The following is a 47,951-nucleotide window of genomic DNA, read 5'->3' as shown; positions in this document are numbered from 1 at the left end:
GGTAGTGTGGCATTCGCCATGCGAGAGTAGGACACTGCCAGGCACCCAATTAGAAGAAACCCCGCTCAATGAGCGGGGTTTTTTATTGCCTGAAAATCAGTGTGTTGACTGATAATTGACCTCGAAATTTGACTGCTTGTCCCCTCGACCCAAAAACCCGGCCCCTTTTCTGTTCGATATTTATCCATCAGCGCCGCGTGCTGGATATAAAAAGCACAGAATGTGATGACTCTACCTTTCTTGTGATGCCCGCTCTGCTTTAATTCGTCTGCCCACGTTCGATGGGCCAAGGAATCACAATAATTTAAGGAATAGACCCATGTTCAAAAGAACAGTAACGATGATGCTGGCGGCGGGAACCCTGGTATTAGGCGGTTGCGCATCCAATGGTGGTGCAGAGCAGGCGGCAGATAACAGCGACTTCGGTGGCAAGTCCATCTACCTACGCGGGGAAATGAACGACTGGATGGCGACCGATGAGAGCAAGGTGGTCAAAGTGGCCGACAAGCTCTACATGGCCAAGGGCACCCTCAAGAAAGAGTGGGCTCCCTACAAGTTCAAGTTCGCCGATACCGGCTGGAGCTGTGGCACCAACTTCGGCTACAAGAGCCCGAGTGACGGTGTCGCCGTGCTGGGCGGAGAGCCTGTGCCGGTCAATCCCTGCTCCAAGTATGAGGACATGAAGTTCTCGCCGGATGCCGATGGTGTCTACGAGTTCTATCTGAATATGGCGGGTGAGACGCCGAGCGTGTACGTCAAGAAGCCCTGAGATCCCCTCTCCCGTTAAATTCATCGGGAAATGAACCGGTTAAATGCCCTGGCCCAAATATCTGCTGGCCAGGGCATTTTTTTAGGATAGAATCGGCGCCCCGTGAGAGAGATACTATATATAGTGTTATCTGGTTGATATGAAACATATTGGTTGTGTTTTTGACTCTGTCATGACGTTGTTGCATTCACATAAGGTGGCTTGAAAATGGCTAAATCCAACCCTGTGCTAGAGAGTGGAACCGGCTCTGCCCTCATCCCCATGCAGGAAACCTCCCTCGAGATCTGGGACAGCAAGTATCGCCTCAAGAGCAAGGATGGGGCGCCTATCGACGGCACCATAGACGAGACTTATCAGCGGGTCGCCCGTGCGCTGGCGGCGCAGGAGAGCGAGCCTGATGCATGGTATGAGCCCTTCCTGTGGGCGCTGCGCAATGGGGCCATTCCAGCGGGTCGCATCACCTCCAATGCCGGGGCCTTTGAGCACAAGCCTGCCACCTCGACCATCAACTGCACTGTCTCCGGTACCATCGAAGATTCGATGGATGACATTCTCGGCAAGGTGCACGAGGCCGGTCTGACCCTGAAAGCGGGCTGTGGCATCGGCTATGACTTCTCGACCCTGCGTCCGCGCGGTGCCTTTGTCTCAGGTGCCGGGGCCTATACCTCGGGCCCGCTCTCCTTCATGGATATCTACGACAAGATGTGTTTCACCGTCTCGTCGGCGGGCGGTCGCCGTGGCGCCCAGATGGGCACCATGGATATTCGGCATCCCGACGTGATCGAGTTCATCCAGGCCAAGCGGGAAGATGGTCGCCTGCGCCAGTTCAACCTCTCCCTGCTCATCACCGAAGAGTTCGTCAAGGCGGTGAAGGAAGATGCTCCCTGGCGACTCATCTTCCCCTACACCGCCAAAGAGGTGGAGCAGGATGGTATTGCGTTGGACGATCCCGAGCAGGTGCTCTGGGCCGACTGGCCGAACAAGGAAGGGGTGGTGATCAACGCGCTGGGTCAGGTGGCCTGCAAGGTCTACAAGACCCTGCCCGCGCGCAAGCTGTGGAACGTCATCATGACCTCCACCTATGACTATGCGGAGCCCGGCTTCATCCTGATCGACAAGGTCAACCAGATGAACAACAACTGGTTCTGCGAGGAGATCCGCGCCACCAACCCCTGTGGCGAGCAGCCCTTGCCCCCCTACGGAGCCTGTCTGCTCGGCTCGGTCAATCTGACCAAGTTTGTGCGCGAGCCCTTCACCGAGCGGGCCGCCTTCGACTGGCAGGCGTTTCGCAAGGTAGTAGCCATCTTCACCCGCATGCTGGACAACGTGGTAGAGATCAACCAGCTGCCGTTGCCCAGGCAGCGCGAGGAGATCACCGCCAAGCGCCGTCACGGCATGGGCTTCCTTGGTCTGGGCTCGACCCTCACCATGCTGCAGATAAAATATGGCTCTGCCGCTTCTGTCGCCTTCACCGAGCAGGTCTCCCAGGAGCTGGCCATGACAGGTTGGCAGGAGTCCCTGCGTCTGGCCAAGGAGAAGGGCCCTGCCCCCATCATGGAGCAGGAGTTCGAGGTGACCGGCAAGATGTTGCGGCTGCGCCCCGAGATGGCGGCCGATGGCATCAAGCTGGGTGACAAGGTGAAGGGCAAGGTGCTGCATGCGCGCTACAGCCGCTACATGCAACAGGTGGCCGAGGTGGATCCCGCTCTGGTGGCCGCGCTGGCCGAAACCGGTGGTCGTTTCACCCACCACAGCAGCATAGCGCCGACCGGTACCATATCTCTGTCGCTGGCCAACAACGCCAGCAACGGCATAGAGCCGAGCTTCGCCCATCACTACAGCCGCAACGTCATCAAGGCGGGCAAGAAGAGCAAGGAGAGCGTGGATGTCTACTCCTTCGAGCTGCTGGCCTACCGGGAGCTTATCAACGCCGCTGCCATGCCTTACACCGAAGATGATGCCTGCCGGCTGCCGGATTACTTCATCACAGCCGACGACATCAGTCCGGCCCAACACGTGGACATCCAGGCGGCAGCCCAGCGCTGGATAGATTCGTCCATCTCCAAGACGGCCAACGTACCGACCGACTTCCCGTTCGAGCAGTTCAAGGACATCTACATGTATGCCTCGGACTCCGGGCTCAAGGGCTGCACCACCTTCCGCTTCAATCCCGAGGCCTTCCAGGGGGTGCTGGTGAAGGAGAAGGATCTGGAGAACACTCAGTACGAGTTCACTCTGGAGGATGGCTCCGTCATCACGGTGAAGGGGAACGAAGAGATCGAATACGATGGCGAGCTGCACACCGCCGCCAACCTCTATGACGCCTTGAAAGAAGGCTATTACGGCAAATTCTGAGAACAGATTATGGTCAAGAAGATCGACAGGAAAATCGTCGCCTACAAGGTGAAAACCCGGGATGAGCCGCAAGAATCACCGGCCCCCGAGGATGACGTGGTGCACATGCACGAGACTGTGCTGCGTCCGGAACGGCTGATGGGCACCACCTACAAGCTGAAGACGCCGGAGCATGTCTCCGAGCACTCGCTGTTCATCACCATCAACGACATCATTCTCAACGAGGGCACAGTCCACGAGACGCGCCGTCCGTTCGAGATCTTCATCAACTCCAAGAGCCTGGAACACTACCAGTGGATAGTGGCGCTGACCCGCATCATCTCCGCGGTGTTTCGCAAGGGCGGGGATGTCACCTTCCTGGTGGAGGAGCTGAGATCCGTGTTCGATCCCAAAGGCGGTTACTGGAACAAGGGCAAGTATGTGCCGTCGCTCATCGCCGAAATTGGCAACGTGATCGAGACCCATCTCACCGAGATAGGCATGCTCAAGGCCACCGGGCTGGATGAGCACCAGCAGGCGTTTCTGGCCGAGAAGCAGGCACAGATGCAGGCTGACACCGAGCAGTCAGGCAGCGGCTTCCCGGCCAGTGCGGCGCTCTGCTACAAGTGCCACACCAAGGCGCTGGTGCAGAAGGATGGCTGCATGACCTGCCTCAACTGCGGCGATTCCAAGTGCGGCTGACAGGCGCGGCCTGACAGACAGAAGTGAAAAACGACCGGCCAGAGTGCCGGTCTTTTCATTGCTGCTTTTATGTTCGAACGAGACTGCCTTGCAAGCGATTTGTTGCGCAGCGGTAAAATCGGGCGTAGCGTTGGGGGTAATAAAACTGTCACGGCCGTGTGGTTTCAATGACATCTGAGATTCACACACGTGGCACCTTCAGTGCCAAGGAGGATGCTTATGGACAACACGGACCGAAAGCTGTTTATCCTGGATACCAACGTTCTGCTTCACGAACCCCTCGCCATTTACTCCTTCAAAGAGCACGACGTGCTCATCCCCATGACGGTGCTCGAAGAGCTCGACAACATCAAGGATCGCCAGAAAGACGTCAGCCGTGATGCCAGGGTTGCCATCCGTGCGCTGGAAGATGTGTTTCGCGACGCCAACCCCGAACAGATAGTGCAGGGGGTGGCGCTGGCGGGTGAGGCGAGCGGTCATATCTCCATCTTCAGCGATCACCATCTTCCTCAGGATGCCGAGGTGTTCACCGACAAGGAGGCGGACAACCGCATCATCAACGCGGCCCTCTACCTGCAAAAGCACGAGATGAAACGCCAGGTGGTGCTGGTGACCAAGGACATCAACATGCGCCTCAAGGCCAAGGGGGCTGGCCTTGCCCATGTGGAGGATTATCGCAGCGACCAGCTGATCGACGACATCCGGCTGCTGGCCAAGGGCTTCCAGGTGGTGCCCGGCAGCTTCTGGGAGCGGGTAGGCGAGTGCGACAGCGAGACCCATGGCCGCGACACAGTCCACGTGATCGACTCGAACCTGCTGGAGGGGGTGCACGTCAACCAGTACTTGCTGGACGAGGAGAACTTCTTCGCAGCCAGGGTGCTGAGCCACGATGGCAACAAGATCCGCCTGAAAGATCTGGGCCGCGAGCGGCTGATGTCACGCAAGGCCTGGGGGGTGCATCCCAAGAACATCTATCAGGGCATGGCGCTCGATGCCCTGCTGGATCCGCACATCGATCTGGTGATCCTGACCGGCCCGGCGGGCTGCGGCAAGACCTTGCTGGCCATGGCGGCGGCCCTGGAGCTGGTGATCGAGAAGGGGATCTACGAGAAGGTGATCGTCACCCGCAATACCCCGGAAATTGCCGAGAGCATCGGCTTCCTGCCCGGCACCGAGGAGGAGAAGATGATGCCCTGGCTGGCGGCGGTGACCGATACCCTGGAGGTGCTGCACAAGCAGGACGAGAACATGAGCGGGTCGCTGAGCTACATCATGGAGAAGGCCAACATCCAGTTCAAATCCGTCAACTTCATGCGCGGGCGCAGCATCCAGAACACCTTCGTGCTGCTGGACGAGTGCCAGAACCTGACCGCGTCCCAGATCAAGACCATCATAACCCGCTGCGGCGAGGGGACCAAGATCGTCTGCTCCGGCAACCTGGCCCAGATCGACTCCAACTACCTGAGCCCGGTGACCTCGGGTCTGACTTACATAGTCGAGCGTTTCAAGGACTTCGACGGCAGTGCCAACATCTTCCTGAACGGGGTTGTGCGCAGCCGACTGGCTTCGTTCGCCGAGGAAAATCTCTGATTTAACGCAATCTCTGCATGAGAAAGGGGAAGCCAGCAGGCTTCCCCTTTTTTGATCCCGTTACCGTCATCACCCTTGTGTACGGCCAAGGTAGCGCAGCAGCCCGGGGTGCTCGCTGTCTTGCAGTATGTCGGGTTTGCCCTGCAGGGCGATGCGGCCCTCGTCGACGAAGAGCACCTGATCGGCGATGAGCTGGGCATCCTCAGGGTTGTGGGACACCATGAGCACTGTGATCCCCTGCTCGCAGGCGAGGCGGGCCACTTCGGCCAGCATCTCCCGGCGCAGGGCGGGATCCAGGGCCGAGAAGGGCTCATCCAGCAGCAGTAGGGGTTTTCCCCGCACCAGGGCGCGGGCCAGCCCCACCCGCTGTTGCTGGCCACCGGAGAGCTGCTCCGGCAGGCGGCTCAGCATGTCGCCAAGACCGACTCGCTCCGCGCCCTGCTTCACCTGCTGGCGCTGGGCCGGGCTCAGGCGCAGGCCCGGGTGCAGGCCGATGGCGATGTTGTCGAACACCGAGAGGTGCAGGAAGAGGTTGTGATCCTGAAACAGGGTGGTCACCGGCCGCTCGGCGGGGCCGAGCGGCAGCAGATCGACGCCATCGAAGCTGAGACTGCCGGACTCCACCGGCACGAAACCGGCGATCATCCCGAGCAGGGTAGACTTGCCGGCGCCGCTTGGCCCTATCAGGGCGGTGATCTCCCCCCTGGGCAGGGTGGCGCTGAAGCTGACGCGCCAATCCGGGTAGCTGGTGACCAGCTCATCGATGTTCAGCATTTTTTCCTCTCAAAGAGTCCGTTCGACCAGCCAGAACAGCCGCAGAAACGGTAGCGCAGGGTTTGTACCTCAATGCTCGCCATTTTTTCCTCCAAGACCCCGCTCAACCAGCCAGAACAGGGAGAAACAGAGCGTGAGCAGCAGCAGGGCAGTGGCGGCCGCGTCGGTCAGTCGGTAGCTGCCGAGCTGCTGATAGAGCAGCCAGGGCAGGGTGGTGAGGGCCTGGCTGCCGAACATGGCGATGGCGCCGAGATCCCCGAGGGACAATATCATGGAGAGCGCCATGGCCAGCGCCAGCGGGCGACGCAGCAGGGGCCACTCCACCAGTCGCAGGCGATGCAGACCGCGCACTCCCAGGCTGTCCGCCAGCCGGTCGTACTGACGCACCACCAGCTGCATGGGGGCGCTGAGGGTGCGCAGCACATAGGGCAGCGCCATCAGGGCGTTGACCAGTACCACCAGCCAGGGGCCCAGGGCAAAGACGTCGGCAAAGGGCATGAACATGATGAAGAGCCCTGTACTCAGTACCACGGCCGGGATCATCAGGATCATGGAGCCGCTGGCCTCCCACAGGGCGGCGGCCCGCCGCTTGCGCCCGCGCACCCTCAGGTGGCGGCTGGTGAGCAGCAGACCGGCGCCGAGCAGGGTAGCCAGCGATCCGGCCGCCAGGGCGATGGCCAGGGATTGACCGCCCGCCTGCCACAGTCCGGGGGATGCCAGCGCCGTCAGCAGGCCGGGGTTGAAACCGGCCACGACTATGGCCAGCAGCGGCGGCAGGAAGATGGCGAGCCCGGTGCAGAGCGCCACGGCGTCCACCAGGCCTGTCCCCGGCTGATGGCGATCCGGCCGCAGGCAGGGGCGGCGGCTGGTGAGGCGGCTGGCAGGGGTGGTCTGCAGCCTGTGTTGCAGGAGGAGCAGGGCGACGGTCAGCAGCAGCTGTACCAGCGCCAGGCCGCCCGCGGTGGCGAGATCGAAGTCAAAGCGCAGTGCCTGATAGACGGCGACTTCCAGGGTGGTGGACTTGGGGCCGCCGCCAAGCGCCAGCACTGTGGTGAAGCTGGTGAAGCAGAGCATGAAGATGAGGCTGGCGAGTCCCGGCAGTATGCCGCGGATGAGCGGCCACTCCAGCAGCAGGAAGATGTGGGATGAGCGCATGCCGAGCTGGCTGGCGAGGCGCCAGGAGGTCTCAGGGACGCTCTCTATGCTCTGCAGCATGAGGCGCGCCGCCAGCGGCATGTTGAAGAAGACATGGGCCAGCAGTATGCCGAACAGGCCGTAGAGGTAGTTGCCAGGATCCAGCCCCAGGCCGCGCAGCAGCTGTGGCAACCAGCCCTGGCGACCGTGTACCGCGACCATGCCGAAGATGGCGATGATGACGGGCAGCACCAGGGAGAGGCCGAACAGCTTGAGCAGCAGGGCTCGCCCGGGGAAGCGGCGCCGCGCCAGGGCACGGGCCACCGGAATGGCGAGCCCCAGACTCAGCAGGGTGGAGAGCAGGGCCTGCCCCAGGCTGAAGCCCAGCACATGGCGCAGATAGGGATCGGCCAGTAGGGTGCGGGGAGACAAGGTGCCCGCCTGCCACAGCAGGGCCGCGAGCGGCCCTAGGGACAACAGCAAGATCAGCAGGGTGGCCGCACTGCCCGGCAGCCACCAGAGGGGACGAGAGCCTGCGTTCACTGGGTGACGGCTTGCAGCCATTCGCGGATCCAGTTCTTGCGATTGGCGGCCACTTCATCGGCGCTGAAGGCGAGCGGCTTGGCCACGGTGATCATCTGCTCGAAGCCCTTGGGCAGCGGCTGGTCGATCACCGGGTACATCCAGTTGCCGGCGGGGATCTCCTGCTGGAAGGCAGGGCTTATCATGAACTGCAGGAACTGGTCCGCCAGCTTGTCCTGGACAGCGCCTTTCAGCTTGGCGGCCACTTCCACCTGACGGTAATGCCCCTCTGCGAAGGCGGCCGCCTGATACTGGGGCTTGTTTTCGGCGATCAGGTGATAGGCGGGGGAGGTGGTGTAGGAGAGCACCATGTCCGCCTCGCCATCGAGGAACATGCCATAGGCCTCTGACCACCCCTTGGTGACGGTGACCGTCTTCTTGGCAAGCTCAGCCCAGGCGGCGGGGGCCTGGTCGCCGTAGACGGACTTCATCCACAGCATCAGCCCCTGGCCCGGGGTGGAGGTGCGGGGATCCTGATAGATCACCTTGAGATCGGGCCGTTCCACCAGCTCTTTCAGGCTCTTGGGGGGCTGCTTGAGTTTGTCCTTGTCGTAGACGAAGGCGAAGTAGCCGTAGTCATAGGGGACGAAGGTGTCATCCTGCCAGCCACCCGGCACCTTGAGGGCGTCTAGCCTGGTGTGATGGGGGGCAAACAGGCCGCTCTGCTTGGCCTCGTTGACCAGGGCATCGTCCAGCCCCAGCACCAGGTCCGCCTTGCTGTGCTGGCCTTCCAGCCGCAGCCGGTTGAGGATGGCGACACCGTCTTCCAGGGCCACCAGGTTGAGGGTACAGCCGCACTCCTTCTCGAAGGCCTGCTTGATCTTGGGACCCGGGCCCCATTCGGCTGCAAACGAATCGTAGGTGTAGACGGTGAGGGTGTCGGCGGCAAATGCCTGGGCAGAGAGCAGGCCGGTCGCGAGCAGCAGCAGGGTCTTCATCAATGGCACTCCTGTGGGTACTGAGGTGCCATGGGCAGCGGTCTGCTCATCAATGGCACGTCTCCTGTGGTGAGGGCCAGCGGATGAGGGCACAAAAAACGCGCGCCATGCCTCAAATTCCTCCGCCAGCATTATCTGGATCAGGTTCACGGGTATAATCTCAGCGGTAAACCGCACCCCGTTTGAGCAACGAACCGCATTGTATTGGCCTTCTTTGGGGGAGGCCAGCACTATGTTTCACGGGCCGCGCCGTGCGAGCCACCACCAAGGAGGATGCCCCCAGTGATCACCAGCACCAAGGAAAGACGTGCCTTCCAGCGCATGGTCATCAACGCCCCCGTCACCCTGTTCCAGCGCCAGCAGGTGCTTGAGGGAGTCTGCCGGGATCTCAGCGCCAATGGCATGGGGGTCGAGGTGAATGAACATGGCTTCGATCTGGCTCAACCCATCAGGGTGAGCCTGGCCACCAGCAGCAACCTGCTGCCCCCCTTCGAGGCCCAGGCCCGCATAGTGCGGGTGCTGGAGGAGGAGGGCGGGCTCTTGCTGGCGCTGGAGTTCCTGCCGCTGACCTGAGCCTGCACACTACCCTGTTCCATCGACCAGCCACCGGCTGGTCGATGCATTTTCGGCCCGGACCAGCCTTGCCTTCCCGCCCGGATTGCAGCCCTGGGGGCCGCTCAGTTGCTGGCCAGCACGGGTTGGACGCTCAACTGCTTGCTGTCGACCAGCGTCTTGCTGGTGGGGGCGAGCTGGCCCATGGGAAGCTGGGCGGGGCCGGTCGGTTCCAGCAGCAGATAGCTTTCCCCTTGCCAGCTCAGGGTCGCCTGACCCGGGCCGGCCGGCAGTGCCACCCCCAGCAGGGCATGGCCCGGCACGAACACCATGGCCTGCTTCAGCTCGGGAAAGCGCTGGGCCAGCAGGGCCGCCATCAGGGTGACCTTGCTGTCACAATCCCCCCGGTTCTGCTCCAGCACCTGGCGGGGGCTCAGAAAGCCCTTGCCCGAGCGCCCCGACTGGCTGTCGAGCAGCTGATAGGGGATGGCCTGGATGAAGTCGAGCATGTGCGCCACCGTCTTCTGGCGCGCCTCCGTCTCTGTGGCTCCCTCCTGCTTGAGCTGCTCGGCCAGGGGCGCCAGTTCGGCGCGGCTCTCCAGGGCGATGCGCACATGATCCTGCTTGATGGCGGGGGCGCCGTCGGGCGGGGTGAAGGGCTGGAAGTAGTGCTGCTTGAGCCACTCTGCCTCCAGCCTGGCCTGCTCCGGCTTGACCCAGAGGGAGGCTTCCCTGGCCTTGTCGGCGTTGCGGCTCTTGAGGCTGAGGGCGAGGCTGGGGCGGGAGAGGGAGAATTGCACCTCGGGGAACTCAAGGGCAGCCTGCTGCAGCAAGGTCTGCAGCACCTCCTCCTGCATCCTGGCCGGGCGATAGGCGATGAGCGGCGGCAGCTTGCCCGCCTCCAGCCGGTAGCTGAGTTGCTGGGGTTGGCCCTCCCTGTCCTGCCAGCCGACGTTGAGCTGACCGCCGTTGCTGTTGAAGTAGGTCTGCCCGGCACTGGCCGGGAGGGCGAGCAGCATGCCAAGCAGCAGGGAGAGGGAGCGGGTCGTCTTCATCATCCTTTCCTGTCGGTGAGCCCACTGTGCCTGGGCGGGACTGAGAATAAAACAGGGAGCCTGGGCTCCCTGTGGATTCTACTCGTTTTCTTGCCGCAGGCTCGTCAGATCCAGCTTGGCTGTTTTGCCTCGAAGGTACTGATGGCCGCTTCGTGTTGCAGGGTCAGGCCTATGGCATCCAGCCCGTTGAGCAGGCAGTAGCGACGGAATTCGTCGATCTCGAAACCGAAAGTGAGCACACCGGCGCGCACCTGGTTTGCCTCCAGATCCACTTCGATCTGGGTGCCCGGATGGGCCGCGACCAGCTGGAACAGGGCCTCGACCTCTTCTTCTTTCAGGCGTACCGGCACCATGCCGTTGTTGATGGCGTTGCCGTAGAAGATGTCGGCAAAGCTCGGGGCAATGATGGTCTTGAAGCCGTAATCCGCCAGCGCCCAGGGGGCGTGCTCGCGGCTCGAGCCACAGCCGAAGTTCTCCCGGGCCAGCAAGATGCTGGCGCCGGCGAATTGGGGCTGGTTCAGCACGAACTCGGGGTTGGGCTGCTGGCCGGCGTCGTCCAGGAAGCGCCAGTCGTGGAACAGGTGCTTGCCAAAACCGATGCGGTTTACCTTCTGCAAAAACTGCTTGGGAATGATGGCGTCGGTGTCGACGTTGGCACTGTCGAGGGGGACGACGATCCCCTTGTGTTGCTTGAAGCCTGTCATCTTGTTCTCCTCGTAATTACAGCGCACGAATATCGGCAAAGCGACCGGTGACGGCGGCGGCGGCGGCCATGGCCGGGCTTACCAGATGGGTGCGGCCGGCACGGCCCTGGCGCCCTTCGAAGTTGCGGTTGCTGGTGGAGGCGCAGCGCTCCCCCGGTTGCAGCCGGTCGTTGTTCATGGCCAGACACATGGAGCAGCCGGGCAGGCGCCACTCAAAGCCCGCCTCGAGGAAGATCTTGTCCAGCCCCTCTGCCTCGGCCTGGGCTTTCACCTGCTCGGAGCCCGGCACCACCAGGGCTTGCACCCCGGCGGCGACCTTGCGGCCACGGGCGATGGCGGCGGCGGCACGCAGATCCTCGATGCGGCTGTTGGTGCACGACCCGATGAACACCTTGTCGATGGCGACATCACAGAGCTTCTGGCCCGGCTGCAAGTCCATGTAGGCGAGCGCCTTGCGGGCGGACTGCTGCTCCATCAGATCGCTGAAGGATTCCGGTGCCGGAATGGGTTCATTGACGGCGATCACCTGGCCCGGGTTGGTGCCCCAGGTCACCTGAGGTGCGATGTCGGCTGCGTTGAGCACCACCTCGGCATCGAAGGTGGCATCGGCATCGCTCTTGAGGGTCTGCCAGTAGGCGATGGCCTGCGCCAGTGCCTCGCCGGTGGGGGCGAATACCTTGCCCTGGATGTAGTCGATGGTGGTCTGATCCGGGGCTATCATCCCCGCTTTGGCGCCGAGCTCTATGGCCATGTTGCACACCGTCATGCGCCCTTCCATGGAGAGACCACTGATGGCATCGCCAGCGAACTCCACCACGTAACCTGTACCGCCGGCAGCGCCGACCCGGCCTATGATGGCCAGCACCACGTCTTTCGCGCTGATGCCCTCGGCCAGCTTGCCGTTGACCGAAATGCGCATGGTCTTGGCCCGGCCCTGCTTCAGGGTCTGGGTCGCCATCACGTGTTCCACTTCCGAGGTGCCGATGCCAAACGCCAGCGAGCCGAAGGCGCCGTGGGTGGCGGTGTGGGAGTCGCCGCAGACTATGGTGGTGCCGGGCAGGGTGATGCCGAGCTCGGGGCCCATCACGTGGACTATGCCCTGGTATTTGTGGTTCAGGTCATAGAGACGGACCCCGAACTCCTTGCAGTTGGCTGCCAGGGTTTCCATCTGGATGCGAGCCATCTCGCCGGAGGCGGCGATGTCTTTGGTGGTGGTGGAGACGTTGTGATCCATGGTGGCCCAGGTCAGATCCGGGCGGCGCAGCGGGCGCTTCATGGCGCGCAGGCCGTCGAACGCCTGGGGGCTGGTCACTTCATGCACCAGATGGCGGTCGATGTAGATGAGGGGGGTTTCCCCTTCCACTTCCCGGACCACGTGGGCGTCGAACACTTTCTGATAGAGGGTCTTGGACATTGCTCTGTATTCCTTGTTATGTGCTGCGTGGCTCAGATCCGTGCGGCTATCTGGCTGCCCATCTCGGCGGTGCTCTGCACCGGATGCTGTGCGCTACCCTGATGCAGATCGGCGGTGAAGTAACCCTCGGCCAGAGCCTGCGCCACGGCCTGCTCTATGGCTTGGGCGGCGGCTTCCTGGCCCAGGCTGTAGCGCAGCATCAGGGCGGCGGAGAGGATCTGGGCTATGGGGTTCGCAATCCCCTTGCCGGCGATGTCCGGGGCCGAGCCACCGGCCGGTTCGAACAGGCCGAAGCCGGATTCGTTCAGGCTGGCGGAGGGGAGCAGCCCCATGGAGCCGGTGATCATGGCGCACTCGTCGGAGAGGATGTCGCCGAACAGGTTGGAGCAGAGCAGCACGTCGAACTGGGACGGATCCTTGATGAGCTGCATGGTGGCGTTGTCGATGTACATGTGGTTCAGCGCCACGTCCGGGTAGGACTTGGCGACTTGCGTCACCACCTCGCGCCACAGTATGGAGGAGGCGAGCACGTTGGCCTTGTCGATGGAGGTCACTTTGCTGCGGCGCACCCGGGCCGATTCGAACGCTATCTTGGCGATGCGCTCGATCTCGAAGCGGTGATAGACCTCGGTGTCGAATGCCTTCTCGGTGGCACCTTCCCCTTCGCGCCCCTTGGGCTGGCCGAAGTAGATGCCGCCAGTCAGCTCGCGCACGCAGGCGATGTCGAAGCCGCGATCCGAGATGTCGGCACGCAGGGGGGAGAACTGCTCCAGGCCGGTGTAGATACGGGCCGGACGCAGGTTGCAGAACAGTTTGAAATGGGCACGCAGGGGCAGCAGGGCGCCGCGCTCCGGTTGATCGTTGGGCGGCAGGTGCTCCCACTTGGGGCCACCGACCGAGCCGAACAGCACGGCATCGGCCGCTTCGCAGCCGGCTATGGTGCTCTGTGGCAGCGGGGTGCCATGGTTGTCGATGGCGATGCCACCGACATCAAAGCGATCATAGTCGAGGGAGAAGCCGAATTTGGTCTGCACCTTTTCCAGTACCTTGATGGCCTCTGCCATCACTTCCGGGCCAATGCCGTCCCCCGGCAATACTGCGATCCGATAACTGCTCATACTCTCTCCGTCCTGATGTTGTGTTGAGTTCCATCTGCCCAGTGACCCGATACTGCGATCCTCTACCTGTTCAGACTGTCTCCGTCCCGATGTTGTGATTGCATTCCATCCGTTCAGCGAGTCGATCGCTGCTCAGACGGTTTCCGATTTGATGTTGTTATTGCGTTCCATCTGCTCGGCGACCTGATCGGCGCGCCAGATGCTGTTGATGACATGGACCAGGGCCTGGGCCGAGGACTCTATGATGTCGGTGGCCAGCCCCATGCCATGGAATTTGCGGCCCTTGTACTCGGCGACTATGTCGACCTGGCCGAGGGCGTTCTTGCCTTCACCCTTGCCCTTGAGTTCGTACTTGTCGATGCGGATCTCGTAGCCGGTGATGCGGTTGATGCACTGGTAGACAGCATCCACAGGACCGTTGCCGGTGGCCGCTTCGCAGATCAGATCCTGGCCCACCTTGAGCTTGACCGAGGCGGTGGCGAGCACAGAGCTGCCGCTCTGCACGCCCAGATACTCGAGCTTGAAGTGCTCGGGCTCCTCGTGGATCTGGCTGAAGAAGGCCAGCGCCTCGAGATCGTAATCGAACACCTGTCCCTTCTTGTCGGCCAGGACCAGGAACTTGCCGTAGAGGTGGTCGAGATCGTAGCTGCTCTCGGCGTAGCCCATGCTCTCCATGCGGTGCTTGATCACGTGGCGGCCGGAGCGGGAGGTCATGTTGAGGTTGTTCTGGGTGAGGCCGATGCTCTCGGGGGTGATGATCTCGTAGGTGTTCTTGGCCTTGAGCACGCCGTCCTGGTGAATGCCGGAGCTGTGGGAGAAGGCGTTGGCCCCGACGATGGCCTTGTTGGGCTGCACCGGCATGTTGCACAGCTGGCTGACGAGCGTGCTGGTGCGGTGGATCTCGTTGTGACGGATGTTGGTGTGCACCCCGAGCAGATCGGCGCGGGTTTTCAGGATCATCGCCACCTCTTCCAGGGAGCAGTTGCCCGCCCGCTCGCCGATGCCGTTGATGGTGCACTCTATCTGGCGTGCCCCCATCTGCACGGCACTGATGGAGTTGGCCACCGAGAGGCCCAGATCGTCGTGGCAGTGCACCGAGATGATGGCCTTGTCGATGTTGGGCACCCGGTTGAACAGGGTCTGGATGATGCCGGAAAATTCGGTCGGTACCGTGTAGCCTACTGTGTCCGGGATGTTGATGGTGCGGGCGCCCGCCTTGATGGCGGCTTCCACCATGCGGCACAGGTTGTCGATGGGGGTACGTCCCGCGTCCTCGCAGGAGAACTCCACGTCATCTGTGTAGCGCAGGGCATGCTTGATGGCGCCGACCCCCATCTCCAGCACGTCTTCGAAGCTTTTCTTCAGCTTGCTTTCCACGTGGATGGAGGAGGTGGAGATAAAGGTGTGGATGCGAAAGGCCTCGGCGACCCGCAAGGCTTCGCCGGCGGCATCGATATCCTTGGGCAGGGCGCGGGCGAGGGCACAGACCCGGCTGTTCTTGATGTGACGGGCTATGGTCTGCACCGATTGAAAATCACCGGGGGAAGAGACAGGGAAGCCCACTTCCATGATGTCGACACCGAGCCGCTCCAGCGCCTGGGCAATCTGCAGCTTCTCCTTGACCGTCAAGCTGGCCGACAGCGCCTGCTCGCCATCACGCAAGGTGGTATCGAATATGATGACTCGATCTGACATGTGACTTCCCTCTTCCTAAGTTCGGTGCGTGCATCCTGCATTGGCATAAAAAAACCCGTGCGGGGTGCACGGGTTTTTGTAAATTCCGGCTATGCCTTAGCCCGGCTACAAGGATCCCGCGCGAGGAGTCGCGATTAGGGGGAGCAGTAGTAGCAGAGCGGCAATATGCATGATGACTCAATCCTTCCAGTCGATAACGCTACTACCAATATCGAGATTTTTATGCTGTGTCAACTCGAAAGGACAGGTTCAATTCACTGTGTTATTTAATCGGATTGTAAAGGAGTGCAAATTTCCTTGTCCCATATTCGGTTCATGCCTGATTATCTGGTCGTTCCTGCTGTACTCGATCACCCGCACAATCAGATCGACTTATCAGCCCTTGCTGAATTATCTGAGGTATTCCATGGAAAAGCGCAGACCTGGCCGTCCGGTCGGACGTTCCGACATTCGTGACAAGCTGCTCGCCGCCGCACGCGAACGTTTTCTCAACACCCCCTACAGCAAGGTGACGACCCGTGAGATCGCCGAGCTGGCCGGCTCCAATCTGGCGATGATCCACTACTACTTCGGCAGCAAAGAGGGCCTCTACAAGGCGGTGCTGGGGGATGTGGCCGAGCCGCTGGATCAGGCCTGGCATGACGAGAGCAGCAACCGCAGCCTGACCGATCTGCTCAATACCTACTATCAGGTGATGGCGCCGAACAGCGAGCTGACTTCCGCCATCTCCAGCGCATTATCAACCGAAAAAAGTCCGGGGCGGGATTTTGTATTGAATCGTCTGCTGGAGCGTCAACTGCCCCAGTTCGATGCCCTGCTTGAATCCATGCGCTCCAATGGTCAGCTGGGTGACAACCTGGATCCCGAGATGCTGAAGATCTCCTTCCTCAGCATGATGTGGCAGCCCTTCGTGATGAAGGATCTCTACGAGCAGGTGTTCGGCCTGACGGTGGACGAGAGCTTCATGAGCCGGTTGGCGGCCCACAACTGCCAGTTGATGGAGAACGGCCTGCGCGGTTCCCTGAACTGAGTCTTCCCGGGTAATAGCTGAAAAAGGGCCGCATGGCCCTTTTTTGCATGGTTCATGTCACAAATCTGTTATCTCTCCTTCAACCAAGTGTCACTGCGCCGCCCTAGTCTGCATTCAAGACTCAAGGAAAGGGGGCGTGATGAACAAGATCCAGCAATGGGACCTACGGGTGTGCCGTGTCTGTCTGCTCCACCCCTACAACCGGCCGCAGGCCAGGATCAGCCGGGTCATTTCTCGTACCGGTGACGGTCCCCTTTACGCCGTGCTGGCCGCCCTGCTCTGGTGGCAGGGGGAGGCGCAGCGGGAAGTGGTACAAGTCGCCCTGCTGGCCTTTGCCGCCGAGCTGCCGCTTTATCTGCTGCTCAAGAATGCCCTGAAACGCCAGCGTCCCGTGGGCTTGCCGGTCTTTATCACCCCCTCCGATCGCTACAGCCTGCCCTCCGGCCATACCGCCGCCGCCTTCCTGATGGCCACCGTGCTGGCGGCCAGTTTCCCGCTCTGGGCACCGTTGCTGTTTCTCTGGGCCATCCTGGTCGGGGCGTCGCGGCTGCTGCTCGGGGTGCACTATCTGAGCGATCTGGTGGCTGGCGTCCTGCTTGGGGGCGGCTGCGCCCTGTGGGCCCTTAACTGGAGCCAGGGATGAGGATACTGTTCGGGGTACAGGGAACCGGCAACGGTCATATCAGCCGCAGCAGGACTCTGGCGCGCGCTCTGAAGAGCAGGGGGATAGAGGTCGACTACCTGTTCAGCGGGCGCGCCGCCGACGGCTACTTCGAGATGGGGGAGTTCGGGGACTATCGCACCTTCCCCGGCATCAGTTTCGCCAGCCATCAGGGCCGCATCTCGGGCTGGCGCACCCTCAAGGGACTCTCTCCCCTTCGCTTCTGGCAGGACATGAGGGCCCTCGACTGCCGGGATTACGATCTGGTGATCAGCGATTTTGAGCCACTCAGTGCCCATGCCGCCCGGCGCTGGCAAAAACCCAGTCTGACCATCAGCCATCAGGCCAGCTTCGACTGGCCCATTCCGCGCTGGGGGGAAAGTGGTTTCAACCGCCAGCTGATGCGCCACTTCGCCCCGGTGCGCCGCTCTCTGGGGCTGCACTGGTTCCACTTCGGTCAGCCGCTGCTGCCCCCCATCATAGATCCCATGACCCCGGCCCCGGACAACCAGCAGATCCTGGTCTATCTGCCATTCGAGCAGACAGAGCAGATAGCTGCGCTGTTGTCGCGCTTCAACCAGCAGCGCTTCGTCTGCTTCCACCCCGGCCTTCGCAAGGCCAGTCAATGGCGCAACATCCGCTTCGAACCTGCAGCCAGAGAGGGATTCAAATTAGCGCTAGCCGGTTGCCGGGGTGTCATCAGCAATGCGGGGTTTGAACTTGCCTCGGAGGCGCTGTCGCTCGGCAAGAAGCTGTTGGTCAAGCCGCTGGGCGGCCAGTTCGAGCAACTGACCAACGGCAGGACCCTGGAGCTGATGGGGCTGGCCCAGTTGATGGAGACGCTGGATGCCAATGCGTTGAGAACCTGGCTCGAGGCGCCGTCACCCGGGCGGATCCGCTACCCCGATGTGGCGGGGGAGCTGGCCGACTGGCTGCTGGCCGGTGCCAAGGAGGAGCTGGCCTCTCTCTCCCGCCGCCTGTGGGGCAGGACCCTCTTCCCGGAGGAGGTGTGCGATCGCCTCAGCGAACTGGCGGGCAACCCGGCATTGGCCCGTCCCTGGTTATCGCAACTCAGCGCCTTTGACTAGACTGAGTTGATCCCATCAAGGAGAGGACGGACAACATGTGCTTTACCAATGAAAACGGCGACACCATGACCCTGGCAGACAATCTCACCCTGCATGAGTTGCTCGACATGGGGGTCAGCATCTCGGTCTGTGAAGAGACGGATCCGGATCAGCAGATCTGGCTGGTGGAGCCGGAAGACGAGCACTAAGACGGGATGGTTTTGACGGCCCGCCCTCTGGGGCGGGCCATTTATTTCCATCCCAGCCCAGATTGGCAGCATGATCCGCTAGTTTCCCCCCCATACTCCCCGCTTTGTTTCCGGTCTGGTGACCAAGTCACTGAATGTTAATAGCTGTTTGAAATTTATGACTGTTCTGGTCAGACAAAGCCGTGGACAAGCGTTCACAAGCGGGTTAAGTTGGTTTTTCACCCGCTTTTCGGGTGAATGATGGAAAAAACCTATTTTTCTACTATCGACGGCTCCGAACTCGCCTGGTCTGGATGCAGACAACAACAAGAGACGGATCGGCGCTGCCGGGAAGCAGCGGACTGTCGGTAGCTTTCGCTTAACGGAGCAAAGCCTGGAGGGCTTTATCATGGAGATGTTATCAGGCGCCCAGATGGTGGTTAGAGCGCTGGAAGATCAGGGAGTGGAGCATGTCTTTGGCTACCCTGGTGGCTCAGTGCTCGACATCTATGACGCTCTCTTCGAAAACGGCAAGATGGAGCATGTCCTGGTGCGGCACGAGCAGGCCGCGGTGCACATGGCGGACGGTTACGCCCGTTCCACCGGCAAGGTGGGCACTGTGCTGGTGACCTCGGGTCCCGGCGCCACCAACTGCATCACCGGCATCGCCACCGCCTACATGGACTCGATCCCCCTGGTGATCCTGTCCGGTCAGGTGCCGACCAGCATGATAGGGGAGGACGCGTTCCAGGAGACCGACATGATCGGCATCTCCCGCCCTGTGGTGAAGCACAGCTTCCTGTGCAAGAAGGCCAGCGAGATTCCCGACGCCATCAAGAAGGCCTACTACATTGCCGCCAGTGGCCGCCCGGGGCCCGTGGTGGTGGACTTGCCCAAGGATGTGCAGAACCCGAAAGAGAAATTCCCCTACCAGTATCCCGAGTCCGTTTCCCTGCGTTCCTACAATCCGACCAAGGCCGGACACAAGGGCCAGATCAAGCGGGCCGCCAAGCTGCTGACCGAGGCGAGCCGCCCCGTCATGTACGTGGGCGGTGGCGCCATCAACGCCAATGCGGATCACCTGGTGACCAAGCTGGCAGAGCTGTTGAACCTGCCGGTGACCACCACCCTGATGGGGCTGGGGGCCTTCAGCGGCACCCATCCGCAATTCATCGGCATGCTGGGGATGCATGGCACCTTCGAAGCAAACAAGAGCATGCACAACGCGGATCTCATCTTCGCCGTGGGTGCCCGCTTCGATGACCGCGTCACCAACAACGTGAGCAAGTTCTGCCCCAACGCCACCATAGTCCACATCGACATAGACCCCACCTCCATCTCCAAGACGGTACAGGCCCATGTGCCCATCGTCGGCTCGGTGGAGACCGTGCTGGAGCAGATGCTGGAAGTGATCCGCGAGTGCGGCTTCGACAACGACAAGCAGGCGTTGGGGGACTGGTGGAGCCAGATCGATCAGTGGCGCTCCCGCAACTGCCTGGCCTACGAGACCCACCCAACCCTGATCAAGCCGCAGCAGGTGATAGAGGCACTCTACAAGGTGACCAAGGGGGAGGCCTTCGTCGCCTCCGACGTGGGTCAGCACCAGATGTTCGCCGCCCTCTACTATCCGTTTGCCAAGCCGCGCCAGTGGATCAACTCCGGGGGCCTCGGCACCATGGGCTTTGGCATTCCGGCCGCCATGGGGGCCCAGTTTGCCAACCCGGATGCCGTGGTCTGCTGCGTCACCGGTGACGGCTCGGTGCAGATGAACATTCAGGAGCTCTCCACCTGCATGCAGTACGGGGTGCCCATCAAGATCATCTCCATCAACAACCGTGCGCTGGGCATGGTCAAGCAGTGGCAGAAGATGTTCTACGGCGGTCGTCACAGCCACTCCTACATGGAATCCCTGCCGGACTTCGTCAAGCTGGCGGAAGCCTATGGCCATGTCGGCATCGCGGTGAGCGATCCGGCGGAGCTGGAGAGCGCCATGGAGAAGGCCTTCGCCATGAAGGATCGGCTTGTGTTCATGGATATCTCGGTCGACCCGGATGAGCACGTCTATCCGATGCAGATCAAGTTTGGTGCCATGGACGAGATGTGGCTGAGCAAGACGGAGAGAACCTGATGAGGCATATCATTTCAGTACTGCTGGAGAACGAATCCGGCGCCCTGAGTCGCGTGGTAGGTCTCTTCTCCCAGCGCGGCTACAACATCGAGACCCTGACGGTGGCCCCCACCGAGGATCCCACCCTGTCCCGCATGACAATCGTCACCATGGGTGACGAGCGGGTGCTGGAGCAGATCCAGAAGCAGCTGCACAAGCTGGTGGACGTGCTCAAGGTGTGTGACCTGAGCGAAGGGGAACACATAGAGCGGGAGATCGCCCTGGTCAAGGCACGCGCCGCCGGTGGTGCCCGCGACGAGCTGAAACGACTGGCGGACATCTTTCGTGGCCAGATCGTCGATGTCACCCCCGAGCAGTACACGGTGCAGCTCGTCGGGACGAGTGAGAAGCTGGACGCCTTCATCAAGACTGCCGCCCAGACCAACGAGATCATCGAAGTGGTGCGCTCCGGCGTCTGCGGCATCTCTCGTGCGGACAAGTCCCTGCGTCCCTGATGCGGTAGGATGTGGAAATGGCTGTTCAAGGGCTCTTCGGAGCCCTTTTGTGATTTGGCCGGGTGGTGCGCCTCAAGGTGTCTGCGGTATCTCCCGGGCCGACAAATCCCTGCGTCACTGATGCGGTCGGACGTGGAAATGGCTGTTCAAGGGCTCCTCGGAGCCCTTTTGTGACTTGGCCGGGTGGTGCGCCTCAAGCTGTCTGCGGCATCTCCCGGGCCGACAAATCCCTGCGTCCCTGATATCAGGGGCTGGTAACCTATCCCAAAGGGGCTCTTCGGAGCCCTTTTTCATGGACGCAAGGGGAGGAGGGCGCTGGCTGGCGCTGTCATTTTCTTTCAAATGATCGGTAAACTATCCACAAAAGCTGTGGAAAACTCTGTAGATTAGCGGTGTGTCTGGCGTTAGTTAGCTGATCTTAAAGGGATATTCTGATTTGATCCTGACTGGATCGCAATTGTGCAATCCCCCTGCGCGGGTGTGAGTGTTTGCTTATCGCCGGCTCCTTGCCAGGAGGCGTTCGCGGCCAGTCCGGCGGATCCTGCGAGGATCCGGATTTGATCTCGCCGATCAACAGATCCCTGTCCGCCATAAAAAAACCCGCCTCTCGGCGGGTTTTTCACAGGGTCAGCGCTGGGCGATATTACTCGGCCTGGGCTGCCTGGATACCGGTCAGGGCTATGGTGTAGACGATGTCGTCCACCAGAGCGCCACGGGACAGGTCGTTGACCGGCTTGCGCATGCCTTGCAGCATGGGGCCGATGGAGACCAGTTCTGCGGAGCGCTGTACCGCCTTGTAGGTGGTGTTGCCGGTGTTCAGGTCCGGGAACACGAACACAGTCGCTTTACCTGCGACCGGTGAGTTCGGTGCCTTGGACTTGGCCACGTTCTCCATGATGGCCGCGTCGTACTGCAGCGGACCGTCGATGATGAGATCCGGGCGCTTGGCCTTGGCCAGCTCGGTCGCTTCACGCACTTTCTCTACGTCCGCGCCGGCGCCAGAGGTACCGGTGGAGTAGGATATCATGGCGACGCGCGGCTCGATGCCGAAGGCGGCAGCGGAGTCGGCGGACTGGATGGCGATCTCGGCCAGCTGTTCGGCGCTCGGGTCCGGGTTGATGGCGCAGTCACCATACACCAGCACCTGATCAGGCAGCAGCATGAAGAAGATGGAGGAGATCAGGGACGAACCCGGGGCAGTCTTGATGATCTGCATCGGCGGACGAATGGTGTTGGCGGTGGTGTGCACGGCGCCGGAGACCAGACCGTCCACTTCGCCACGCTCCAGCATCATGGTGCCCAGCACCACGTTGTCTTCCAGCTGTTCGCGGGCGACCACTTCGGTCATGCCCTTGTTCTTGCGCAGCTCGACCAGACGCGGCACGTAGCGCTCGCGCACTTCCAGCGGGTCGATGATCTCGACGCGATCGGTCAGTACCACACCCTGCTGTTCGGCGACGCGACGGATCTCTTCCGGGTTGCCCAGCAGCACCGGACGAGCGATGCCACGCTCGGCACAGATGGCGGCAGCCTTGATGGTCCGCGGCTCTTCCCCTTCCGGCAGCACGACGCGCTTGTTGGCCTGACGGGCCAGCTCGGTCAGCTGATAGCGGAAGGCCGGCGGGCTCAGGCGACGGGAGCGGGTGGACTTGGCAGAGAGAGACTCGATCCAGTGCTTGTCGATGTGGCCAGCCACATAGTCCTGCACCAGCTCGATACGCTCGCGGTCATCTTCCGGGATGTCGACGTTGAAGTTCTGCAGGCTGACGGCGGTCTGCCAGGTGTTGGTGCCGGTGATCATGATCGGCAGGCCGGTAGCCATGGCCTGTTGGCACAGGGCAATGACTTGCGGCTCAGGGTGATAGTTGCCGGTCAGCAGCAGGGCACCCAGCTTGACGCCGTTCATGGCGGACAGGCAGGCGGAGACGATGACGTCGGAGCGATCGCCTGAGGTCACCAGCAGGCTGCCCGGACGGAAGTGCTCGATCATGTTATGGATGGAGCGGGCACAGAAAGTCACGGTCTGCAGGCGACGGCTGTCCAGCTCACCCTTGTGCAGGATCTTGGCGGCCAGATGCTTGGCGAGATCCTTGGCGCGCGGGGCGATCAGCTGGGTGTTCCAGGGGATGCAGCCGAGGATGCGCAGCGGGCTCTTGCCGAACACCTGGAGCACTTCCAGGTTGTGGGCGGTGTCGGAGGTGTGGTGATGGGCCTCGAACATCTCGGTCAGATCGGGGCGGGTCACGCCGTGCTCGTCAACCGGTGCACCCACCTTGTTGATGACGCAGCCCACGATACGCGGGTTGCTGACGCCACCGAAGTTGGAGCAGGCCAGCTCGATGCGCTCTTTCAGCTTTTGGCTGGAGTCGTTGCCCGGATGAGTCACGAACACCATGTCGGCGTCCAGCGCCTTGGCGACGTCGTAGTTCAGCTTGTTGGCAAAGGGCTGCTTGTCGGTCGGCACCAGGCCTTCGATCACCACCACTTCGGCACCGCTGGTCTTCACGTGCTCTTCGAAGCGAGCCACTATCTCTTCCAGCAGGATATCGGTGTTGCTGGAGGTGATCATGTTCTCGGCATAGGAGAGGGCGAACGGCTCGGGCGGGTTGATGTTGGCGGCAGCGCGGATCACGGCGGTGGAGCGCTCGGTACCGGTTTCACCCGGACGCGGCTGGGCAACCGGTTTGAAGAAGCTGACATTGACACCGTGACGTTCCATGGCGCGAACGACGCCAAGGCTCACGGAAGTTACGCCGACACCAGTGCCGACCGGGATGAGCATAATAGTGCGTGCCACTTATTACCCCTTGTTCATTTTTTGGGATCAGGAAAAGGCCGCCCTGGGGCGGCCTTGCTCTACAGCTAATTTATGCGCCGACCAGTTCCAGCGCGTCGTGGGCGATGACCCACTCTTCGTTGGTCGGGATAACCAGGGCCTTGGTGGAGCCAGCCTTGGTGATCTCGCCACCCTTGCCGAAGCGCGCCTTCAGGTTGGCGTCGTGGTCGACGTCAAAGCCCAGCAGGCCCAGCTTGTTCAGGGTGATCTCACGGATCGGGGCGGAGTTCTCGCCGATGCCGCCGGTGAAGACCACGGCATCCAGACGACCGTCCATGGCGGCGGCGTAAGCGCCGATGTACTTGGCCAGACGGTAGCAGTACACGTCCATGGCGCGCTTGGCTTCTTCCTTGCTGTCGTAGTTGTCTTCAACGAAACGGCAGTCGGAGGTGACTTCGGTCAGACCCTGCAGGCCGGATTCCTTGGTCAGCATGGTGTTGATCTCGGCGACGCTCATGCCCAGCTTGTCGTGCAGGAAGAAGATGATGGCCGGATCGATGTCACCGGAACGGGTACCCATCACCAGGCCTTCCAGCGGGGTCAGACCCATGGAGGTGTCGACGGATTTGCCGTTCTTGATGGCGCAGACGGAGCCGCCGTTGCCCAGGTGGCAGTTGATGATGTTCAGCTCTTCGACCGGCTTGTTCAGCTGCTTGGCGGCTTCCAGGCTGATGTAGTAGTGGCTGGTGCCGTGGGCGCCGTAGCGACGGATGCCGTTCTCTTTGTAGAGCTTGTACGGCAGGGCGTACAGGAAGGCTTCTTCCGGCATGGTCTGGTGGAAGGCGGTGTCGAACACGGCTACGTTCTTCTCGGCCAGCTCAGGGAAGACCTTGAGGGCGGCACGGATGCCGATCAGGTGAGCCGGGTTGTGCAGCGGCGCGTAAGGAATGGCGGCTTCGATACCGGCGATCACGTCTTTGCAGATCCGCACGGAAGAAGTGAATTGCTCGCCGCCGTGTACCACGCGGTGGCCGATGGCAATCAGGTTCTTGGACAGTTCAGGGTTGAGCGGCAGGATCTTGTGGACGATGTAGTCCAGTGCTTCCTGGTGAGCGGCACCGGCACCCAGATCGGCACTGCCCTTCTCGCCGTTGAGCTTCCACTTGATGCGGGCGTCGTCGAGGTTGAAGCACTCGGCCAGGCCGGACAGCAGATCATCACCGGTGGTTGCGTCAATGACAGCAAACTTCAGGGACGAGCTGCCACAGTTAAGAACAAGAACCAGCTTACTCATGAATAAATCCTATCGCAGATTGGGTTGGGTTGGAGGATGCGCCGGACGCGGTGCGCCCAAAAACTATCAACTTATCCTTATGAGGGTTGGCAATCTGTTGCTTGCCCCTTGTATAGTGATACAAGACCCGGAATTCTGACGTCCCTGACAGGCCAGCAGCAAACCACTGGCGTAAAAATTGGGCGTACAAAGGATAACCTGATTGTTGAAAAATAACAAAGTCATCCTCAACCTTTGTTATTGCCTCTCAAATATTGTCGAGGTTTTGCCGTTAATACGTTCAAAAAGAGCTCGGAGGTAGTATGAGCATGAACATTTTTGGAACTAAATTACAGCAAGGCCGTCATTATATGACTCTTTGGCCGCGCCGTCCCGAGCTTAATTCCATGTTCCCGGAGAATCGGGTGATCAAGGCCACCGAGTTCGCCCTCAGGGTCATTCCGGCGCTCGCCGTGCTCAGCGTCATGCTGCAGTTCCAGTTCGGCGAGCTGCACTACTGGCCCTCCGTCATGGCCTCAGTGTTGTTCCTGCTCAGCCTGCCGCTGCAAGGCTATTACTGGCTCGGCCAGCGTGCCGATACCCGTCTCCCGCCCTCTCTCGCCAACTGGTACAGGGAGATCAACGGCAAGATGAACGAGCAGGGCGGTCATCGTCAGCTGGTGGCCCGACCCCGTTACGAGGAGCTGGCTGACACCCTCAACGCCGCCTTCAAGCAGCTGGACAAATCCTTCCTCTACGAATAACCCCGGCAGGGGAGCAAAAGGCGCCACCAGGCGCCTTTTTCACATTCAGGCGGCCAGTACCTTGCAGATCTCCTGGATGGAGAGCTTGTACTGACGGGGGCACTGACGCCAGGCCGCCAGCATGCGCTGGTACTTGTCGCGCATGGCGATGTCGCTGGAGAGCTCGTCACAGGGGCATGGCAGCTCGGGGAAGCGCTTGTCCACCTCCAGCAGGAAGCAGACATAATCCGCCAGTTCCCGCTCCTGGCTGCGGCTGTAGCCGTTGAAGGCCAGGCGACTCTCGTTCACCTCGGCCCGGGTACCGGCGTCTAGGTTGCCCCAGGAGATGGCCAGCGCATGATGCAGCTCCAGGGTGTCCAGCACCTCCTGGCAGGTGGCAAGATCCAGATGGCCGAAGCTCTTCTCCAGCTCGAGGATCTGCAGGCAGTAGCCTCGCTCGACTATGGTGCTGGCCCGCTGGTAAAACGCCGCCTTCTCCGGATTGAGTTTGGCCAGGATCTCGTACTGATTGCTCAGGATCAGGCGTTCGGTATGGCTCATGTTCATGGGCTGTCTCACTGGAAAATGAATCTGGGGCCACGTTAACCCATATCCAGGATGAATTTTTTGATCTGATAGGGGAGGTTGGCGAGAAAAACGGGGAGGAGGGCGCAAATAGGAGCGCTGCTTTTGGCAGGAGATTCCCGGCGCTTGCGCGGCAGAACAGGGGGCAAATGAACAGGGCCTGCATCTGCAGGCCCTGTTGTCGCCTCTGGACTGGCGGGGGTCAGCCCTTGACGAGGTCGAGCACCACCTGATGGTGATCGCTGGTCTTGAACTTGTCGAAGCGATGGGCCACCTTGCCCTCCTCATCGATGAGGAAGCTCAGCCGATGGATGCCATCGTACTCCTTGCCCATGAACTTCTTCGGGCCCCAGACGCCAAAGGCATCGGCCACGGCGTGATCCTCATCGGCCAGCAGCCGGAAGTTCAGGCTGTCGCGCTCCTCGAACTTCTTCAGGCGCTTGGCCGGATCCGGGCTGATGCCGAGCACGACCACGTTGAGAGCGGCCAGTTCGGCATTGACGTCCCGCAGGCCGCAGGCTTGGGTGGTGCAGCCCGGGGTCATCGCCTTGGGATAGAAATAGATGAGCACCTTCTTGCCCCGCAGGGAGGACAGACTGACCTGCTGACCATCCTGATCGGAGAGGGAAAAATCGGGGGCCTGAGTACCAACTTGTAGTGGTTGCATGGGGTCTCCTCGGATAAACGCCGTCAGGCGTATTTGTGATTGACGATGAACTCGAATGACTCGGCACCCAGTTCACGACAGAAATCGGCGAAGGCCGTTTTCGAGTCGGCCGCCTCGCCCTGCTTGGCCTGATTGAGCTGGAAATTGGCCTTGAGCAGGTTGAAGGGTTGCTGCTCGAGGGTGACGGTCTGCATGGCCTGGATGTCCCAGCCGTGATCGCTGAAGAACTGGGTGCACTGGCTTACGATGCCCGGCTGATCCCGGATCAGCACCTCGGCGCTGGCGCTGATGTCATATTGCAGGGAGTGGTGGCGCTCGGTGCGCTTCATCATGGTGATGAGATCCCACTCCTGGCTGCGCAGGGGGAGGCTTATCTCAAGCTGCATCAGGCTGTTCCAGTCACCGGACAACAGCATGATGAAAGTGAATTCGTTACCGAAGATGCCAAGACGGCTGTCGACAATGTTGCAACCGCAGCCACTGACGTGACGGGTAACCTCATTGACGATGCCAGGCCTGTCCGTGCCGATGGCCGTTACGACCAGGTAGTGAGTCATAAATCGTCTCTCGTCCATTTATTGCGAATGCGGTGACAGCGAGCGCGCTTGGCGGGCATGACGCCCTGCTCCGGGCTCTCTCCTGCCCTCGTGCATCCATACGTTTTGTGGCGGATGGTAACACGGCTTCTCCCTTGCCTCCCTTGTTTTTCAAAAGGGGCAGCTTTACCATTACGCCCCTGAAAATCGGGAGAAATATCCATGTTACGCGGTAGTATTGTTGCGCTCGTTACCCCCATGCTGGCCTCGGGTGACATCGATTGGACCAGTCTGGCGGCCCTGGTGGAGTATCATGTCGGTGCCGGCACCAGTGCCATAGTCGCGGTGGGCACCACGGGAGAGTCGGTCACCCTGAGCGAGCAGGAACATATCGCCGTCGTGGAAAAAACCGTCGAGTTCGCCGCCGGTCGCATTCCGGTCATCGCAGGTTGCGGCTCCAACAGCACTGCCCACGCCATCGACCTCTCCCGGCGTTTTGCCCAAACCGGCGTGGTGGCGGGCCTCTCGGTGACCCCTTATTACAACAAACCCACCCAGGAAGGTCTCTATCGTCACTATTGTGCGATCGCCGAGGCTAGTGGTCTGCCTCAAATTCTCTATAATGTGCCCGGTCGCACCTGTTGCGATCTCAAACCGGAGACCGTGGCTCGTCTGGCCAAGGTTCCCGGCATTATCGGTTTGAAAGAGGCGACGGGTGATTTGAGCCGCACCCCGCTGCTGCGCGAGTTGTGCGGGCCGGATTTCGCGCTTTATAGTGGCGATGATGCCAGCGGATGTGATTTTATGCTGCAAGGGGGCGATGGCGTCATTTCGGTCACCACCAATATTGCGGCGCCCCAGATGGCCGACATGTGTCGTGCTGCGCTGGCCGGTGATGCCGGGCAGGCTCATGACATCAACAATCGATTGATGCCGTTGCATCAGACTCTGTTCTGCGAACCGAGTCCCATCCCGGTGAAGTGGGCCTGTGCCCGACTGGGATTGATGGCGACGGCGACCTTGCGCCTGCCGCTGACCGACCTCACCCCCGAGGGGGAACAGGCGATGGCGCGAGCACTGACGACTGCGGAGTTGATGGCGAGTGTTTAAAGCAAATGGAAAGGGAAATGCAGTGCGCCTGGTGCTGAGTGTCGCGACTGTTGCCGTATTGGCAGCCTGTAGCTCACCCCAGGATCGCAAGATGGCCAACCGTGGCTTCGAGTATGAAGAGAGCCGCCTCGAAGGTCGCGCCTTCCTCGTGCCCGCCGGGTTGAGTACCCCCGCCTTTAACAGTAATTTCGACATTCCGGCCCTGCCGGAGAGCAGCCGCGAAGGTGCCATCGGCGCCAAGGTGGACGTGCGTCCGCCAGCCCAGCTGCTGACGGTGGTCCCTGGCAGTCAGGTGGTGGCCAAGGCCAGCGAGCCTACACTGGCCTTCTATGCCCTGAGCACCAGCCAGAGCGTGGAGCGCGATACCTGGGCCTTCCTGATGAACTTCCTGGCCCAGCACAAGGTCACCACAGAGAAGCTGGATCAGCAGGCCGGCGTGTTGCAGACCGGCTGGTTTGACAACTCCGCAGCCCTCGATGGCTGGGCGGAGGAGGACGAAGACTTCCGCATCCGTCAACGCTACCAGTTCACCCTCAGCAACGACCTGCAGCGTCACGCCGTCAACATGTCGGTACGGGTGCTGGATCATGAAGAGACCATAGACGGCGAGACCAGCACAGTGCTGACCCCGGCCGATGCCCAGCGTTATGCGACCCGGGCGCTGAACCAGTTCTCCCTCTACTACGACAAGCAGCTCAAGGCCCGCGAACAGCACAAGTCCACCGATGGCATGGGCCTGGAGCTGGGTCTGGACAACAACGAGCTGAGTGCCTGGATCGCCGATGGTTCCTTCGAGCAGGTCTGGCGCCGTCTCAATCAGGTGTTGCCGGCCTACGGTTTCACCATCAAGGACACCCAGCAGTCCCTGGGCTGGATCGACGTCGAGTATGACGAGCCCAATGCCGAGTTCTGGCAGGCCAAGGGGGCCGAGCCGTTCAAGCTGGAGGAAGACCAGTACCGCTTCCAGCTGGGCGAGATGGCCGGAGGCAAGACCTCCATCACCCTGTTCGACAAGGACAAGAAGCCGGTCGCATCCGGTGTCATCTCCCAGATGTATATCAGCCTGTCCGAGGCCTTTGCCAAAGGCGTGGCCGATCAGGCCGCTAAAGCAGAATAGAAACAGGGGCCTGGTGCCCCTGTTTTGTTATGCGGAGTCCGCGCCAAGGGCCCTCTTGGGAGCCTGCCCCGGCAGAGGGGCCTAGCGCTGTTTAGCTGAATGAATCCCTCGTAGACAGGAGCCTGATGCGCCTGTCTTGTCAGTCCCACAACAGGAAGTGTTATTAGCCATGAGTCTTGCAGATCAAGTATTGGCGGTGAATGACGATTTGCCGATCCGTACCGATAAACCTGTCCATTCCGGCAAAGTGCGCAGCGTCTACTGGTTGACCCCCGCAGACAGTGCCCGGCTCATAAGAGAGAAAGGCTATGATGTGCCTGCGGATACGCCGCTCGCCCTCATGGTGATCAGCGACCGCATCTCGGCCTTCGACTGCATCTGGCAGGGTGTGGATGGCTTGAACGGCGTGCCGGGCAAGGGGGCTGCACTCAATGCCATCTCCAGCCACTGGTTCAAGCTGTTCAAGGAGAAGGGACTGGCGGACAGCCACATCCTGGATATCCCGCACCCCTTCGTCTGGATAGTGCAAAAAGCCCGCCCCGTGATGATCGAGGCCATCGCCCGCCAGTACATCACCGGCTCCATGTGGCGTGCCTACAAGGACGGCGAGCGCGAGTTCTGCGGCATCCGTCTGCCGGAAGGGCTCAAGAAGGATCAGAAGCTGCCCGAGATCCTCATCACCCCCTCCACCAAGGGTGTGCTGAAAGGGCTGGATGGCGTGCCGGAAGCGGACGACGTCAACGTCTCCCGTGCCGACATAGAGCGCCACCATCAGGCCTTCGGCTTCCGCTCCCCGGCAGATATAGACAGCTATGAAGCCCTGCTCAAGGAGGGTTTCAACGTCATCAGCGAGGCTCTGGCCGCGCTGGATCAGATCTTCGTCGATACCAAGTTCGAGTTTGGCTATGTCCAGGATGCCGCCGGTCGCGAGAAGCTCATCTACATGGATGAAGTGGGTACCCCCGACAGCTCCCGTATCTGGGACGGCGCCGCCCTGCGCAATGGCGAGATCGTCGAGAAGTCCAAAGAGGGCTTCCGCCAGTGGCTGCTGAACCACTTCCCGGATCCGGACATCCTGCTCAACAAGAACCGCATGCCGGAACGCTTCGCCCTGGCCCGGGACAACAAGTTGCCCACCGAGGTGATGATGGACATCTCCCACACCTACGTGGGGATCGCCGAGAAGGTCATAGGCCACAAGCTGGTGCGCAGTGCCAATCCCAAGCAGGAGATCATCGAGGTGCTGCGCGAGCACTACGGTCTGATCGACTGAGGCTGACCGCCTTTTTTTTGCCGCCGGCGCACAAACGTTTGCTGGTGGTGAAGGCCGCAAGCCGACAAACAGACGGGCCCCATGACGGGGCCCGTTTTTATTGGCGTCTGGCAGTGGGAGAGGGCGGCCTCAGCCATTGACCCTGAAGATCTGGCCGGTCTGTACCCCCAGCACCGACTTCTGGTAAGCCTGCGCCACTTTGGCGGCGGGCACAGGCACGAAGCCCGGGAAGAAGTCTGCGTATTTGCCCATGGACTCCTCCAGCACGGTCGGGCTCACCACGTTGATGCGCAGGCCCCTCGGCAGTTCGCAGGCGGCCCCCTTCACGAAGTGCTCTATGGCGCCGTTGATGGTGGTTGCACTGACCCCCCAGTGGATGGGCTCCTCGCTCAGTATGCCGCTGATGAGGGTGATGGATCCCTTGTCGTTGAGATGGGGAATGGCGGCGCGGGTCAGGTTGATCTGGCCCATCAGCTTGCTTTGGAGCCCCAGCTGCCACTGCTCGTCCGTCATCTCGGTCAGGGCGTTGAAGGCGACGCTGCCGCTGGCGACCACCAGGGCATCGAACCGGCCTATGCCCGCAAACAGGGCGGCGATGGAGGCGCCATCCGTCATGTCGACGGTGGCATCCCCTCGGCTGTGGCCGACCCGGATCACCTCCTGGTCTCTGGCAAGCAACTCGCTGACGGCGGAACCTATGGTGCCGGAGGCACCCACAATCACAATTTTCATCTTGGTCACTCCTGATGGGGATGTGTTGATGATAGCTGGATGAAAAAGGAGAAAAAGCGCTTAAGATGAACCCATTGTTTCCATATTGGAGCTAATGGATGGACATCGCCCATCTGAGCAGTTTCTACGAGGTGGTGCAGCGTGGCAGTTTCTCCGCCGCCGCCGATGCATTGGGGGTGAGCAAGGGGATGCTGAGCCGCCACGTCAGCGCCCTGGAGTCCGCCCTCAATGCGCAACTGCTGCAGCGCACTACCCGTCGCCTCAGCCTGACCGAGGCGGGCAGGACCCTCTATGTGCAGGCGGGCCAGATAGCCGCGCTGGCACGGCAGGCGGAGCAGGACATCCAGGCCCTGACCGAGGAGGACGGCGGCCGCCTGCGCTTCACCTGCCCGGTCAGCACCGGCGATCGCATGGTGAGCGAGCTGCTGGCGCGCTTTGCCGAGATCTGCCCCGGGGTCGAGGTGGAGCTCAACTTCACCAACGCCATGATCGACATGAGCCAGGGGGAGAATGACATCGCCCTGCGCGCCATGGATCAGGTGCCGGACAACCTGGTGGCGCTGCCCCTCGGGCAGTTGAAAGACGTGGTGGTGGCGAGCCCAACTCTGCTGGCCCGGGAGGGGCTCCCCGCCACCCCCTATGAGCTGGGCGGGCGCCCCTGCCTGCTCCAGGGGCACAACCCGGCCTGGGAGCAGTGGCATTTTCGCAAGGCAGGGGAGGAGGCCCACATCCTGGTGCAGGGCAAGGTGCGGGCCAATCACTACAGCACAGTGCTGCAACTGGCCCGCTCGGGCATGGGGTTTGCCAAGTGCCCGCTGATGCTGGTGGAGACGAGTCTGGCCAGGGGCGAGCTGGTGGCGGTGCTGACGGACTGGCAGACGGCCCTGCACCCGCTCCATGTGCTCCATGCCCAGCAGCGCCGGGTACCGCGCAAGATACGGCTGTTCAAGCAGGTGCTGGCCCAGTGGTTTGCCGAGCGGCCCCACTACCTGCTCTGAGCCCGTTATTTTTCTGTCATCTTTGGCTGCTAGCCTGCGCCCATCATAGCGAGCAGAGAGAGACAGGGAATGAAGGGTCATCAGGGTTGGGTTGGGGTCATGTTGCTGTGTGCCGGCTGGTCGTGTGTCAGCTCAGTGCAGGCCGAGGTCAGGGTCGAGGTGCCCGGGGATTTCCAGATCCTGGCGGTGAGCGACGGCAAGGTGCAGGACGAGCAGCATGGGGTGCTGGCCGACGGGGCGCAGCAGTTGCTGGTGCGCTATGAGGGGGTGATCCCGAGTCGCAACAGCAGCGACAACGATCGCCAGATCCGCTCCGAGCCCCAGGTGATCCGCTATGAGGCCCGCGGCCAGTCGGTGCGCCTGCAGGCCGCAGTGCCCACCGACGAGAAAGGCATGGAGCGCTACGCCAAGGCGCCGGTCGTGAGCCTGCTGGCGGGGGATAAGCCCCTGAAGGTGCAGCAGGATGCCCTGGTGGTCAACGGAATGCAGATCGGCATGGACTGGCACGCCAGGTTGATGGAGTACAACCGCGGCACGGGCAAGGCGGTGCTTGCGACCGGCGCCGTGGCGACCACGGCAGCGGCGACGGCGGCCCAGGCCCCTTCAGTCCCTGCCAGCGAGCTGGAGGGGCAGCTGCAGCAGCTCTTCCTGCAGGCGGACCCCGAACTTCGCAAGCGCTTCATCGGTTGGGCCGTGCCCCGGCTTTAAGTTTGCCCCCCGTTGCAGTAACGTGGGCACACTCATCTCCTGACGTGCCCATGTTGACCAGCGAGGCCCCATGTTTGAATTGCATCCCCGCCTGCAGGCGGATACCCAGATACTCGGGGATCTCCCCCTTTGCCGCGTGCTGCTGGCCAAAGACAGCCAGTATCCCTGGCTCATCCTGGTGCCCAGGGTCGCCAGGCTGCGGGAAATCCACCATCTGGCCCCCGCGCAGCAGCAACAGCTGATGCAGGAGTCTTGCGCCGTCGCCACCCTGATGGAAGAGGCGCTGAACCCGGACAAGATCAACGTGGCGGCGCTCGGCAACCTGGTGCCCCAGCTGCACCTGCACCATGTCGCCCGCTTCAGCACGGATGCCGCCTGGCCGGGTCCCATCTGGGGAGCGCACCCCGCGCTTCCCTATCAGGCACAAGATTTGCGACAGCAGGCCGATAACTGGCGAGCCCGGTTGGCCACCCTGGGTGGATTTCAGCCGTTTCTGACTGACAATCTGGTCAAGTGAGAGGCGGCTCGCGGTTTCAGCACCGGGATCACGCAATCTGTTAGCGTATCGGACGCGAGCGTGATGACATGGGCGGTGAGACAGACAAGCCTATTTTTTCGATCAGCAGGAAGGTTCCATGATAGTAACAAGATCCGAGGATGATGCCGTATTGACCACAGAGGACGTGCTGCTGAGCCTGTGCAATTCGGTCACGGGCGTCTTGAGCGCGGCGACCCAGACCCAGGTGCGCTTCTCCGGCATGGTGCAGCGGATCAGCAAGACCTGCCTCAAGCCGGATATCGGCTGTTTCGTGCTGTTTGATGGCGGCTTCTCCGGCTTGGTGGTGATCAACTTCTCCGCCGCCGCGGCCATGGAGCTCTACCAGAGCTACATGCTCAGCATGGGGCTCTCCAAGGAGGATCTCGCCATCTCCCACACCTCTGACGAGGTGAGCAACGTCATGGGCGAGCTGATGAACCAGATCCTCGGCAGCTTCACCGGCAAGGTGGGACGCGAGCTGCAGACCCACATCACCCAGAACCAGCCCAAGATGCTGGCCCTGAACAAGCAGGTCATGTTGAGCGTGGATACCAACCTCGACAATCCCGAGACCCGCAGAGTCACCTTCTTCACTGCCAGCAACAACATCTTCTATCTGGAGCTGGCGATGGACGGCACCGAGTTCATTCGGCTGCACAACGAGGGCAGGGATCAGGAGGAGATTGACCCCGATGCGTTGATCGCCCAGACCAAGCTGGCGGCGACCAAGCCGGCCTCGGCGGTCGCGCCTGCGAGCAACGAGCACGACGATCTGCTGGACTCCCTCGGTATCTGACGCCGTCAGGAAGCGAAAAACAGCGAGGCCACCCCTGGGTGGCCTCGCTGTTTTCGACAGGGTTCGGCTTAGAAGTTGTACAGCAGGCCGGTGCTGAAGCGGGTGGCCTGGGTATCGTAGAAGTCGATGTCGGAGTCGGCGCCGGAATAAGCCGCCGTGAAGGTCGCGGCCAGGGCCTTGACCCCGAACAGATTGTGCCAGAAGAAGGTGCCGTTGATGGCGAACTCGTCTGCATCGGCACGCTGGCCGAACAGGGGATTCGCCTCGTCATACTTGCGCTTGCCGGCATAGAGGTTGCTGACGATGGACCATTGCGGGCCCCGCTTGGCGTAAGTCAGCTGCAACCCTGTGTTGTCGAAGCTCTCGGCACTGCCGTCGAGCCTGGCCTGCTTGTAGAGGATCGCCGGCTCCAGCAACTGGTTGCCGCCGAAGTGGAACTGGTAGGAGAGCGCCATGTCGTGCACCTTGCCGTTGCGATCCAGCATGGCGGCATACTGGGTGCCGTGTGTCTGGTCATACTGCTGACCGCTGCGCTCCTCGTCCAGATCCACTTCCCGGGTGGTGAGGGTGCCGTAGAAGTTGCTGCCCCAGATCTTGTCCCAGGCAAAGCGCACTCCCTTCGACTTCACGTCGGTGGCGCTGCGATCTACCCCGGTGGCGAAGGGATCGCTCCACAGCTCCAACGGCATGGCGTTGAACACCAGGGAGGTGGCCACTATGCCCTTGTCGCCCATCTCCTGGCGGAGGCCCAGCTGCTGGGTGAAGTCGAAGCGCACCGCATCCTGGATCAGGTTGCCGAGGAACACCTGGGTGCGGGTGTCGGCGAAGGTGTAGCGGATGTCGGCGTTGATAAGCGGCGTCAGGCCGCTCTCGTTGTCGGGAGAGCCGAGGTCGTTGATTCGACTGTGGTTGTCATCGCCGGCGTAGAAGTTGGACTCGTAGCTGACGACATTGACCCCGCCGAGCAGGAAACCGGACCAGCCGGACTCTCTGGGGATCTCGCCAAGATCGGCGTGGGCGGCATTGGCGGCTAGCAGACCAAGACTCAACAGGACATGATTGCGCATGGGGTGTGCTCCTGACACAGGGGATGACAAGGGTGGCAGTGCGGCTCGGGATCCTTTGCTGAACCGGAGCTGACTGACTCAGGCGGGAATGCTACCCCAGTCGGAGTGTGACGTTAATCAATAATTTAAGGTGCAAGGGGCAAGAGTTCAGGGCGCCGTACTGGTATTCTGTTTGCGCAATAACGGGGAGAAAACAACGAGATGAAGCAAATCAAATCCTGGGCGCAATACTATGTCGACCTGATGACCAAGCTGGGACTGGTGCGCTTCAGCATGTTCCTGGCGACCGCCATCATAGTGCTGGCGGTCTCCATCCAGATGGGGGTGACCCTGTTTCTGCGCGGCACTGTGGACATAGTCGACCTGGTGCGCTCTGTCTTCTTCGGCCTGCTGGTGACCCCCTGGGCCGTCTATTTCCTCTCCATAGTGGTGGATCAGCTGGAAGACTCCCGCCAGCGGCTGACCCGCATGGTGCGCAAGCTGCAGGACATGCGCGAGCGCGACCTCGAGCTCAACAGCCAGTTGCAGGAGAACATCAGCCGCCTCAATGCCCAGATAGCCGAGACCAACCGGGCCGAGACCCTGCGCCAGCAAGCCATAGAGGATCTGGAGAACGAGGTGTTCCAGCGGGAGAAGGCCCAGCTGCACCTGGGGGAGCGTACCGCCCTGCTGCGCTCCTTCATCGACTGCTCCCCGGATCTGGTCTACTACCGCAACGAGGACGAGCAGTTCTCCGGCTGCAACCGCGCCATGGAGGAGCTCACCGGCAAGGTGGAAGCCGAGCTCATCGGGCTGACCCCGTTCGATGTCTACAAGCAGGAGATAGCCAACAAGGTGGTGGAGACCGACAAGCAGGTCTTTGCCAGCAACGAGCCCCTCACCTATGAGCAGTGGCTGGAGTACCCCGATGGCCGCAAGGCCTACTTCGAGCTGCGCAAGGTGCCCTTCTTCGACAGGTTCGGCAAGCGGCTCGGCCTGCTCGGCTTTGGTCGCGACATCACGGAGCGCAAGCAGTATCAGGACAAGCTGGAGAAGGCGAGCCGGGACAAGACCACCTTCATCTCCACCATCAGCCACGAGCTGCGCACCCCGCTCAACGGCATCGTCGGCCTGAGCCGCATGCTGATGGACACGCCGCTCGATGCCAAGCGGCAGCAGCAGCTCAAGACCATCCACCTGAGTGCGGTGACCCTGGGCAACATCTTCAATGACATCATCGATCTGGACAAACTCGATCGCCGTCGCCTCGAGATAGCGCCTGCCCCCATGGATCTGCCCGCCTTCCTCGACGAACTGGAGATGCTGTCGCGCATCCAGGCGGAGCAGAAGGGGCTCTATCTGCATTTCGACAGGGATGGCGACATGCCGCAGTTCGTGATGGCGGACGGCACCCGGTTGCGTCAGGTGCTGTGGAACCTGGTGGGCAATGCGGTCAAGTTTACCGACGAGGGCGGGGTGACGGTGCGCTGTCTCGCCCACGCCGCCGATGAACCGGGCAAGCTGGCGCTGCACTTCGAGGTGGAAGACACCGGGGTCGGCATTCCGCGCGCCCAGCAGGAGAAGATCTTCGCCATGTACTATCAGGTGCAGGGCAAGAAGCACGCCACCGGCACCGGCATCGGCCTCGCCGTCTCTCGCCAGCTGGTGCAGGCCATGGGCGGTCAGCTCTATGTGGACAGCGATCCGGGGGAAGGCTCCTGCTTCACCGCCGAACTGGAGGTGGATTGTGTCGCGCCGCAGGCGACCCCGCCTGAGCCCGAGATGCCCTCCCTCGACATACTGCTGGTGGAGGATGTGGAGCTCAACGTCACCGTCGCCTGCGCCCTGCTGAACAAGCTCGGCCATCAGGTGCAGGTGGCGCGGGACGGCACCCAGGCGCTGGCCATGGCCAACCCGGATGACTTCGACCTCATATTGCTGGACATCCAGCTGCCGGACATGACCGGCTTCGACGTAGCGGCCCAGCTGCTGGCCCGTTACGGCGACAGCCTGCCCCCCATGGTGGCGCTCACCGCCAACGCCACCGGCGATCGTCAGTACTATCGGGATCACGGCATGCAGGATGTGATCAACAAGCCGCTCGGCTCCAGGGCGGTGCGGGAGGTGATAGGCCACCTGTTCGCGGATCTGGCGGACGACGAGGCCGATGAGCAGGCGGACGCGGGCAACCAGGATGCACTGCTGGATCTGCCCTTCCTCACCGATTACGCCAGCACGGTCGGCAAGCCGGTGCTGCTCTCCAGCGTGGATCTGTTCGAGAAGATGATGCCGGACTACATGGCGGTGCTGGACTCCAACATGATTGCCAAGGATCAGGCCGGTGTGGTGGAGGAGGCGCACAAGATAAAAGGGGCGGCGGGCTCCATCGGCCTGCGCCGCCTGCAGCAGACGGCCCAGCTGATCCAGAGCCCGGATCACCCTGCCTGGTGGGAGAACGTGGAGGACTGGATTGAGACACTGCGCCGTGAATATCCCGGCGACATCGCCCGCTTGCGGCGCTGGTTGTTGTCGTGAACCTGACGGACGTTGCAGGCAAGGAGCCGCACCATGTATGACAGTCTGATTACCCCGGCGCGCATTCACCCCTGGGGCAGCGAGGAGCTGCTGGAGGCGACCGAGCAGGATCGTGCCCGCATAGTACAGGCGGCGCCGGTGCGCCGGTTGCAGCAAAAGACCCAGGTCTTCCCGCTGGATGTGAAGGCCTCGGTGCGCAGCCGCCTCACCCACTCCCTGGAGGTGCAGGAGACGGGTCGCCAGATCAGCAGGCGCATCCTGGCGGCCCTGCCGGCGGGCACCGTCTGCGAAGGGGCCTTCATCAACCTGGTGGAGATGGCCTGCCTGCTCCACGACGTCGGCAACCCGCCGTTCGGCCACTTCGGCGAGCAGGTGATGAGCCAGTGGCTGGCACAGTCGCTGGATGAGCTGTTCGCCAGCGCCCATGAACAACTGCCGAGCCCGCATTGGGCCGAGTTGCGCCAGGACCTGCTGGTGTTTGACGGCAATGCCCAGAGCCTGCGGCTGGTACACAGCCTGCACGAGATGAACCTCACCCTGGGCCAGCTGGCGGCCCTGTGCAAATACCCGCAGCAGCCCCTGCTGCACAGTCCCCAGGGCTATGGCCAGCACCATGGCTGGACCAGCAAGCGCGGCATCTTCTTCAGCGAGCAACCGCTCTACCGCGCCCTCGGCCAGAGTCTGGGGCTGGCGCCGGGATGCCGGCATCCGCTGGTCTACATCATGGAGGCGGCAGACGACATCTCCTACTGCATCGCCGATCTGGAGGACGCGGTGGACAGGCGCATCCTTACCCAGGGGGAGCTGCTGGTGGCGCTGCGCAGTGCCGATGAGGGGGACTACATGGCCACCCTGCTCGAGGAGGCGCTCGCCTCCGGCCGGGGCTTCTTCCCCCATTTTCGCCAGCAGCTGACCCGGGATCTGGTGGCGCTCGCGGCCCACACCTATGTGAGCGATCACGAGGCCATACTGAGCGGGGCCTACCCCAGGGCGCTGCTGCACGGTCAGGCCCCGGCGGCGCAGGTGCTCGACACCCTCAAGCAGGTGGCCCGCGAGCAGGTATTCATGCGCCCCGAGGTCGAGGCACTGGAGCTGGAAGGCTATGCCGCCCTGCGCGGTGTGCTCTCCACCTACGCCTGCCTGCTGGCGCTGCCGGCTGCCCAATTCGAGCGGTTGCTGGCCGGCAACGGCGGGAGCGAGCTCTTCTTCGCCCGGCGGCTGTTCCACCGGTTGTCGGCCCGCCACCTCAAGGCCTACCGGCTGGCGGTGGCTAGCCGGGATCCGCGCTTTGACTATGGCACCGAGCAGGAGTGGTACTACAGGGTGCGGCTGTTGCTCGACTACGTCAGCGGCATGACGGATACCTATGCGCTTGAGGAGTTCAGGCTGTTGTCCGGGATTTGACCGGGGCCGGTTCTGGCCGCATTCCACCCATATGGGTGGGGGAGATATTGCGTAAAATTCGGTGTTTTTTTAGACTGTGGCAACTTGTTCAACTTTCACACGGTAAGGAGACGATCATGCAACATTCCATGTTCAACGTTGCGTTCGATCGCTGCAATGGCAGCGCGAAGACTCGTGCTCTTTATTTACCGCGTGGAGGGAACAGGTAACACCTGCTTTTTCATCACCCGCGGTTGTCCCGCAGGGTGATGCCTCTCTCCGGGAGAACCGCACGTTCAACTGGAGAATATTATGTCTATCGAACTCGCCCTGCTGCGCCGCGTCGAAACCCTGGTTCAAAAACGGATCACCCGGCTGGAACGTCGCGTCAGCTATCTGCATCTCTCTCCCGCCCTGCTCAAAGACATCGGGCTGGAAGGGCACAATGTGCAGGTCGCCCACATCCGTGAGCGGGAGTTTCAAACCGGTTTCCGACTCGGGAATCGAATAACCTGAGGCGAGGGGCTCCGGCCCCCGACTCCTGGATGGCAGGCCTCGGCCTGCCATTTTTCTTTCCTGATGAGCATTGTCTCAATTTTGTTGTCGCACATTTAGCCAGACACATTATGATCCCCCTCCTATCCATACGGGAGTTAACTATGCTTTGCCGCTGCTATCGCCTCATCCTGTTGTGCTGGCTTGCTTGCTGTAGCCAGGGGGCGACGGCGGTCGAGACGCTGCTGCACAAGAGCGCCTTAACGCCCTCCGGGCAGCAATGGCTCTTCACCCACGATGAGCTGGTGGTCGGCATGCCGGCGACGGCCTGGCCCCCCTATATCTATACCGATGGCCGGGGAAACTTCACCGGCCCCCTGGATGCCTTTGCCTCTCAGATTGCCGGCAGCCTGGGTCTCGAGCTGCGTTATCGCACCTATGCCAACAATACGGCGGTCCAGCAGGCGTTGCTGGACGGCAAGATTGACATGGTGATCGGCGTGGCCCCCAGCCCGATCCGCAAGCTGCAGATGCTGTTTACCTCCGAGCTGATGGCGCTGCCCCGCGCCGTCCTGTTGACCGGAGGGCGGGAGAGCCTCTCCCTGGAGGAGGCCTACGGGGTGCGTTGGGTCTGCGTCTTCGGTGTTAGCGCCTGCGATGAGCTGCTGCGCCTTGGCATCTCGAACCTGGTGACGGTGGACAGCCGGGATGAGGCGATCTTCATGCTCAAGGAGGGGAAGGCGGACGCCTATCTGGCCGAGCTGCCCATGTTGAGCCGCCTGCAGGCCATGGCGGGCATGGCGGTCACCACTGTGGACTGGATGAAGGATACCTCCCTCGCCATGGCGGTGGCGCCGGGCAACGAGCCGCTGCAGGAGCTGCTCGAGCGGGCGCTGGATGACATCTCGCCCGGCGAGCGTCGCCGCATCCTGGAGGCGGGGGGCATAGTTGACTATGAGCTGGTGAAGGGCAGCAAGGAGGTCGTTTTCAGCGCGCCGGAGCAGGCGTGGCTGCAGCAGCACCCTGTGCTCAAGTATGGGGTCGCCCCGGATTGGCCCGGGATGAGCGAGATAGATGATAAGGGCCGGCTCAAGGGGCTGGTTGCCGATCTGCTGGCGATGTTGAACCAGCGCGCCGGCCTGCAGTTCACCCTGGTGCAGACCAGGAGCTGGGCCCAGACACTCGAGCTGTTCCAGGCTCGCAAGCTGGATGTCATCCCGGCCATGACCCCGACCATGGAGCGCCAGCAGTTTGCCCGCTTTACGCCCAATTACGTCTCTTTGAATCGGGTGATAGTGGGCAGGCATGGCATGGCGGAGCTGACCAGTCCCAGGGAGTTGAAAGGGTACAGGGTGGGCATGGTGGGGGGCTCGGTGGAGAAATCCCTGCTGAGCGAGGTGGGGGCCGAGCCCGTGACGGTCGCAAGCGATCCCGAGCTGCTGCCGCTTTTGGATCAGCAGAAGGTGGACTATGTGCTGATGAGCATGACTACCCTGGAGCAGTCGTTGCAGCGGGGCTTCAGCGATCGCTATCAGGTAGTCTTCTCCGGCAGCGAGTTGCGGGTTCCCATCGCCATGGCGGCCCACCTGCAGGATCCCATGTTGCAGCAGATCCTGACCAAGGTGCTGCTCTCAATCCCCCCGGAGGAGCTGGTCGCCCTGGAGAAGAAGTGGCTCTCCCTGACCATACATACGGGGTTGGATCCGCACAAGGTGTTGCTCTGGTCCTCCCTGGGCGGGGGGATTTTTCTGCTCTTCCTACTGTTGTTCGTGGGCTGGAACCGAACCCTGCGCCGCCAGATCAGTCAGCGGCGGGAGGCGGAGCGTCGGCTCGAAGAGCAGCTGGTGTTCGTTCAGATGATGCTGGATGCCCTGCCCAACCAGGTGGTGCTGACCAATGAGCGCCATGAAATTGCGATGACCAACCTGGCATATCGACAGATGTTCCTGGGGGGCGAGAACCTGAACGGCTCCTATGAGAGCTTGCTCAAGGACAGGCTGCCTGAGGCCATCCGGGCCAGGGTGATCGAGGAGGATGCCAGGGTCTGGGAGAGCGGCGAGGAGTTCCACGGCCGCGGAGAGATCCAGCTCGCAGACGGAGTCGAGCATCAGATGATCTACACCAAGCGGCTGTTCGTCGGCCCCGACGGCAAGCGGCTCGGGATCCTGACCGTACTGACGGACGTCACCGAACTGAGGCAGGCGCGTTCAGCGGCGCAGGAGGCACAGACCCGGCTGACCCAGATCACCGACAGCATGCCGGGGCTGGTCTATCAGTATCACTGGCTGGGGCCGGGCAACGGCAGCTTCCTCTACACCTCCCAGGGGCTCAAGGAGATGCTGGGATCCGAGGAGACCGACGACAGCCTTCTGGGGCTGACGGGGCAAGCCCTGCATGACTTCGTGACCACGGTGGAGCGCCATGCCCTGACCATGCAGCCGCTGGATCTCGAGGTGGAGATCAAGCGCCAGGGACAAGCGGGCTACCTGCAGATCCGGGGCCACTTCGTGCGACAGGAGGGGCTGGAAGGGGTCATCCTGAACGGGGTGGTGCAGGACATCACCAAGCTCAAGCGCCAGGAGCTGGAGCTGCGTGAGGCCAGACGGGTGGCGGAGGATGCGACCCAGGTGCGCAGCCGGTTCCTCGCCACCATGAGCCACGAGTTGCGCACCCCCATCTCCGGCATGCACGGCATGCTGGAGCTGCTGCAGATGAGCTCCCTCGATGACGACCAGCGTTACATGCTGCGCAACATCTCGACCTCCACCAATCACTTGCTCTATCTGGTGAACGACATCCTGGACTTCTCCAAGATGGAGGCAGGGCAGCTGCAACTCAATCCCCATCCCTGCCGGTTGACCTCTGTCATCTGCGACGTCATCCGGGGTCATGCCACCCTGGCCTATGGCAAGGGGCTCAACGTGACGCTAGGGTGGGGGCCGGAAGTGCCGGATCACGCCAGCATGGACGCGGTGCGGGTGGGTCAGGTGATCTCCAATCTGCTGAACAATGCGGTGAAGTTCACTGAGGCGGGGGAGATTGCCATCCAGGTGGGCTATCAGGACCATAGGCTGACATTGAAGGTGCGGGATACGGGGATCGGCATAGCCCGGGAGAAGCAGGTCAATCTGTTCACCCCCTTCAAGCAGGTGGAGTCCGACATCACCCGGCGTTTCGGCGGCACCGGGCTCGGGCTCGCCATCTGCCATCAGCTGACCCTGAAGATGGGGGGTAGCCTGGTGCTGGAGAGCGAGGCGGGGGTCGGCACCACTGTGACCTTCGCGATTCCCCTGGCCGAGTGCCGGTGGGATGCCCCGCCGTTGGCAGGTCAGAGCTGGTGGTGGTCCGGTGAGGACGAGGTGCTGCAAGCCGTGATGGAGCAACTCGGCGCCACACTTCACCCCCTGACCGCAGATCAGTGGCGTCATCCCCTTGAGGGCTACCTGCTGGCGCAGGAGAGCCGCCTGGAGCAGGTCCTTGGCAGTGGCTGGTTGCAGCATTTGCAGCAATCTTCCCTCAAGGGCATAGTACTCTCCCCCCATGAGGCATTGCGTGGCCGCATGGGCAGTGACGCCTGGTGGCGGATAGGCCAGTCTCCCATCTACCCGGACCTGCTGCTGGAGACCTGTCGCCAGCTGTCGAGCGAGCGGCCGAGCCAGCCGATGCAGATGCAAGGAGAGCGGCTCAGGGGCAGGGTGCTGGTGGCGGACGATCATCCCGTCAACCGCGCGCTGCTGACCCGGCAGCTCGCCATCCTCGGCATAGACCCCGAGGTGGTGGATGATGGGGAGAAGGCGCTGCGCGCCTGGCAGGGGCAGGAGTTCGCCCTGCTGCTCACCGACTGCCACATGCCGGTGATGGATGGCTATACCCTGGCGCGCACCCTGCGGGCGGCCGGTAACGAGGCGCCCATCATAGGTGTCACCGCCGATACCTCGGAGGAGGCCAGCCAGCAGATGCTGGAGGCCGGCATGAACGACATGCTGTTCAAGCCCTACAGCCTGGAAACCCTGCGCCAGACCCTGGCTCGCTGGCTACCGGCGGTCAGCCCGCAACAAGAGACAATGGCGCCCCGGCAAGCAGAGGTTCAGGCACCGGGAATAAGCTGGTTGACCCTGTTTGGTGACGAGGCGGTGGCGCGCAGCATGGGGAGGGAGTATCTGGAGGCCAACCGGCAGGATGGCGAAGACATGATGCTGGCGCTGGCCAGACAGGATACCCAGGCGCTGGTGGAGACGGCGCATCGCATCAAGGGGGCCGCCCGCATGGTCGGGCAGCAGGCCCTGGCGACCGAGGCCGCCCAGCTGGAGGCGGCGGCCAGGTTGAAGCAACTGGACAGACTCGACGAGCTGGGCCAGACGGTACAGGCATTGATGGACTCTATCAGAGGTGAAATGGAGTTATGGCTCGATGAATAGTGCACGGCATGAGTTGGTGATCATGGTGGTGGAGGATCACAACTTCCAGCGCAAGGCCCTGATGCACCAGATCCGCGGGCTTGGCTACGGCAACCTGCTGGAAGCCCAGGACGGAGAGGAGGCGCTGACCCAGTGTCAGCACCATCAGGTCGATATCCTGTTCTGCGATCTGCGGATGCCGGGCATGGATGGCATGGCCCTGCTGCGCCGCCTCTCCCTGGGTGGCTTTCGCGGCGGCATAGTGCTGTGCAGCGCACTGGAAGACGATGTGGTCGACGCCGTGCTGCGCATGAGCCGCGCCTACGGTCTGCAGGTGCTGGGGCGTATCGACAAACCCGCCAGTCATCAGCAGATAGCCCAGTTGATCGGCGCCTGGCAGCCCCAGCAGGCGCGCAGCCAGGAGGAGGACGGCCACAGTCTGAGTCTGGATGAGCTGTACCGGGCCCTGGAGCAGGACCAGCTGCTGCCCTGGTATCAGCCCAAGGTGAGTTTTGAAAACGGTCAGTGGGTCGGCATGGAGGCGCTCGCCCGCTGGCAGCACCCCGAGTATGGGCTCATCTCGCCGGCCCGCTTCATCCCGCTGGCGGAGCACAACGGGCTCATGGATCCGCTGACCGAGGTCATCATCGGCAAGTCACTGCGCGACGGCCACCTGTGGGAGAAGACAGGGCTCTCCCTCAACCTGTCGATGAACCTCTCCACCACCTCGCTTATCGAGGGGGATCTGTGCAATACCCTGCTCAATCACTGCCAGCGCTGGAGCATCAACCCCGAGCTCATCACCCTGGAGGTGACAGAGAGCGCCTTCGTCAAGGATCTCGGCAAGTCGCTGGAGGTGCTGACCCGCTTGCGGATGCACGGCTTCGGCCTCTCCATCGACGACTTCGGCACCGGCTACTCCTCCATGCAGCAGCTCGCCCTGCTGCCGTTCACCGAGCTGAAGCTGGACAGATCCTTCGTCGATCGCTGCTATGAAGATCCCTCCCGCCTCGCCATCATCGAATCCAGTATCGAACTGGCGCGCAAGTTGGGGTTAAAATCGGTGGCAGAGGGGGTCGAGGACGAGGCCACCTGGCTGCTGCTGGCCAGGCTGGGGTGCGATCAATGCCAGGGGTTCTTCTCCGCACGCCCCATGCCACGCGAGGAGTTGCTCGTCTGGCATGACACCTGGCGCGAACGATTGCCCGCATTGATCGGGCGCTAATCAAGGGCAGGATGCCCGCTGCGACACAAGGATGGTCATGAAAATATCAAGCAAGCTGTTGTTGAGTTTCTGTTTTATCAACCTGCTCATCATTCTCTCCTCCGCCCTTGTCTACCATCAGCTCGGCCGGATTGAAGCCTCCCAGGAGGCCTTGCTGGGCCAGGCCCTGCCAGCCCTGCAACGGGACGAGGCGAGCCAGAAGGCCCTGATCGCCACCGTCTCCTCCCTGCGGGCCTACCTCATCCTCGGCAAGGATCCCGCGCAAGGTGCGCGCATCAAGCAGGAGTGGGAGCAGGCCTGGCGAGCCATAGAGCAGCAGGGATTCACGCCCGCCCTGAGCCGCTCCCTCAAGAGCTTCAAGGGGGCGCAGGAGAAGGTGTGGGCCCTGGCCCATACCGAAGAGAACCTGCCGGCCCACACCCTGATGCTGCTGGAAGCCGGTCCCCTGGCGGAGGCTGCCCTCGATCAGCTGCAATCCATTGCCAACGAAGAGGTGGCGACGCCCCAGGAGACGCTGCCCGGCGATCGCCGCCTGCTGCTCAAGCAGGTGGGGGATGCCTACAACGGGCTGGCCAATGCCCTCTCCGCCCTGCGGGACTTCCTCATCTCGGGGGACAAGGAGTATCGCGACAAGTACCAGGACTACTACCAGTTCCATCTGCAGCGGGTGGCCGAGCTGAAACAGCAGCAGGCCAACTTCACCGAGGCGCAGAAGGGGTTGTGGACGCTCTTTGAGGAGATGTCTGCCCCCTTTGCCGAGCTGGTGGGGCAGGTGATCGCCAGACGGCAGGCGCCGGACTGGGATCAGGCCAACCACCTGATGGCCACCGACATTGAACCTGCGTTGACCCAGCTGGCCAGTCAGCTGGCGAGCCAGGTGACCCAGACCAGGGGAGAAGTGGACAAGATAGCCGGCAAGCTGGCCGGTGCCAGTCAGGCCATCCACCGTACTCTGCTGCTGGCGACCACCAGCGTCATCTTGCTCGGCACCCTGGTGGCCCTGCTGTTCAGCCGCCGCCTGACCCGTGACATCGCCAGCCTGGTGAACCGGGCCGGGCAGGTCGCCGATGGCCGCCTGCCGAGGGAGCCCCTGCCGGTGCTGCGCCAGGACGAGCTGGGCGGATTGACCGGCTCCATCAACCGGATGTCGAGCCAGCTACGCCAGCTGGTGGGGGAGATCCAGGGTGCGGTGGCGCAGGTGGAAGGGGCCGGCCGCGAGGTGGGTCAGACCACCAACGCCATAGTGGACGATCTGGCGAGTCAGAATCAGCGGCTGGATACGGTCGCTGCCGCCATAGAGCAGATGTCCGCCAGCACCCGGGACGTGGCGGGCAACATCGCCGACGCGGCCGGCGCGGCGCGTCAGACCGAGCAGCAGGCCAGGCAGGGGGAGCAGGCCCTCGCCCGCATGAGCGCCACCATGGCGCAGATTGCCGCCATGATCACCCAGGCCAATCAGGCGATGACGCTGCTTCGCAGCCAGAGCGAGCAGGTGGGCCGCGTCACCGAGGTGATCGCCACCATAGCCGAGCAGACCAACCTGCTGGCGCTCAATGCCGCCATTGAGGCGGCGCGCGCCGGGGAGCAGGGGCGGGGGTTCGCCGTGGTGGCGGACGAGGTGCGCCAGCTGGCCAGCCGTACCAGCCAGTCGACGGCGGAGATCAACCAGACCATCGCCAGCATACAGCAGCAGACCCGGCAGACGGCCGATACCGTGGGCAGCGGCACCCTGCTGGTGGAGCAGGGCAGGGGCGCCGTGGCCTCGGCCACCGAGACCCTGGCAGCCATGTCGGCGCTGGTGCAGGATCTCTGCGGTCAGCTCGCCGCCATCGCCACCGCGACCGAGCAGCAGTCCAGGGTGGCCCAGGAGGTGGCGGGCACTGTGGAGGAGATCGCCGGGCTCAGCCATCAGTCCAGCGAACACAGCCAGCAGGGGGAGCTGATCGCCGCCAGACTGACCCGGGAGACGGGCCAGCTGACCGCGGCCATCAGCCGCTTCGAGCTGGGTGCCTGAGTCAGGCTGAGGTGACAAAAAAGCGGGGCAGGCCTATGGGCCTGCCCCGCTTTTTTCAGTCCAGACGCTGGATGG

General features: G+C 62.1%; 40 protein-coding genes and 1 riboswitch. Of the genes, 25 read left to right on the top strand and 15 right to left on the bottom strand.

Features of this window, described 5'->3' with window-relative positions; translation table 11 throughout:
* The first annotated feature begins 319 nt into the window (after positions 1 to 319).
* The 4 genes from AB5Y91_RS07715 to AB5Y91_RS07700 all read left to right on the top strand — a co-directional run bounded on the left by AB5Y91_RS07715 (position 320) and on the right by AB5Y91_RS07700 (position 5,395).
* On the top strand, positions 320 to 769 hold the full coding sequence (locus AB5Y91_RS07715) for a pullulanase (protein WP_111912235.1): 450 nt from the start codon (positions 320 to 322) through the stop codon (positions 767 to 769).
* Between the two features lie 207 nt (positions 770 to 976).
* On the top strand, positions 977 to 3,124 hold the full coding sequence (locus tag AB5Y91_RS07710) for an adenosylcobalamin-dependent ribonucleoside-diphosphate reductase (protein ID WP_106885885.1): 2,148 nt from the start codon (positions 977 to 979) through the stop codon (positions 3,122 to 3,124).
* A gap of 9 nt (positions 3,125 to 3,133) precedes the next feature.
* Entirely contained in the window at positions 3,134 to 3,805 is a 672-nt protein-coding gene (locus tag AB5Y91_RS07705) for an NrdJb (protein WP_368169462.1), read from the top strand.
* Between the two features lie 219 nt (positions 3,806 to 4,024).
* Positions 4,025 to 5,395 (top strand): PhoH family protein, encoded by a 1,371-nt coding sequence (locus tag AB5Y91_RS07700; RefSeq protein WP_106885887.1) that lies wholly within the window; start codon positions 4,025 to 4,027, stop codon positions 5,393 to 5,395.
* 69 nt (positions 5,396 to 5,464) lie between these two features.
* Here the strand turns inward: AB5Y91_RS07700 and thiQ are convergent, their stop codons facing one another.
* The 3 genes from thiQ to thiB all read right to left on the bottom strand — a co-directional run bounded on the left by thiQ (position 5,465) and on the right by thiB (position 8,823).
* The gene (gene thiQ, locus AB5Y91_RS07695; protein ID WP_368169461.1) at positions 5,465 to 6,169 is read right to left on the bottom strand and encodes a thiamine ABC transporter ATP-binding protein; all 705 of its coding nucleotides are present in this window, start codon (positions 6,167 to 6,169) and stop codon (positions 5,465 to 5,467) included.
* A 69-nt stretch (positions 6,170 to 6,238) separates the two neighbouring features.
* Positions 6,239 to 7,867, bottom strand: a complete 1,629-nt coding sequence (gene thiP, locus AB5Y91_RS07690; protein ID WP_171276803.1) for a thiamine/thiamine pyrophosphate ABC transporter permease — start codon at positions 7,865 to 7,867, stop codon at positions 6,239 to 6,241.
* Positions 7,843 to 8,823, bottom strand: a complete 981-nt coding sequence (gene thiB, locus AB5Y91_RS07685; RefSeq protein WP_368169460.1) for a thiamine ABC transporter substrate binding subunit — start codon at positions 8,821 to 8,823, stop codon at positions 7,843 to 7,845. Before thiB ends, thiP begins: the two co-directional genes overlap by 25 nt.
* A gap of 100 nt (positions 8,824 to 8,923) precedes the next feature.
* Positions 8,924 to 9,014, bottom strand: a riboswitch (TPP riboswitch).
* A 91-nt stretch (positions 9,015 to 9,105) separates the two neighbouring features.
* On the opposite strand from thiB, the gene AB5Y91_RS07680 reads away from it, so the two are divergent.
* A complete protein-coding gene (locus AB5Y91_RS07680; RefSeq protein ID WP_025328169.1) occupies positions 9,106 to 9,396 on the top strand; it encodes a PilZ domain-containing protein in 291 nt (96 codons plus the stop codon).
* 104 nt (positions 9,397 to 9,500) lie between these two features.
* Here AB5Y91_RS07680 and AB5Y91_RS07675 read toward each other — a convergent pair whose 3' ends face one another.
* The 5 genes from AB5Y91_RS07675 to leuA form a co-directional block, all read right to left on the bottom strand.
* Positions 9,501 to 10,430 (bottom strand): transglutaminase domain-containing protein, encoded by a 930-nt coding sequence (locus tag AB5Y91_RS07675; protein WP_262111670.1) that lies wholly within the window; start codon positions 10,428 to 10,430, stop codon positions 9,501 to 9,503.
* A 104-nt stretch (positions 10,431 to 10,534) separates the two neighbouring features.
* Positions 10,535 to 11,134, bottom strand: a complete 600-nt coding sequence (gene leuD / locus AB5Y91_RS07670; RefSeq protein ID WP_368169459.1) for a 3-isopropylmalate dehydratase small subunit — start codon at positions 11,132 to 11,134, stop codon at positions 10,535 to 10,537.
* Positions 11,135 to 11,150: 16 nt separating this feature from the next.
* The gene (gene leuC, locus AB5Y91_RS07665) at positions 11,151 to 12,548 is read right to left on the bottom strand and encodes a 3-isopropylmalate dehydratase large subunit (RefSeq protein WP_368169458.1); all 1,398 of its coding nucleotides are present in this window, start codon (positions 12,546 to 12,548) and stop codon (positions 11,151 to 11,153) included.
* A 32-nt stretch (positions 12,549 to 12,580) separates the two neighbouring features.
* Positions 12,581 to 13,666, bottom strand: coding sequence for a 3-isopropylmalate dehydrogenase (gene leuB / locus AB5Y91_RS07660; RefSeq protein ID WP_106885894.1), 1,086 nt, complete (start codon positions 13,664 to 13,666; stop codon positions 12,581 to 12,583).
* A 132-nt stretch (positions 13,667 to 13,798) separates the two neighbouring features.
* A complete protein-coding gene (leuA, locus tag AB5Y91_RS07655) occupies positions 13,799 to 15,361 on the bottom strand; it encodes a 2-isopropylmalate synthase (RefSeq protein ID WP_106885895.1) in 1,563 nt (520 codons plus the stop codon).
* A gap of 406 nt (positions 15,362 to 15,767) precedes the next feature.
* Between leuA and AB5Y91_RS07650 the strand changes: the two genes are divergently transcribed.
* The 6 genes from AB5Y91_RS07650 to ilvN all read left to right on the top strand — a co-directional run bounded on the left by AB5Y91_RS07650 (position 15,768) and on the right by ilvN (position 20,929).
* On the top strand, positions 15,768 to 16,391 hold the full coding sequence (locus AB5Y91_RS07650) for a TetR/AcrR family transcriptional regulator (protein ID WP_005323843.1): 624 nt from the start codon (positions 15,768 to 15,770) through the stop codon (positions 16,389 to 16,391).
* 139 nt (positions 16,392 to 16,530) lie between these two features.
* Positions 16,531 to 17,034 carry a phosphatase PAP2 family protein gene (locus AB5Y91_RS07645; protein ID WP_106885896.1) on the top strand — a complete coding sequence of 168 codons (504 nt, stop codon included), beginning with the start codon at positions 16,531 to 16,533 and terminating at the stop codon, positions 17,032 to 17,034.
* Complete coding sequence (locus tag AB5Y91_RS07640; protein WP_368169457.1) at positions 17,031 to 18,140, top strand: MJ1255/VC2487 family glycosyltransferase; 1,110 nt, start codon at positions 17,031 to 17,033, stop codon at positions 18,138 to 18,140. Before AB5Y91_RS07645 ends, AB5Y91_RS07640 begins: the two co-directional genes overlap by 4 nt.
* A gap of 35 nt (positions 18,141 to 18,175) precedes the next feature.
* Positions 18,176 to 18,328 (top strand): hypothetical protein, encoded by a 153-nt coding sequence (locus AB5Y91_RS07635; protein WP_368169456.1) that lies wholly within the window; start codon positions 18,176 to 18,178, stop codon positions 18,326 to 18,328.
* Between the two features lie 388 nt (positions 18,329 to 18,716).
* Complete coding sequence (locus AB5Y91_RS07630; protein WP_106885899.1) at positions 18,717 to 20,435, top strand: acetolactate synthase 3 large subunit; 1,719 nt, start codon at positions 18,717 to 18,719, stop codon at positions 20,433 to 20,435.
* Positions 20,435 to 20,929, top strand: a complete 495-nt coding sequence (gene ilvN / locus AB5Y91_RS07625; RefSeq protein ID WP_025328160.1) for an acetolactate synthase small subunit — start codon at positions 20,435 to 20,437, stop codon at positions 20,927 to 20,929. The genes AB5Y91_RS07630 and ilvN overlap by 1 nt, the downstream gene beginning before the upstream one ends.
* Before the next feature lie 643 nt (positions 20,930 to 21,572).
* Here the strand turns inward: ilvN and pta are convergent.
* The gene (gene pta, locus AB5Y91_RS07620; RefSeq protein WP_025328159.1) at positions 21,573 to 23,726 is read right to left on the bottom strand and encodes a phosphate acetyltransferase; all 2,154 of its coding nucleotides are present in this window, start codon (positions 23,724 to 23,726) and stop codon (positions 21,573 to 21,575) included.
* Positions 23,727 to 23,796: 70 nt separating this feature from the next.
* A complete protein-coding gene (locus AB5Y91_RS07615) occupies positions 23,797 to 24,999 on the bottom strand; it encodes an acetate kinase (protein ID WP_025328158.1) in 1,203 nt (400 codons plus the stop codon).
* A gap of 302 nt (positions 25,000 to 25,301) precedes the next feature.
* Here AB5Y91_RS07615 and yfbV point away from each other — a divergent pair, with 302 nt between their 5' ends.
* The gene (gene yfbV / locus AB5Y91_RS07610; RefSeq protein WP_025328157.1) at positions 25,302 to 25,742 is read left to right on the top strand and encodes a terminus macrodomain insulation protein YfbV; all 441 of its coding nucleotides are present in this window, start codon (positions 25,302 to 25,304) and stop codon (positions 25,740 to 25,742) included.
* Positions 25,743 to 25,787: 45 nt separating this feature from the next.
* Here the strand turns inward: yfbV and AB5Y91_RS07605 are convergent, their stop codons facing one another.
* The 3 genes from AB5Y91_RS07605 to AB5Y91_RS07595 all read right to left on the bottom strand — a co-directional run bounded on the left by AB5Y91_RS07605 (position 25,788) and on the right by AB5Y91_RS07595 (position 27,530).
* Positions 25,788 to 26,288, bottom strand: a complete 501-nt coding sequence (locus AB5Y91_RS07605; protein WP_368169455.1) for a YfbU family protein — start codon at positions 26,286 to 26,288, stop codon at positions 25,788 to 25,790.
* A 220-nt stretch (positions 26,289 to 26,508) separates the two neighbouring features.
* Positions 26,509 to 26,973 carry a thioredoxin-dependent thiol peroxidase gene (gene bcp / locus AB5Y91_RS07600; protein ID WP_106885901.1) on the bottom strand — a complete coding sequence of 155 codons (465 nt, stop codon included), beginning with the start codon at positions 26,971 to 26,973 and terminating at the stop codon, positions 26,509 to 26,511.
* A gap of 23 nt (positions 26,974 to 26,996) precedes the next feature.
* Complete coding sequence (locus AB5Y91_RS07595) at positions 26,997 to 27,530, bottom strand: glycine cleavage system protein R (protein ID WP_025328154.1); 534 nt, start codon at positions 27,528 to 27,530, stop codon at positions 26,997 to 26,999.
* A gap of 201 nt (positions 27,531 to 27,731) precedes the next feature.
* On the opposite strand from AB5Y91_RS07595, the gene dapA reads away from it, so the two are divergent.
* The 3 genes from dapA to AB5Y91_RS07580 all read left to right on the top strand — a co-directional run bounded on the left by dapA (position 27,732) and on the right by AB5Y91_RS07580 (position 31,009).
* The gene (gene dapA / locus AB5Y91_RS07590; RefSeq protein ID WP_163149587.1) at positions 27,732 to 28,619 is read left to right on the top strand and encodes a 4-hydroxy-tetrahydrodipicolinate synthase; all 888 of its coding nucleotides are present in this window, start codon (positions 27,732 to 27,734) and stop codon (positions 28,617 to 28,619) included.
* Positions 28,612 to 29,736 carry an outer membrane protein assembly factor BamC gene (gene bamC, locus AB5Y91_RS07585; RefSeq protein WP_106885903.1) on the top strand — a complete coding sequence of 375 codons (1,125 nt, stop codon included), beginning with the start codon at positions 28,612 to 28,614 and terminating at the stop codon, positions 29,734 to 29,736. Before dapA ends, bamC begins: the two co-directional genes overlap by 8 nt.
* A gap of 169 nt (positions 29,737 to 29,905) precedes the next feature.
* The gene (locus AB5Y91_RS07580; protein WP_368169454.1) at positions 29,906 to 31,009 is read left to right on the top strand and encodes a phosphoribosylaminoimidazolesuccinocarboxamide synthase; all 1,104 of its coding nucleotides are present in this window, start codon (positions 29,906 to 29,908) and stop codon (positions 31,007 to 31,009) included.
* Positions 31,010 to 31,138: 129 nt separating this feature from the next.
* Here the strand turns inward: AB5Y91_RS07580 and AB5Y91_RS07575 are convergent, their stop codons facing one another.
* Positions 31,139 to 31,741: a short chain dehydrogenase gene (locus AB5Y91_RS07575; RefSeq protein WP_289981823.1), complete on the bottom strand. Its 603-nt coding sequence runs from the start codon at positions 31,739 to 31,741 to the stop codon at positions 31,139 to 31,141.
* Between the two features lie 98 nt (positions 31,742 to 31,839).
* Between AB5Y91_RS07575 and AB5Y91_RS07570 the strand changes: the two genes are divergently transcribed.
* From AB5Y91_RS07570 to AB5Y91_RS07555, 4 genes are all read left to right on the top strand, one after another.
* Entirely contained in the window at positions 31,840 to 32,739 is a 900-nt protein-coding gene (locus AB5Y91_RS07570) for a LysR family transcriptional regulator (RefSeq protein WP_289981822.1), read from the top strand.
* Positions 32,740 to 32,808: 69 nt separating this feature from the next.
* Positions 32,809 to 33,447, top strand: coding sequence for a DUF2057 domain-containing protein (locus AB5Y91_RS07565; protein ID WP_368169453.1), 639 nt, complete (start codon positions 32,809 to 32,811; stop codon positions 33,445 to 33,447).
* A 70-nt stretch (positions 33,448 to 33,517) separates the two neighbouring features.
* Entirely contained in the window at positions 33,518 to 33,964 is a 447-nt protein-coding gene (locus AB5Y91_RS07560) for an HIT domain-containing protein (protein WP_368169452.1), read from the top strand.
* Positions 33,965 to 34,082: 118 nt separating this feature from the next.
* Positions 34,083 to 34,781 carry a DUF3334 family protein gene (locus AB5Y91_RS07555; RefSeq protein WP_106885909.1) on the top strand — a complete coding sequence of 233 codons (699 nt, stop codon included), beginning with the start codon at positions 34,083 to 34,085 and terminating at the stop codon, positions 34,779 to 34,781.
* Positions 34,782 to 34,849: 68 nt separating this feature from the next.
* Here AB5Y91_RS07555 and AB5Y91_RS07550 read toward each other — a convergent pair whose 3' ends face one another.
* Positions 34,850 to 35,848 carry a DUF2860 family protein gene (locus tag AB5Y91_RS07550; protein WP_368169451.1) on the bottom strand — a complete coding sequence of 333 codons (999 nt, stop codon included), beginning with the start codon at positions 35,846 to 35,848 and terminating at the stop codon, positions 34,850 to 34,852.
* Between the two features lie 201 nt (positions 35,849 to 36,049).
* On the opposite strand from AB5Y91_RS07550, the gene arcB reads away from it, so the two are divergent.
* The 6 genes from arcB (at position 36,050) to AB5Y91_RS07520 (ending at position 47,876) form a co-directional block, all read left to right on the top strand.
* Complete coding sequence (gene arcB / locus AB5Y91_RS07545) at positions 36,050 to 38,362, top strand: aerobic respiration two-component sensor histidine kinase ArcB (RefSeq protein ID WP_171276789.1); 2,313 nt, start codon at positions 36,050 to 36,052, stop codon at positions 38,360 to 38,362.
* A 33-nt stretch (positions 38,363 to 38,395) separates the two neighbouring features.
* Positions 38,396 to 39,766, top strand: a complete 1,371-nt coding sequence (gene dgt, locus AB5Y91_RS07540) for a dGTPase (protein ID WP_368169450.1) — start codon at positions 38,396 to 38,398, stop codon at positions 39,764 to 39,766.
* A 291-nt stretch (positions 39,767 to 40,057) separates the two neighbouring features.
* Complete coding sequence (locus tag AB5Y91_RS07535) at positions 40,058 to 40,261, top strand: hypothetical protein (RefSeq protein WP_139745667.1); 204 nt, start codon at positions 40,058 to 40,060, stop codon at positions 40,259 to 40,261.
* Between the two features lie 143 nt (positions 40,262 to 40,404).
* On the top strand, positions 40,405 to 44,658 hold the full coding sequence (locus tag AB5Y91_RS07530) for a transporter substrate-binding domain-containing protein (protein ID WP_368169449.1): 4,254 nt from the start codon (positions 40,405 to 40,407) through the stop codon (positions 44,656 to 44,658).
* A complete protein-coding gene (locus AB5Y91_RS07525) occupies positions 44,651 to 45,862 on the top strand; it encodes an EAL domain-containing protein (RefSeq protein WP_368169448.1) in 1,212 nt (403 codons plus the stop codon). Before AB5Y91_RS07530 ends, AB5Y91_RS07525 begins: the two co-directional genes overlap by 8 nt.
* Positions 45,863 to 45,899: 37 nt before the next feature.
* A complete protein-coding gene (locus AB5Y91_RS07520) occupies positions 45,900 to 47,876 on the top strand; it encodes a methyl-accepting chemotaxis protein (protein ID WP_171276786.1) in 1,977 nt (658 codons plus the stop codon).
* Positions 47,877 to 47,951: the final 75 nt, after the last annotated feature.

Source organism: Aeromonas sp. R4-3 (genome assembly GCF_040908275.1).
GTDB lineage: Bacteria > Pseudomonadota > Gammaproteobacteria > Enterobacterales > Aeromonadaceae > Aeromonas > Aeromonas rivipollensis.
The sequence above is the reverse complement of the archived record's forward strand: the minus strand, read 5'-3'. Positions and strand labels throughout refer to the sequence as shown.

Excerpts from the sequence above, each read along its gene's own strand:
- AB5Y91_RS07715 (WP_111912235.1), top strand. The coding sequence starts at position 320 with ATGTTCAAAAGAACAGTAACGATGATGCTGGCGGCGGGAACCCTGGTA.
- AB5Y91_RS07710 (WP_106885885.1), top strand. The coding sequence starts at position 977 with ATGGCTAAATCCAACCCTGTGCTAGAGAGTGGAACCGGCTCTGCCCTC.
- AB5Y91_RS07705 (WP_368169462.1), top strand. The coding sequence starts at position 3,134 with ATGGTCAAGAAGATCGACAGGAAAATCGTCGCCTACAAGGTGAAAACC.
- AB5Y91_RS07700 (WP_106885887.1), top strand. The coding sequence starts at position 4,025 with ATGGACAACACGGACCGAAAGCTGTTTATCCTGGATACCAACGTTCTG.
- thiQ (WP_368169461.1), bottom strand. The coding sequence starts at position 6,169 with ATGCTGAACATCGATGAGCTGGTCACCAGCTACCCGGATTGGCGCGTC.
- thiP (WP_171276803.1), bottom strand. The coding sequence starts at position 7,867 with ATGGCTGCAAGCCGTCACCCAGTGAACGCAGGCTCTCGTCCCCTCTGG.
- thiB (WP_368169460.1), bottom strand. The coding sequence starts at position 8,823 with ATGAAGACCCTGCTGCTGCTCGCGACCGGCCTGCTCTCTGCCCAGGCA.
- AB5Y91_RS07675 (WP_262111670.1), bottom strand. The coding sequence starts at position 10,430 with ATGAAGACGACCCGCTCCCTCTCCCTGCTGCTTGGCATGCTGCTCGCC.
- leuD (WP_368169459.1), bottom strand. The coding sequence starts at position 11,134 with ATGACAGGCTTCAAGCAACACAAGGGGATCGTCGTCCCCCTCGACAGT.
- leuC (WP_368169458.1), bottom strand. The coding sequence starts at position 12,548 with ATGTCCAAGACCCTCTATCAGAAAGTGTTCGACGCCCACGTGGTCCGG.
- leuB (WP_106885894.1), bottom strand. The coding sequence starts at position 13,666 with ATGAGCAGTTATCGGATCGCAGTATTGCCGGGGGACGGCATTGGCCCG.
- leuA (WP_106885895.1), bottom strand. The coding sequence starts at position 15,361 with ATGTCAGATCGAGTCATCATATTCGATACCACCTTGCGTGATGGCGAG.
- AB5Y91_RS07650 (WP_005323843.1), top strand. The coding sequence starts at position 15,768 with ATGGAAAAGCGCAGACCTGGCCGTCCGGTCGGACGTTCCGACATTCGT.
- AB5Y91_RS07645 (WP_106885896.1), top strand. The coding sequence starts at position 16,531 with ATGAACAAGATCCAGCAATGGGACCTACGGGTGTGCCGTGTCTGTCTG.
- AB5Y91_RS07640 (WP_368169457.1), top strand. The coding sequence starts at position 17,031 with ATGAGGATACTGTTCGGGGTACAGGGAACCGGCAACGGTCATATCAGC.
- AB5Y91_RS07635 (WP_368169456.1), top strand. The coding sequence starts at position 18,176 with ATGTGCTTTACCAATGAAAACGGCGACACCATGACCCTGGCAGACAAT.
- AB5Y91_RS07630 (WP_106885899.1), top strand. The coding sequence starts at position 18,717 with ATGGAGATGTTATCAGGCGCCCAGATGGTGGTTAGAGCGCTGGAAGAT.
- ilvN (WP_025328160.1), top strand. The coding sequence starts at position 20,435 with ATGAGGCATATCATTTCAGTACTGCTGGAGAACGAATCCGGCGCCCTG.
- AB5Y91_RS07615 (WP_025328158.1), bottom strand. The coding sequence starts at position 24,999 with ATGAGTAAGCTGGTTCTTGTTCTTAACTGTGGCAGCTCGTCCCTGAAG.
- yfbV (WP_025328157.1), top strand. The coding sequence starts at position 25,302 with ATGAGCATGAACATTTTTGGAACTAAATTACAGCAAGGCCGTCATTAT.
- AB5Y91_RS07605 (WP_368169455.1), bottom strand. The coding sequence starts at position 26,288 with ATGAACATGAGCCATACCGAACGCCTGATCCTGAGCAATCAGTACGAG.
- bcp (WP_106885901.1), bottom strand. The coding sequence starts at position 26,973 with ATGCAACCACTACAAGTTGGTACTCAGGCCCCCGATTTTTCCCTCTCC.
- AB5Y91_RS07595 (WP_025328154.1), bottom strand. The coding sequence starts at position 27,530 with ATGACTCACTACCTGGTCGTAACGGCCATCGGCACGGACAGGCCTGGC.
- dapA (WP_163149587.1), top strand. The coding sequence starts at position 27,732 with ATGTTACGCGGTAGTATTGTTGCGCTCGTTACCCCCATGCTGGCCTCG.
- AB5Y91_RS07580 (WP_368169454.1), top strand. The coding sequence starts at position 29,906 with ATGAGTCTTGCAGATCAAGTATTGGCGGTGAATGACGATTTGCCGATC.
- AB5Y91_RS07575 (WP_289981823.1), bottom strand. The coding sequence starts at position 31,741 with ATGAAAATTGTGATTGTGGGTGCCTCCGGCACCATAGGTTCCGCCGTC.
- AB5Y91_RS07570 (WP_289981822.1), top strand. The coding sequence starts at position 31,840 with ATGGACATCGCCCATCTGAGCAGTTTCTACGAGGTGGTGCAGCGTGGC.
- AB5Y91_RS07565 (WP_368169453.1), top strand. The coding sequence starts at position 32,809 with ATGAAGGGTCATCAGGGTTGGGTTGGGGTCATGTTGCTGTGTGCCGGC.
- AB5Y91_RS07560 (WP_368169452.1), top strand. The coding sequence starts at position 33,518 with ATGTTTGAATTGCATCCCCGCCTGCAGGCGGATACCCAGATACTCGGG.
- AB5Y91_RS07555 (WP_106885909.1), top strand. The coding sequence starts at position 34,083 with ATGATAGTAACAAGATCCGAGGATGATGCCGTATTGACCACAGAGGAC.
- AB5Y91_RS07550 (WP_368169451.1), bottom strand. The coding sequence starts at position 35,848 with ATGCGCAATCATGTCCTGTTGAGTCTTGGTCTGCTAGCCGCCAATGCC.
- arcB (WP_171276789.1), top strand. The coding sequence starts at position 36,050 with ATGAAGCAAATCAAATCCTGGGCGCAATACTATGTCGACCTGATGACC.
- dgt (WP_368169450.1), top strand. The coding sequence starts at position 38,396 with ATGTATGACAGTCTGATTACCCCGGCGCGCATTCACCCCTGGGGCAGC.
- AB5Y91_RS07535 (WP_139745667.1), top strand. The coding sequence starts at position 40,058 with ATGTCTATCGAACTCGCCCTGCTGCGCCGCGTCGAAACCCTGGTTCAA.
- AB5Y91_RS07530 (WP_368169449.1), top strand. The coding sequence starts at position 40,405 with ATGCTTTGCCGCTGCTATCGCCTCATCCTGTTGTGCTGGCTTGCTTGC.
- AB5Y91_RS07525 (WP_368169448.1), top strand. The coding sequence starts at position 44,651 with ATGAATAGTGCACGGCATGAGTTGGTGATCATGGTGGTGGAGGATCAC.
- AB5Y91_RS07520 (WP_171276786.1), top strand. The coding sequence starts at position 45,900 with ATGAAAATATCAAGCAAGCTGTTGTTGAGTTTCTGTTTTATCAACCTG.